Origin of the sequence: Pseudomonas sp. B21-017 (assembly GCF_024749245.1) — a bacterium.
GTDB lineage: Bacteria > Pseudomonadota > Gammaproteobacteria > Pseudomonadales > Pseudomonadaceae > Aquipseudomonas.
Genome location: NZ_CP087194.1, coordinates 4672175 through 4729624 on the forward strand (window position 1 = coordinate 4672175; position 57450 = coordinate 4729624).

A 57450-nucleotide genomic window follows, 5' to 3' on the forward strand; every position below is an offset into this window, starting at 1 on the left:
CAGGCTGTCATCAATCACCAGCACCAACTTGCCCGACACCTGATTGGTCGCCAGCTCCGCAAACGCCGCTTCGGCGTCCTCGATCGCAAACGTCCTGGCCAGTTGCGGGCTCAAACGCCCTTCGGCAAACAGCGGCCAGACGTGCTGGCTGAGATCGCTGAACAAATCGGCCTTGAACTGCTCGTCGCGATTGCGCAGGGTCGAACCCAGCAGTTGCACGCGCTTGGCCAGCACCTGCGCCAGATCCAGCTGCGCTTCACGACCGCCCATCAAACCGATCAACACCCAACGGCCATCGCGAGCCAGCAGCTTGAGGTTCAGCGCCGCATAGTTGCCACCCACCGGATCCAGGATCACATCGAACGGCCCCAGATCGTTCAGGCGGTCCAGATCCTTGTTGCGCACCACTCCACCCTGGGCACCCAGCGCTTCACAGTAGGCCAGACGATCCTCGGAGCCGACGCTGACCCAGCACGGGTTGCCGAATGCCTTGCACAGCTGAATGGCAGCTGAACCGATTCCACTTGCTCCGGCATGCAGAAGAACTTTCTCACCCGGTTTGAGCGAAGCCAATTGAAACAAATTCAGCCAAACGGTCGCATACACTTCCGGCAACGCCGCGGCCTCGGCCAGGGACAAACCTTCGGGAACCGGCAACACATGCCGTCCGTCGACAACTACCTCTTCGGCCATCCCACCCCCGGCCAGCAAGGCGCAAACCCGATCTCCGACCTGCCAGGACGAGCCCGGGCCGACCTCGCTGATCACCCCCGAACACTCAAGACCCAGTGCTTGACTGGCTCCCGGCGGTGGCGGATACAGGCCCGCTTTCTGCAACAAATCGGCTCGATTGAGTCCCGCTGCCGCCACTCTGATACGAACTTGTCCTACATCGCACGTAGGACTCGGCTCCTCAACCCACTCCACTCGCCCCTCAACGCCTTGCAATGCTTTCACAGTGCCTCCATAGTGAGTCTGGACTGAGCCCGAAGCTATAGCGCCGGGCTTTCTTGCATTATGCGACCGGCCCTTGTGGGAACCGGCGACTTCAAAGACGGCCTAATATGCGTGATCAATTGTCCCCGCGTCGAATCAGCATGAAGCATTTTTTCCCCAGCACCGCCCTCGCTCTTGTCATTGGTCTCGGTCTCTTGCCGATGTCGAGCAATTCGTTCGCAGCCAACAGCTGGGACAAGCTTCAGCCCGATCGCGACGAAGTCATCGCCAGTCTGAACGTCGTCGAATTGCTCAAGCGTCACCATTACAGCAAGCCGCCGCTCGACGATGCGCGCTCCGCGATCATCTACGACAGCTACCTCAAGCTGCTGGATCCATCGCGCAGCTACTTCATGGCCAGTGACATTGCCGAATTCGACAAATGGAAAACCCAGTTTGACGACTTCCTCAAGAGCGGCGACCTGAACGCCGGGTTCACCATCTACAAGCGCTACCTGGATCGCGTCAAGGCGCGTCTGGAATTTGCCCTTGCCGAGCTGAACAAGGGCGTCGACAAGATCGACTTCACCACCAAGGAAACCTTGCTGGTCGACCGCAAGGATGCCCCTTGGCTCAAGACCACCGCCGAGCTCGACGACCTGTGGCGCAAACGCGTCAAGGACGAAGTGCTGCGGATGAAGATCTCCGGCAAAGAGCCAAAGCAGATTCAGGAAACCCTGACCAAGCGTTACAAGAATCAGCTGGTGCGTCTGGACCAGACCCGCGCGGAAGATATCTTCCAGGCGTACATCAACACCTTCGCCATGTCGTACGACCCGCATACCAACTATCTGTCGCCGGATAACGCGGAGAACTTCGACATCAACATGAGCCTGTCCCTGGAGGGCATTGGCGCCGTGTTGCAGAGCGATAACGATCAAGTCAAAGTCGTGCGCCTGGTGCCTGCCGGCCCGGCCGACAAGACCAAGCAGGTCGCTCCGGCCGACAAGATCATCGGCGTGGCCCAGGGCAACAAAGAGATGGTCGACGTGGTCGGCTGGCGCCTGGACGAAGTGGTCAAACTGATTCGTGGACCGAAAGGCACCGTGGTGCGACTGGAAGTGATTCCGGCCAGCAACGCGCCGAATGACCAGACCAGCAAGATCGTGCCGATCACCCGCGAAGCGGTGAAGCTTGAAGATCAGGCGGTGAAGAAGTCGATCCTCAGCCTCAAGCAGGATGGCAAGGACTACAAGCTCGGCGTCATCGAGATCCCGGCCTTCTACCTGGACTTCAAGGCCTTCCGTGCCGGCGATCCGGACTACAAGAGCACCACCCGCGACGTCAAGAAGCTGCTGACCGAGCTGCAGAAAGACAAGGTCGACGGCGTGGTCATCGACCTGCGCAACAACGGCGGCGGCTCCTTGCAGGAAGCCACCGAGCTGACCAGCCTGTTCATCGACAAAGGTCCGACCGTACTGGTGCGTAACGCCGACGGCCGGGTCGATGTGCTGGAAGATGAAAATCCGGGGGCGTTCTACAAAGGCCCGATGGCGTTGCTGGTCAACCGTTTGTCCGCCTCGGCGTCGGAGATCTTCGCCGGTGCGATGCAGGACTACCACCGTGCACTGATCATCGGCGGCCAGACCTTCGGCAAAGGCACCGTGCAGACCATTCAGCCGCTGAACCATGGCGAACTGAAACTGACCCTGGCCAAGTTCTACCGGGTTTCCGGCCAGAGCACCCAGCATCAGGGCGTACTGCCGGACATCGATTACCCGTCGATCATCGACACCAAGGAAATCGGCGAAAGCGCCCTGCCGGAAGCGATGCCGTGGGACACCATCCGTGCGGCCATCAAGCCGGCGGTCGACCCGTTCAAACCGTACATCACGCAGCTCAAGTCCGAGCATGATATGCGCTCGGCCAAAGACGCGGAGTTCGTGTTCATCCGCGACAAACTGGCCCTGGCCCAGAAGCTGATGGCCGAAAAAACCGTCAGCCTCAATGAAGCCGACCGTCGTGCACAACACGCCGATATCGAAGCCAAGCAACTGGCCATGGAAAACATCCGTCGCAAGGCCAAGGGTGAAGAGCCGCTCAAAGAGCTGAAGAAAGAAGACGAAGATGCCATCGCGGCCGAGCCGGACAAGACCAAACCAGAAGACGACGCCTACCTGAGCGAGACCGGGCGGATTCTGCTGGATTACTTGAAACTCAACACCGCGGTCGCCAAGCACTAAGTGCTTACAATCAGGATGATGGCAATTTAGTGCTGATGCTCCCCGGAGTGTCATCAAATAGACATCATTCTGTCGTGAAATAAAGGACCGGGAGCTTTGCGCTCCCGGTCCTTTTTTTATCGCCAGAGATCGCCATGACCACAACCGAACAGCTGAGTGCCTTGAGCTCAATACTGACTCAAAGCGGTTTGCACAGCCTGTTCCAGCCGATCATCTCCCTCTCCGAACGACAAATCATCGGCTACGAAGCCCTCAGCCGTGGCCCCTCCAACAGCCCGCTGCACTCCCCCATCGCCCTGTTCGCGGTCGCTCGCCAGGCCGGTCGCCTCAGCGAACTGGAGATCGCTTGCCGCCAAAGCGCTTGCCGACGCTTCAATGAACAGCAACTGCCCGGCAAACTGTTCCTCAATGTGTCCCCGGAATCCCTCCTCGAAGCCGCCCACCAGCCCGGACGCACCCTGCAACTGCTGCAGGATTTCGGCATACCGCCGAGCCAGGTGGTGATCGAACTCACCGAACAGACCCCGACCGACGATTTCCAGTTGCTGCAAACCGCCCTGCATCACTATCGGGCGATGGGTTTTTCGATTGCGCTGGATGATCTGGGTGCGGGTTATTCGAGCTTGCGGCTGTGGTCTGAATTGCGCCCGGATTACGTCAAGATCGATCGGCACTTCATCGACGGCATCCATCAGGACGCGCTCAAACGTGAATTCGTCGGCTCGATCCTGCAGATCGCCAAGGCGTCGCGGGCAAAAGTGATCGCCGAAGGCATCGAATTGTCAGAAGAACTCGCCGTGCTGACCGAAATGGGCGTCGATCTTGTGCAAGGCTATCTGCTCTGCCGGCCCCAGGAGCATCCGCCCCGCGATGCCCGAACCTTGATGCCCAAACCAACCAGCGCCGCAGCGATGCTGAACGAGGACGCCAGTGACCTCAGCGCCCTGCTCAACGACCAACCGGCGATGGCCAGCGACACCCCGACCGCCACCGTACTGGAAGCCTTCCGCCGCCAGGCCAACCTGAACTCCCTGGCGGTACTCGACAAGCAAGGCCGGCCGTGCGGCATCGTTCACCGTCACTCACTCTCCGACGCCCTGCTCAAGCCGTTTGCCACCGACCTGTTCGCCCGCAAACCCATCAGCCGCTTGATGAGCGACGACTTCCTCGCAGTGGAACTGAGCCAGTCGCTGCAACAGGTCAGCCGCCTGATCACCAGCCGCGCCCGCCAACGCATCGAAGAAGACTTCATCATCACCCTCAACGGCGGCTATCTGGGCCTGGGCCGAGTGATCGACGTACTCAAACTGATTACCGAACTGAAAATCCAGCAAGCCCGCTACGCCAACCCGCTGACCCTGCTGCCAGGCAACGTGCCGATCCAGCAATGCCTGACACGGCTGCTGCAACAGGAATGGGAATCGGTGATCTGCTACGTGGACATCGACAGCTTCAAACCCTTCAACGACATCTACGGCTACGGTCGCGGGGACGAAGTCCTACTGTGCCTGGCGCAATGCCTGAACGACCGCGTCGACCCATCCCGCGACTTCGTCGGCCATATCGGCGGCGACGACTTCCTGCTGGTGCTCGGCCCGGAAGACTGGCGCAAACGCCTCAACCAACTGCTGGACGACTTCCACAGCCAATGCCGACGCTTCTACCGCAGCGAACACCTGGAAGCCGGCTGCTTCATCGCCCCCAACCGCCAGGGCGTACGCCAGGAGTTTCCGCTGCTGTCCCTGTCCATCGGCGTAGTGCATCTGCATCCACAGGCCTGCGGACAGCTCGATGCGAGCCAACTGGCGGAAATGGCCTCACAGGCCAAACACCACGCGAAGAATGTGCCGGGGTATAGCGTGCATGTGATTGATAGTTTGGTGGTGCCAATCGCCGAAGAGACACTGATCTCAGGCCGGCGGTGATCACCAAAAAAAATCGCAGCCTCGGCAGCGCCCACAGGCGCGGAGCTGCCAAAGGTTGCGATCTTTTGATCTTGCTCTTGTGTGGCGAGGGAGCTTGCTCCCGCTGGGCTGCGCAGCAGCCCCAACCACCACAACTCCCACCCTGTGGCGAGGGGGCTTGCCCCCGTTGGGCTGCGGAGCGGCCCCAAAACCTGCATTCCGGATTTGTCAGGTACACCGCGGGGCTTGGTTTGGCGACCGCTCCGCACTCAAGCGGGGGCAAGCCCCTCGCCAAAAAAACCACTCGGCTCTAGTCCGAAGACCGAGCCCTCAACCGCCGCCCAATCACATCCAGCACATCACAGCCATCCCTCAGTGGAATGGCGCAGAGCAAGGCAAAATCACTGAGAATCATCGAATCGCACTCGACTGAACCACGCATGGACAGGTTTTCAAGCACTTGGGTGACGGCGCGAATTCGGTAGCTGGCGGCTTCGGTCAAGATATCCAGCGGTGCATGGGTGTCGACAAACAGGGTGGGCATGTCGGTGCAGTTGCTGGTCAACGCCATGAAGCGGTTTTTGGGGTGGGGAATTGGTTTTTCGTAGGGTGGATCAGGATGAAGTGTTGGCATTTTAAAACTCCAGGAAAAATAGGAGCTGCCATTTGCCTTCCTACAGGCATGGGTGGCAGCTATACGCGGGGTAGGAATATCGAGCCCCAGAGACACTCGACCACGCCGAAGCGTGCCCGCGCACAGCCGCCGCAACTGATTTTACGGACGCAAGTCAGCAGCCGCAAATCAGAAGTCGACACTTATGTCGTCTTTGGGAGGTTGAAGGGTTCCTACGCCCTGCCACTGAATATGCAGTGACACCCAAAGCCTATCGATTGAACTCACTGCGCACCAGTTCACGAAAACCGCCACAACTTGAAGGAAACTTCCGAAGACCTTGCCCAGAAATTTCGCTCAAAAAAGGCGAACATGGCGGAGGGCTTCGCTGAAGGCTGGCTTGATTTCTCCGCCGTGGGCTAGCCGGTTTCAATCTATAGCTGCCGGTGGCGACAGGCAGAAATCGGCCAAAAGCGGCCAAAAGCAACCATCAAATGCGGCTACGAAGCTAGGAGCGATTCAACTTGTGGATTCGCTCTTTCTAATCAGTTAGGTTTGATCAGAGTCGTCCACACCCCAAGCAGGAGCTATGCAATGGCAAGGAATGTTTTCTTCAGCTTCCACTTCAAGAATGATTTTTGGCGCACCCAGCAAGTTCGAAACATCGGTGCATTGGATGGTCAGAAACTCTATACGCCGAACGAGTGGGAAGAGGTCAAGAAAAAGGGTAATGCAGCAATTGAAAAGTGGATTGATGACAGCCTCGTAGGGAAGTCCTGCGTAGTCGTACTGGTGGGTTCCGAGACCGCAAGCCGACCATGGGTGGTGAACGAAATCATCAAGGGCTGGAACGCGGGCAAGGGCGTCGTGGGCATTCGCATCAACAAGCTTCTAGATACCAATGGAAACTCTTCGGTGGTGGGCTCCAACCCTTTCGATCTGGTCACACTGAAGAACGGTACTGTGAGCCTTTCAAACTATGCCAATCTGATCACCCCTGTAGGGGCCGACAGCAAAGCGGTCTACGCATCGATCCAGGAGAACATTGAGCAATGGATCGAGGATGCCATTGCAGTCCGGAAGAACTACAAGCTGTGAGGTCTGGAGCAATTTCCGCGCATTTGATGAGTGCCAACCATGACTAAAGCGGCTTTAAACCGATTCCTCAATGAGTACCCTGATGCGCTGAACGATGGCGTGGGGGCGATTTTCGTTGGTGCCGGCGTCTCGATGGCGGCGGGCTACCCTTCCTGGTCAGCGCTGCTCAGTGACATCGCTGTAGAGCTTGAGGTTGACTCGAAGAACGTCCACGACCTGGCGGCGCTGGCTCAATGGAGCATCCTGGAAAACGGTGGTGCCACACGCGTCCGTAATGTCATCAAGAACGAGATAGGCCCTGACAAACCTATCCCAGAGACGGTTGAGATCATCTCGCGGCTACCGGTCAGACATATCTGGACGACCAACTACGACCGCTTGATAGAGCGTGCATTTGAATCCATTAGCCGGCCGCTCAACCCCATATCCGGCCCCAAAGATCTCGCCCTCAGGGTGACACCTGGCGCAGCGCTGCTCTACAAGATGCATGGTTCTGTGGATCGCCTCGACGACGTCGTCATCTCCACGGACGACTACGAGCTGTTTCGTTCAAAACGAGGCCAGTACCTGCCGCTGTTTCAAGCGCACCTGACCAGCATGTCCATGCTGTTCATCGGCATCAGCTTCACCGACCCCAATGTTCGGCATGTCCTATCGCTGATTCGGGAAAGCTTCACCGATGCGCCGCCCGAGCATTTTGCCATCGTGCGTGCGCCGCAGAAGGCCGACTTCACGACCGAAGGGGAGTTCGCAGCGCGCAGTGCTCAGCACAAGCTGTGGGCGAAAGATCTGAAACGCTATGGCTTGTTGGCAGTAGAGGTCAGTGACTATGCCGAAATTCCGGCGCTTCTACGTCAGATTGAAAAGCGAGTCGCTGCGCGCAGAATCTGGGTAAGTGGTAGCTGGCCTCTTGAGCGGGGAGGTTCCGAGTCAGCCGACATCCATGCGCTGGCCGAGGACATTGGCCGGCAGATTGGTGAGACAGGGCGCCACCTGGTGACTGGTGCAGGCCTGTTGGTTGGATCGGCGTCATTGTCGGGGTTCTTGGGAGCGCTGCGGCAAGGCGGCGGATGGGATCTGGAGCGACGGCTGATCGCCAGGCCCTTTCCTCAGCCCCTGGCGGGAGCCCAGCCCAACAACGAAGAATGGGCTGCGCTGCGGCTGGAGCTTGCGCGACAAGCTGGTATCGCCATTTTCATTGGCGGTGCGAAGCTGGCCGGCGACAAGTTGGAGGTCGCTCAAGGCGTGGAACAAGAGTTTGAAGTTGCCAAGGCGGCAGGGGTATTTCTGCTCCCGGTAGGGGCGTCTGGTGGCGCTGCGCAGAAAATCAGTGACCTGCTGTTGGGATCAGAGCTCTCCTCATCTGGTCAGGACGCTATTAGGCCCACGGATAAAGAACTGAAAGTACTTTCTGCTCCAGGGTTCCTGGATAGCAAAGAAGGGCGGCGCAAGCTCGTTTCCTTAGTATTTGAGATCATTGACCGAATAGCTCGTGCTACGTGAGTGCCCCCAAGTAGGAAGGATTCGATGGCAAGGAACGTTACCAAGGCCGAACTTCGAGCTTTTACAGCAAACAGATCGCAAAGTGGCCGCGAGCAGCTTCTAAGATCCAATGCATCAAGCGGTGGCACGAGCACATTCCTATCGCACTCCAGCAAAGATCACGAACTGCTGGAGGGGGCGATGGAGGTGCTTCACAACCACGGCGCACGGGTCTATATCGATGAAATTGACCCTGAAATGCCGCCCTACACCTCAGCAGAAACTGCTGCTTTACTTAAGCAGCGCATTAGTCAAACAAGACGCTTTGTTCTGCTGACGACTGAGAACAGCAAAGAAAGTCGGTGGGTTCCCTGGGAGTTGGGCGTTGCGGATGGCGAAAAGGGCTTGGTGAACATCGCCCTGTTTCCAGCATCTGACAGTACCTACGATGACAATTGGACGAGTTGGGAGTATCTCGGCTTGTACCACCGAATCGTCTGGGGAAAGCTTTCAGGACAAGAGAAAGAGCTGTGGATGGTGCTTGATGCCAAAGCAAATACAGCCGTAACGTTGAGAAATTGGCTTTCGGGATATTGAAGTCTCGGCGGCCGATAGCTGACGGTCGACAACAGTACCTATAGCTCCTGGTTATGCGCTCCTTCAAAGATGTTGTTACGTAGTGCGTTAGCGTCGAAGAACGCTAGGTTGCCGAACAATGCCAAAATCTTAGCAAGGCAGAATGAATCACTGGTGGGGAGCCGCAGGCTCGCTACGTAAACTGGAATTGAATGCATGAGTGCCGATCTATTTATCTCTTACGCGTGGACATCAACAGCCCATCGAGAATGGGTTCGATTGCTCGCTAGTCAACTCCACCTACTCGGCTACGTCGTAAAAATTGATGAGGCAGTAGATTATGGATCAAGTCTGCACGGTTTCATGCGAGAGGTTACAGAGGCCGCTCATGTTCTTTTAATTGTCGACGAAAATTATGTTGACCGAGCTAATAACAAGCCAGAGTCTGGGGTTGGCATTGAGACAAAATGGGTAAGTAAGGCCTTTATGGGCAAGCCAGCCAAATGGTTGTCAGTTATATTCGTCCGAAACCCCGACCGTATATTGCCTAACTGGCTCAATGATCATAATCCTAAGGGTTTTGACTTTAATTCCAGTCCTGAAAATAACGAGTTTCCCGGGTCGATTCAGATAGACGAACTCTGGCGATGGGTCGAAGGGCTGCCGGCTGATAAGACTCATGCCGTCCCATTGTCATTAGTTCGAAAACGCGCAGCACGCCTTGAGCGTGTTGATGCTCTTCGCGACCCTGCTCTTTACGCGAATCCCGCCCTTAATGGACGTGTAACCTTTCGCTATAGGAACCATTCTCACTACACGGTTGGCCACGGGGAGTTCGAATTCAAAATCAACTTCAGTGGGAATTCCAACAACAGTATCCAAGTGTACATAGATAGTGGCTTAAAAGCGATTGGCCTAATTGTTGGTCCGGATTTTGACCCGCTTACTGTAGAGTCTTTCATAACACCGGGCCGCATTGTCAAACCAGTTTTGGGGCAGAAAGCAGTCCTATTAAACTCGTACGGAGTTCTGTGCATCATCACTATTGATGAGGTGCAGCGTGAGGTCAACGCACAAGAGTATGTTCCAGAGCATGTGACGTTCACTTATGAAGTTCTGGTTAGGGATTAGGATCTGCAGGTAAAATAAAATTCTAAACATCGCCGCCACAAGGCCTATGCGGCCATCGCCGACCTTATAGGTGGAGATCACGGTTACGACTGTTTGATCGAATTGATTCAAGATCCTTCACGGCTGATCAACAAGGCGCAATACACACAACAAGAGCTTGGGCCGATCGACAATCTTTTGTACATGTATAGGTAAGCTGCCCCGCTTGACGACACAGTAATCACTCTCAAAATATTGCTTATGTAAAATCCCTGCCACTTTCTCACACCTACAGCGATCACGAATGCAGGATGATAGACCGTAGGTGCGGGCGGGCTACATTATATATGTTCAGCCAAAAACACGACCTGACTCTACCTGTGCCTATCGAAAAGCGGGGGCGATTTCTGGGAAGTCAACGCCAGTGCAGAGTCTTGATAATCCTGTCTTTGATTTTGAAGGCGTAGTGACTGAGAACTAATAATCCCGCGACAACAATTACCGACGCGCCTATGCCGTACAGCTTTGCGAGATCACCGTTTTCGGGCAACACATCAAAGTATTTTGCCATTGGTTGCATCATTTCAGGGGATAGCGTGGCAGAAGCAATAATTCCGAATATTATTGTGATTCGACGTGTATAAGATTCTGACTTTATCTTATCGTCTAGCTCTAGAGATTTACGAACAGTTTCAATTTTCTTGTGTAGCAGCTTGCAGATCGTAATTAGTTGGTCGCCTTTCTGTACCCCCTCAATATACTTGGCGATTTCTCCATATTTGTGCGCAGAAAGAAGAGTTTCCTCAAATGCCAGTATATCAAGCTCTAGCCGGGCAACGTCTATTGCTGTCTTGCACTTGTCTAGCCCTAGGGATGCGTAGGAGTAGTATGTTTGTATGAAGTGCGACGCTTCATTCAGTACTTGGATGTCGGAGGTTAAGTTGTTGAAGGTGTAAGAGTCGTGCTGCTCTACAATAGCTTCTACCTGCGAGGAGGCTAGCATCAATGATACCGACTCAGAGTAAAAGTTGTTATAGTCGTCGAAGTTTCTCATGTCCTTAAGATTTAAATCGGCGTGGGCAATCTTGCTCGATAGAAAAGTTCGGACCATTACGCTGTTGACTAGAGATCTGTGCGCAGACCAGTTTTCGAATGAGCTCCTTTTTTGATTGGTATGGGAGCGGATGTATAATATTGGCTTGCCACGCCAGTGTTGTCCTATGGAGTCGTCTTCGTACTGGCTACCATACCATCTGATGCGGGTTTGAACGGCACCTGCTGCAATGGTGCGAGCGACCACCGATAAAAAATTTCGCGCTATATCCGTAAGTGTTAGTTGATCGGTGTGTACAAGTTCGTAGATAGTTAGACGCTCGTCTACGAATTCTATTTCTCCTGGATTGTTTAGCGCTGCACCCATGATGGTTTCAAATGCTTCTCGTTGAGCAAGCCTCTCCCACCGAGACATCTGGGACATCTGACATTCGGTGCAAGCCATGTGCAATTCTCTTTCACACAATACTGATGCAAGGTTTTGTCGCGATTTATTTACTTCGCTGCGCACTACTCTTTGAATTGTAGATTCTTCAAATCCAGCGATTGTTGCCAGCGAAATACTGATTATGCCACCAGTGTAAACTCTGATGTAAGGAAGGACTAGCTCATGATCTTCGTCATCTTCGCATCTGATGGCAATTGGGCGCATGAATATTCTAGCGCTTTCCGTGGGAAAGCCATGCGCAGAATTAAACAAGCGCTTGTCAGATAAGAGCAAGTTGAAAGCTAAAGATAAAGCATAGGTATTGGAGTCTCCGGGGTTCGCTTTGAGAAAATCGTTATGCCCAGAAACAGTCATGCCTTGTTCGGTTATTGTTGGCTCAATGCTTAATTGTTGCGATCGAAGTCTGTTGTCTTCCGTGAAGTAGATTTTTCCGCGGCTAGTTAGTGCGAAACTAAATGCATCAGACCCTGCGAGGATTTCGCACATTCCTTCGAGGTTTACGTTCCCAGTAATCTTCGAGGAGTACAAGAAAGTGGCGGTGCCAGAGTATGTATTATCTTCGAAAGCACTTTCGAGGCTAGGTTTCGTATCGGGTAATTTCATCAACTAGTCATCCCTGGAGCTAATGCACTATGTGGGACCAATAAACGTGGATGATCGCGCGGGACTTACCACTCTGCTACCGTTTCCGGTTCGCCAATTTTTATGTGGCAAGTACAGCGATAATCTTATAATTAAAGTTTTAATTCTCTTGTAAAGTAGTGATGCATGTGTTGAAGTCCATCTGCTGATTTTTCCCCTCACATTGCAAGTGAAGCTTGAGGGCATCCGAATAGCCGCTACAGTTAGCGAAAAGTGTCTGCTTTTGGCCGGTTGCTGCCTGTTGCGTCCACCGGCTGAATCCCCTTAAAACGACCCCGAGTGGACATTGAAGCCCTCGCGAACGACATGAACCGTTTGTCAGGAGTACAAGCCATACCCTGCCGCGATGATCAGCGGTGAAACCAGCAGCGTTGCCCAGAAACCCGATTTTGGAACAGCAATGACGCAAATGATCGAGATCATAAGCACATAGATGCCAACAATTTTAAGTAGCGCGAGATCGCCAACTGCTACGGCGTGAATCGCTGTATGCCCTGCGAGCATAAAAAGCGGCCCCAGCAGGGTAAACCAGAGGGCGGTACGCCGATCTTCGTGCACTCTGAACTGGTCAACGAAGCCAGAGTCTACAGCGGCGGCGAATGCTGCTTTGAACTTAATAATACCGAATGGAATATGGAAGGCGCCCAAGGCGAACAGCGTCCATGCGACGATGTTTGACATATTTTATATGCTCCGTAACGGTAAGGTTGGACGAGTGCCTAACGTTTGGGGCCTTCTTTAGCCGGTCCCGAGCGAGCTTAGCCAGCGACTTGAGCCGCATGTTAGGCTGCGTCACCGATGGCGCGCCAACCGTATAAATACTTGATGACTCAAAGCTGCGGAGCAGACCTCCTGGAGCATGCGGTTTTGCGGCGACAGCCATCCCGTGTTCACCGTCCACTATTGGGAAGCGGCTCTTGATGATAGACAGCAATAAGCCAAAAGCCCCACTTCGATGTAGCTACAAAACCAGAAACGGTTTACTCACAACAGAAATGCGGGCCAACCCCAGCCTCAACAGTTCCTTACGTAGCAGCGAGCGCTCAAGCACAGCCATTCCGGCCTGCCATTCGATCGACAGCAAATGGCTCAACTTTTGTTGGCTGACCAAGGGCTCAGCCAGAAAGTAGCTTTTGCACTCGCGGATGCTGATGACGTTCAACAGCCAGTCTTCACCCTGCGCCGCCAGCCAGTGACCGATCGTTGAACGATGCGTTCGGATCAGCGCACTGGCATCCCACACCGCCATCTGCGCGAAAACCTGCGGCAGGTTGCTATCGGCTTTCAGCCGCTTCATATCAACCGCCAACGCGCCAATCAGGTCTGACTCGATAGTGGCTTGGCACTCGGAGAAATACCGCTCGGGCCAGTCCGCTTCCAGTTTCGCCCGCCGTGCGAGGACTTCATAAGCCCGGATATCCGATTGGGTGGTCAACTGCCCTGTGAAATTCAGGGTATTGTCCAGAATTGCCGTGGCCAGCAACGCAGCACTTTTTTCGCTGATCAGCGGCAACAGCCCTGCCGCTTCCCAACGCTGAAAAATCAGCGTTGCCGCTGCGCCGATCGGCAGGATGTCTGCCGCAGGTCCGAGCTTTTGCGCCCAATAGTTTTCAAAGCCTGGGTGATGGTCAATGACTTCCACCACCTGTTCAAGAACCACCATCGGGTCGAAATGGTGGTAGTCGGAGACATCCACCAACACGAACTCATCACCCGCTCTCGGCAGATAATCGTCCAGAGATGATTGCCATCCAAGCACGGTCCTGGAGATGCTGGCATTGAGCGGGGCGCTACTGACGGCCCGAGCATCAACGCCTTGGTGATTCAACAGCTCGGCGTACGCAATGCAACAGGCATACGCGTCGATGTCCAGATACGCCGAGCCTGAGGTCACCACCCTCATAACACGTGGGCCACAGCGTGAGCTGCCGAAACCAGTTCCGGGTCGAACGCCATGATCGAGCAATAAGCGGACTCCCGCCTGAAGCAAAGATATCGCTTACAGCATTGCTGGCTGCTCTGACAAAACATCGACATCGGCTGTCCTTAAAATCCATTTTCCATAATTAAAACAGCGCATTAGCGTGCCGAAACATTCTGTTTATGCCCTATTTTCTGCCGACAAGACTCGTATGCTTTCATTGCGAAAACATGACGGAATGGAGGTATTTTGAAGTCATGCGGATGTCAGCGCGCAATGGTGTATGAACCACTGGTATGGATGAGCAACGCTATGAAAGCCACGAAAGGAGCGAACAGCACCAAGCCGCCGACGGCGACTGCCCAGCCCCAGGCAAAACCGCTTTCTCCCTTGAAACGGCCGCCACTCAGCAAGCCAAGCACGTAAACGCCAATCCTATGAGCCAACAGGTTGATTAAGATATCAAAGATGAAATCCATTTCTGATCCCGTGGCTCCTTGTCGGTTTTCTTGAGCGTTCTAGCCGAAAGCAGCCCTTGTGCAATCGAAGAACATCGAATCACTGCTCAGCATCGCCGCCCTCCACCCCTTTCAACTTAATCTCAGCCAACGGATGCCCGGCCTTCAAGGCAATACGCCAAAACCGCGCCGCTTCCACCGGATCCGGCGCCTTGCTCGGCGTCCCCGCGAGGCAGATCACGCCCACCTGATACGCCGCCTTGCCATCCCCTGCCAACGCGGCCAGGCGCAGTAATCGTACGCCCTCCTCGCGCGCGCCAAGACCGACACCGCGAAAGGTCAGGATGTGGCCGTAGAAGCTCTGGGCGCCGACATCGCCCAGGTTCGCCATGCGCGCGAACTGGCCCTCGAGCCAGCGCCAGCCTCGCGGCTGGCGCACAAACCACGACCAGTGGAACAACCGGCGGGCCAGCCAGTAACCGACCCGCGCCTTGAGTCGTAGGAACACTCAGGCTTCCGCCGACTCGGGGTACTCGTATTCGAACACCCGCACCACTTCCGAGGCATGCCAGGATGCGGCAGCCACGCCATCGGACGGTCCGGAGAAGCGCCCGAGGCGCTCGACACATTCGAAGAAGCCGGTGCGCGGCAAACGACTGGCGCCCTGGCTGATCACCAGCGAGCTGCGCAGCGGCTGCTCGGCCCTGGCGTCCAGCGCGGCCAGGTGTTCAAGGGCGGCGGTCAGGGTTTGCATGGCGGGCGTGGGTAGCTGCAATCGCTCCAACAATGCCCGATAAGTCAGAAGATGGCGCTGACGGCGCGCCTGATCCAGTTCCCCCAGCAATCCGTCCCAATGTTGACGACTGATGCGTACGCTCACGATTCATCCCTCCATCCTGGCACCGTCAACTCCCAGGCGAGGCTGCGGCGAATAGCAGCGTCGGGTTGACGCTCACCGCTTTCGATCAAGGCGAGATATGACGGACTGATGCCTACCGTGCGGGCAAGCGCCTCAATGGCGATGCCCTTCCCTTCGCGCAAACTGCGTAGTTGATCCAGACCCGGAAGAGTCTGGTCTGATGTGGCCGCGGGACGCACTGTGGCTTCGCGCGGTGGTTGTTCGTTGATGCCTGCTGCTTTCAGTAGAGCCTGATACTGAGCCCATGGCAGAACCGCATATTCTGGTTCGCCTTCGCGTGTAATTATCTGAATATCCATGACTACCCCGTAGGACAACGACACGTAGCGAGTCGGCACTTTTCCTTAGAAGTGTAATCCTAACAGCGGCCAAGGTCGCGGGGGGTATGAATATGGATGATCCTGAATCGGTTCAGTTTTTTTTCGGGCCCTGAAGTTGCAGCTGTTCCGGGGTATCGGGCAGGCGTTCAACCACTGCGAGTTTTTCCGGCGCCTGACGCTTGCGCCAGGCGCGGAAGGCGTTGAGTTCGTCATCGAGGACTTTCATCAACCAGGCCAGCACGGCAATGTCGTCGAGCATGCCGAACACCGGGATGAAATCCGGGATCGCATCCACCGGGCTCAGGAAATACATCAGGCCGGCCACCACCGAAACCATCGCTTTCGGGCTGATGGCCCGGTACTCACCACGCCAGTAGGCCAGGCAGAGTGCCTGCAACAAGCGCAGATCGTCTTTTAGTTTGCCTAGACGATTACCTTGGCTCGCACCTTTGCTGGCAACCGCGAACAGCAGGGTCGGCAAACGACCACGGGCGAGCAGGCGCCCGGCCATTGGCAGGAAGCGGGCGAAATTCCAGGGCATTTTCATCTTTTCCTCCACTGAAATGTTATCCACACAAATTGTGGATAACCTTGTGAACAGAGCTGCATTTCACCGCTGGAGGCCCCGTTTCACAAGGGTCTTGCTCAGATCGGGCGTTTTTTACTCACATAAAAAAACCCAAGATTTCATTGACTTGGCGCACCGGTCCGTCTAGCTCGGGCACTCTCACTGGCTAAGACTGCAGCGTACCGCATCCGTTCGCTTTGTTTACCTTCACCAAACCCCAGATGCAACAACGCCCCGCATAAGCGAGGCGTTGTTTTTTCGAGCAGACGCGGATTACTTGGCGTCGTCTTGTTTGGCTGGATCCTTGATGCCCAGCAGCTCCAGGTCGAATACCAGCACCGAGTTGGCTGGAATCGCCGGGCTAGGGCTTTGGGCGCCGTAAGCCAGGTCGCTAGGGATGTACAGTTTGTACTTCTCGCCAACGTGCATCAGTTGCAGGCCTTCGACCCAACCCGGAATCACACCGCTGACCGGCAGATCGATCGGGCTGCCGCGCTCGACGGAGCTGTCGAAAACGGTGCCGTTGGTCAGTTTACCGGTGTAGTGAACAGTCACTACGTCGGTCGGCTTAGGCTGTGCGCCATCGGCCTTCTTGACCACTTCGTATTGCAGGCCGGAAGCCGTGGTGACGACACCGGCTTTCTTGCCATTCTCTTCGAGGAATTTCTTGCCGGCGGCTGCCGACTCTTCGCTCATCTTGGCCAAACGCTCTTCGGCACGCTTCTGCAGCGCTGCGAAGGCTTCAACCAGTTCCTCATCCTTCAGTTTCTGTTCTTTCTTGCCGACGGCATCTTCGATGCCTTGGGCTACGGCTTTGGAGTCCAGATCATCCATGCCTTCCTGAGCCAGACTTTTGCCCATGTTCAGGCCAATGCCGTAGGAAGCTTTTTGCGCCGGGGTTTTCAGCTCTACGCTGGTCTGCGAATCACAACCCGCAAGTACCAGGCCAACCAGGGCCACCGCCGCCGCCAACCGATGCTGTTTCATGCTATTTCCTTGTTCATGCGCCTAAAGGGCAATCGAGTAAAGCCGCGAGCTTATCAGGCGGCCACGACCAATGGCTACCGGCATGAGAGCAGGAAACTTCCGATAAGTTCAGGTGTTTAAACGCATTTCGGGATTAGAACGATGAAGCTTCTGTCATCTGGCTCTCACAGCCCCCGATGCCGGTTCCCACAGCCCTTGGCGTAATGGCCTCTTGCCGCACTTCATCAGCTGAGGCATAAGAGAGGTACAAATTGACAAGGATGTTTATCGTGCGCCTCATAATCCGCTTGCTGATTCTGATCGCAGTACTACTGGGGCTGGGCCTCGCCGTGGTGCTGTACTACGTCGCCAACCCGAAATTACCGGCCTGGTCACCGGCGCAACAGGTGCATTACCTGGAGCAATGGAGCGCCGCAGACCGCCAGGCCTACTACTTCACGCCCCAAGGCACCCAGGTCAAAGGCTTGCGCTATGACTGGTTCAACGCCCTCGAACTGCCCTTCTCGCAAAAACGATTCGCCGCTCCCGAATACCTCGCACGCTTTGGTTTTCTGATCGATCCGAGCCAGAAAACCACGCCAGACAACCCTGGCAACCTGCCCGTCGGTTTCGCCCGTCATCAGAATCCGGGCAGCCAGGAAGAGTTTCTGGACATCACCTGTTCCGCCTGCCACACCGGCGAATTGCGTTTCAACGGCCAGGCCGTGCGCATCGACGGCGGCTCGGCCCAGCATGTGTTGCCATCCAGCGTCCCGACCCTGCGCGGCGGCAGTTTCGGCCAGGCACTGGTGGCCAGCCTCGCCTCGACTTACTACAACCCGTGGAAATTCGAACGTTTCGCGCGCAATGTCCTGGGCCAGGACTATGACGCCCGGCATCAACAGCTACGCCAGGACTTCAAAAGCTCACTCGATACCTTCTTGAAAGTGGCCTGGAACGATACCCATCGCGGGCTCTACCCCACCGAAGAAGGCCCCGGCCGTACCGACGCCTTCGGGCGCATTGCCAACGCCAGCTTCGGCGACGCCATTTCGCCGGCCAACTACCGTGTGGCCAACGCGCCGGTGGACTACCCGCAACTGTGGGACATGTGGACCTTCGACTGGGTGCAGTGGAACGGTTCGGCGCAGCAACCGATGGCCCGTAACATCGGCGAGGCCCTGGGTGTCGGCGCCACGCTGAATTTCTTCGACGCCAGCGGGCAGCCACTCAAGGGCGACGACCGCTACCCGTCCAGCGTCCGGGTGCGCGATCTGCACCGGATCGAACAAACCCTGCAACGACTCAAGCCGCCCGTCTGGCCGGAAGCCTTGCTGGGCTCCATCGACAAACCGTTGGCCGCAAAAGGCCGCGCACTATTCGCTGAAAACTGCGCTGGGTGCCACGTCCCCCGCGTCACCCAAAGCGACGGCAGACCGGTGCACCACCTGAAATTACTGCCTGTGGAGATGATAGGCACAGACCCCGGCGCCGCCAACAATATTGCCGACCATCGCTTCGATCTGACAGCCCTGCAGTGGGATCCGGCAGAGCTTGCGCAACTGGACGTGCAATTGCATCCAAAACCCACGGACCCCTTGGATTTGAGCCAGTTGTCAGTGGCCAAGGGGCTGGCCTACGTCACTGCTTTCGTGGGGAACCAGGCCTATCGCGCTGCCAATGTGACGCCGGCGGAGCGGCCAAACCTGGACGGTTTCGGCTTGCCTATCGGCGTCCAGGAATTGCGCAGCTATAAGGCCCGGCCGCTGGCGGGCGTATGGGCCACGCCGCCGTTTTTGCACAACGGTTCGGTGCCGAGCATTTATCAACTGCTCTCGCCCCAGGATGAACGCGCAACAACGTTCTATAAGGGCACCTTCGAATACGATCCCAAACACCTGGGCTATCGCACCGAAGCCTTCACCAACGGTTTTGTGTTCGACACGCGTATTACCGGCAATCACAACAGCGGCCACGAATTCCGCGACGGCGAGCGCGGTAATGGCGTGATCGGTCGCCTGCTGCAACCGCAGGAGCGCTGGGCACTGCTGGAATACCTGAAAGTGTTGGGCGGCCCGCTGGAGTCGCAATTGCCAGACCATCTCATCAGTCAAAAGGATTGACCCATGCTGATCACGCTCTGGCTACGTCTGGGTGCCTTCCTTGGTAAAACCCTGCTGTGGTTGTTGGGTTTGGGGGTCCTCGGTTGGGCGCTGACCATGGCATGGCTCGCCTGGCAACATCGCGGCCCGGTATCGGCTGAAGAACTGATTCCGGACGGCGAAGCGGCGATGACCCGGGACATCATCCAGACAGCGGTGCGGATCGTCGATCAACACCGCGAAAGTACTCGCTATCTGCGCGACGCTCACGCCAAGGCCCATGGTTGCGTGAAGGCCGAGGTTCAGGTGCTGCCGGATCTGGCGACGGCGTTGCGCCAAGGCGTGTTCAGCGAACCCGGCAAAACCTGGCAAGCGACGATGCGTCTGTCCAACGGCAATGCCTATCCGCAGTTCGACAGCATCCGCGATGCTCGGGGCATGGCGATCAAGTTGTTCGATGTGCCGGGTAAACAGTTGCTGAGTGATCGACAAGGGCGCAACGAGCAGGATTTCGTGATGTTCAACCATCCGAACTTCTTTGTCAGCGATGTCGCCGAGTATCGTCAGAATGTGGCCGCTCAGGCTGACGGCAAAACGATAATGGCGTTCTTCCCGGCTTGGGATCCGCGCACCTGGCAGGTTCGTCATCTGTTTATTGCGCTGGCGACACTCTCCCCTGCCCCGGCAAGCCCGACCCAGCCCACCTACTTTTCGGTTTCGCCGTACAAGTTTGGTGAGGCCAACGTCAAATTCCGGGTAATCCCGGATCCGGAGAGCTGCCCGACCTACACGCTGCCCACGCAAAATCAAAACCTGCCGAACTTCCTGCGCAGTGCGCTGAACCAGCAGCTGTCGACTGATCGGGTGCCAGCCTGTTTCGTTTTGCAGATCCAGCGTCAGGATCCGGGCCAATATATGCCGATCGAAGACACCAGCATCGAGTGGCGTGAACGAGACGCGCCCTTCGAAACCGTGGCCAGGATCAAGCTGCCCGCCCAGGATTTCGACACCCCGGCGCTGAACCTGCAATGCGACAACCTGTCGTTCAATCCATGGTTCGGCCTTGAAGCCCATCGGCCGATTGGTGGGATCAACCGGTTGCGCAAAGCGGTGTACGAGGCCGTCAGCGACTATCGACACAGCCGCAACGGCGAACAATAAGTAAGGCAGAAACGAAAAAAGCGACCCGAACAGGTCGCTTTCTTCAGTGAGTCCGGCAAAAAGCCAAATCCCAGACAGCAAAAAGCCCGCATTAAGCGGGCTTTCTGTGGTGATCTGGCGTTCAGTGTTCCAGATACCGAATATGGCGCAGCGGACGGGACTCGAACCCGCGACCCCCGGCGTGACAGGCCGGTATTCTAACCGACTGAACTACCGCTGCGCGAAACGCTTGAAACGAATGGTGGGTGATGACGGGATCGAACCGCCGACATTCTGCTTGTAAGGCAGACGCTCTCCCAGCTGAGCTAATCACCCTTCGCTTCGTTACGGGACGCATTATGCCACAAGTTTTCGTAAAGTGTTGATTTAATTGAAGTTTTTTTCAAAAAAATCCGAAAACCGGTGAAACGACACAACCCGATGGAACAAGGTACAAACTTGAGACAGAAAAAAACCCGCCTCAGCGGGTTTTTCCGTGGTGACCTGGCGTTCAGTGGTCCAAGTTACCGAATATGGCGCAGCGGACGGGACTCGAACCCGCGACCCCCGGCGTGACAGGCCGGTATTCTAACCGACTGAACTACCGCTGCGCTAAACACTTGAAACGAATGGTGGGTGATGACGGGATCGAACCGCCGACATTCTGCTTGTAAGGCAGACGCTCTCCCAGCTGAGCTAATCACCCTTCGCTTCGGTGTGGCGCGCATTCTACGGAGCGACCCAACCTCTGGCAAGCACTTTTTTAATTAATTTTCTCAGGCCTTCCAAAGGCTTAGAGAAGGGTTGGCCTATGACCCGGCGAAGACAATAATGCCCCCCTTTGTATAAAGGAGAGACTCACCTCATGTGGTTCAAAAACCTGCTTATCTATCGCCTGACCCAAGATCTGCCTTTTGATGCCGAGGCGTTGGAAACTGCACTGGCCACCAAACTGGCGCGTCCATGTGCAAGCCAGGAGTTGACCACCTACGGTTTCGTCGCGCCATTCGGCAAGGGCGAAGACGCACCGCTGGTACACGTCAGCGGAGACTTCCTGCTGATCGCCGCCCGTAAAGAAGAACGCATTCTGCCGGGCAGCGTCGTGCGCGACGCGGTGAAGGAAAAGGTCGAAGAGATCGAAGCCGAACAAATGCGCAAGGTCTATAAAAAGGAACGTGATCAGATCAAGGATGAAATCATCCAGGCCTTCCTGCCCCGCGCCTTTATCCGTCGCTCGTCGACCTTCGCCGCCATCGCGCCGAAACAGGGCCTGATCCTGGTGAACTCGGCCAGCCCGAAACGCGCCGAAGACCTGCTGTCCACCCTGCGTGAAGTGATCGGCTCGCTGCCGGTACGTCCGCTGACGGTGAAGATGTCCCCGACCGCGACCATGACCGAGTGGGTTACCACTCAGAAAGCCGCAGACGATTTCTTTGTGCTGGACGAGTGCGAACTGCGCGACACCCACGAAGACGGTGGCATCGTGCGTTGCAAGCGTCAGGACCTGACCAGCGAAGAAATCCAGCTGCACCTGAGCACCGGCAAAGTGGTCACTCAATTGTCGCTGGCCTGGCAGGACAAACTGTCGTTCGTGCTCGACGACAAAATGGTGGTCAAGCGCCTGAAGTTCGAAGACCTGCTGCAAGATCAGGCGGAGCAGGACGGTGGCGACGAAGCACTGGGTCAACTGGACGCCAGCTTCACCCTGATGATGCTGACCTTCGGCGACTTCCTGCCAGCACTGGTTGAAGCGTTGGGTGGTGAAGAGATGCCGCAAGGGATCTAAATCGACGCGCGGTCTAAATGTGCGAGCGGGCTTGCTCGCGAAGGCGTCATGACAAACAACATCATTGTTGAATGTCCGACCACCTTCGCGAGCAAGCCCGTTCCCACATTGGATCTGCGCAATTTTCGAATATGAATAACAAGGATCAGGCCATGCGCGCACTCGCTGCATTGAGTCGTTTTGTCGGCAACACCTTCGCTTACTGGGTACTGATTTTCGCCATCGTGGCGTTTCTGCAGCCGGCCTGGTTCATCGGTTTGAAAGGCGCCATTGTGCCGCTGCTGGGGCTGGTGATGTTCGGCATGGGCCTGACCCTCAAGCTCGAAGACTTCGCCGAAGTCGCTCGCCATCCGTGGCGCGTGGCCCTGGGCGTGGTCGCCCATTTCGTGATCATGCCCGGCATGGCGTGGTTGCTCTGCCAGGTATTCCACCTGCCGCCAGAGATCGCCGTCGGGGTGATTCTGGTCGGCTGTTGCCCGAGCGGCACCTCGTCGAACGTGATGACCTGGCTGGCTCGCGGCGACCTGGCGTTGTCGGTGGCCATCGCCGCCGTCACCACCCTCCTCGCGCCATTGCTGACACCGGCGCTGATCTGGCTGCTGGCCTCGGCCTGGTTGCCGGTGTCGTTCATGGAGCTGTTCTGGTCGATCCTGCAAGTCGTGCTGTTGCCGATCGTACTTGGCGTGGTTGCCCAACGCGTGCTCGGTGATCGGGTTCGTCACGCGGTAGAAGTATTGCCCCTGGTGTCGGTGGTGAGCATCGTGATCATCGTCACGGCCGTGGTGGCCGCCAGCCAGGCGAAGATTGCCGAATCCGGTCTGCTGATCATGGCCGTGGTGATGCTGCACAACAGTTTCGGCTACTTGCTGGGTTACTTCACCGGGCGCCTGTTCAACCTGCCGCTGGCCCAACGCAAATCCCTGGCACTGGAAGTCGGCATGCAGAACTCCGGCCTGGGTGCGGCACTGGCCAGTGCGCACTTCTCGCCACTGGCGGCGGTGCCGAGCGCGTTGTTCAGCGTCTGGCACAACATTTCGGGGGCGCTGCTCTCGACATATTTCCGTCGCATGAGCGAAAAAGAGGATCGGAAAATCGCTGCTCAGCAAGTGGCTGACTGATCCGAAAACTTGATCCTCGGGTTAATGATGGGCACTCTATCGCGCAACGCGGGGACGACCTCGCGACTCGATCGAGTGCTTAATCCGGGGACGACCCCATCCATCGATGGAGGTCTTCCATGTCCTGGATCATTCTGTTTTTTGCCGGTCTGTTCGAAGTCGGCTGGGCCGTTGGCCTGAAATACACCGACGGCTTCAGCCGCCCTCTTCCCACCGCATTGACCGTTGCCGCCATGGCCATCAGCCTTGGCCTGCTGGGCCTTGCCATGAAGGAATTGCCTCTGGGCACGGCCTATGCGATCTGGACCGGCGTGGGTGCGGTGGGCACGGTGATCGCCGGGATCATTCTGTTTGGTGAATCCATGGCACTGTTTCGGTTGGCCAGTGTGGCACTGATCATTACCGGGTTGGTTGGGCTCAAGGTCAGCGCTTAGGCCACTGACGTCATCGCGGGCAAGCCCGCGATGAGGCCCGCAAAGTCACCAACTATCTGACGGCCCCACGTAAATCCCCCACCATCGCCTGCAACTTCGCTGGCTCAGCCACTTCAACGGCCACCGCCGGCCCCGCCACCAACGTCACCCGCGACCACAACCGACGGAACAAGCCCTTGTTCGGATCGCGGCTGAAGAAACTCCCCCACAACCCTTGCAACGCCAGCGGAATCACCGGCACCGGCGTTTCTTCGAGAATCCGCGTCAGCCCGCCCTTGAACTCGTTGATCTCGCCATCAGCGGTCAACTTGCCTTCAGGGAAAATACACACCAGCTCGCCATCCTTCAGATACTGGGCAATGCGGGTGAAGGCTTTTTCGTAGATTTGAATGTCTTCCTGGCGCCCGGCAATCGGAATTGCCCCGGCCGTGCGGAAGATGAAGTTCAGCACCGGCAGGTTGTAGATTTTGTAATACATCACAAAGCGAATCGGCCGACGCACGGCGCCACCAATCAGCAACGCATCGACGAACGACACATGGTTGCAAACCAGCAGCGCAGGGCCCTCATCGGGAATCAGCTCGAGGTTGCGATGCTCGACGCGGTACATGGAATGGCCGAGCAGCCAGATCATGAAACGCATGCTGAATTCCGGGACGATTTTGAAGATGTAGGCGTTGACGCCGATGTTCAGCAGCGACACCACCAGGAACAGCTGCGGGATCGACAGCTTGGCGATGCTCAGCAAGACGATCGACACAATCGCCGACACCACCATGAACAGGGCGTTGAGAATGTTGTTGGCGGCAATCACTCGGGCCCGTTCGTTCTCGACGGTGCGGGACTGGATCAGCGCATACAGCGGCACGATGTAGAAACCGCCGAAGACTCCCAGCCCGAGGATGTCGATCAACACCAGCCAGGTGTGACCGAAGCCAAGGATTTCGATCCAGCCATGGCCGGTAACGCTGTCCGGAATTCCACCGGAATGCCACCACAGCAACAGGCCAAATACGGTCAGGCCGAATGAGCCGAACGGCACCAGACCGATCTCGACTTTGCGCCCGGAGAGTTTCTCGCAAAGCATCGAACCCAGTGCAATACCGACCGAGAACACGGTAAGAATCAGCGTCACCACGGTCTCGTCGCCGTGCATCCATTCCTTGGCATACGCCGGGATTTGCGTCAGATAAATCGCCCCGACAAACCAGAACCATGAGTTGCCGACGATCGAACGCGAGACCGCAGGGGTTTGCCCCAGGCCCAGCTTCAACGTGGCCCAGGACTGGCTGAAGATATTCCAGTTCAGGCGCATTTGCGGCGATGCCGCCGCAGCTCGGGGAATGTTGCGGCTGGCCAGATAACCGAGCACCGCAATGCCGATGATTGCCGTGGACACCACCGGCGCGTAGTTGCTGGCGGACATCATGATGCCGGCGCCAATCGTCCCGGCGAGAATTGCCAGGAAGGTGCCCATTTCCACCAACCCGTTGCCACCCACCAGCTCTTCTTCGCGCAAGGCCTGCGGCAGGATCGAGTACTTCACCGGCCCGAACAGCGCCGAGTGGGTGCCCATGGCAAACAGCGCCAACAGCATCAGCGACAGGTGATCGAACATGAAACCGACCGCGCCCACCGTCATGATGACGATTTCCCCGAGCTTGATCAGACGGATCAGCGCGTCCTTGGCGAACTTCTCCCCGAACTGCCCGGCCAGGGCCGAGAACAGGAAGAACGGCAGGATAAACAGCAGCGCACACAGGTTGACCCAGATCGAACGGTCACCCTCGATGGTCAGCTTGTAAAGAATGGCGAGGATCAGCGACTGCTTGAAGATGTTGTCGTTAAAGGCCCCAAGGGACTGCGTGACAAAAAAAGGCAGGAAGCGCCGAGTGCGAAGCAAGGTGAACTGCGAGGGGTGACTCATCTTCCATGTGTCCCTGATTTTTTTGGTAGAGGGTGGCGTGGATACTGTTATTGGAATGTCGAACGTCGATCCAGGCCACACACATTACCTAATCTTTGCCGGTTATTTCTTTAATCCTGCGATGCACGGTGAGACAAACAGTTCGCCCTTCCACGCGCCCTGCACCGTGCGTTTGGCGACAATCAGCCACATCACCGCCAGCATGGCCACCAACACGCAACCAAAGACACTGAAAAACGTCAGGTTCAAGGTGCTGGCCAGTTTCAGCGTAGTCAGGGAATAGACACCCAGCGGGAACGTGAAACCCCACCAGCCGAGATTGAACGGGATACCGGCGCGCAAGTAACGCACGGTGATCAGCAGCGCTATCAGCATCCACCAAAGCCCGAAGCCCCACAGCGTGATCCCGGCCACCAGCCCAAGCCCCTCAGCTATTTCACCGATCCCCGGCAGACCGTTGGCGGCAAAGATCGCCGGCGCGTCGGCGCCCAGCAGCAACATGCCCAGCGCACCCGTGCCAATCGGCCCAAGCGCTAGCCAGCTCGAAGCGGCCATGTTTTCGTGGGGTAATTTATGCAACGCCATGCGCAGCAACAGGATAGTCAGAATGCTGAACGCCACTGGCAGGGAAAAAGCCCAAAGCACGTAGCTGGTCACCAGCACCACTAACTGCGAATGAGCATCGGCGAGGTGCGGCGCCAGCAAGCCACCACTGGCAGCCGCCACTTCCGCCGCCACCACCGGCAACAGCCAGACAGCGGTCATCTGGTCGATGCTGTGCTCCTGACGGGTGAACATCATGTAGGGAATCAGTACGCCGCAGGCCAGCGACATCGCCACGTCCAGCCACCACAGCACTTCGGCGACATGAATCACACCGTCGCCCCAACGCGGCAGGCCGAACAGCAGAAAGCCATTGATGATGGTCGCCAGGCCCATGGGAATGGTGCCGAAAAACATCGAAACCGTGGAGTGGCCGAAAATCCGCCGCGCTTCGTCGAAGAACATGACCCAACGCGCGGTATACATGGCCGTGAACAACACAAACAGGCCAATATTTAATAGCCACAAGCCTTCGGCCAACGCATGTAGACCGGGAGTCGACACCGGCAGTTGCGCAAGCGCAAGCGCCAATACACCAGTGCCCATGGTCGCCGCGAACCAGTTCGGGGTGAATTGGCGGATGGCTTCTCTTGGGTGCTGCAGATGACTGAGCGGCTTGATACCGGGTTTAACGCTACGGGTGCAGGTCATGGCGAACTCCTGTCCTCTAATGAGGGAGGCGCTCATGATAGATCCGAATAGAATATCGATATAACGGGTAATATCTCTAACTGTTATCTGTTTTACAGATATAGCATCAGACGCTGCCTTCAGTCTCGATCACCAATATCCTCGCCACGCCCTGCGGATGAGCCACATGTTCGGTGCCCACCGAGGCATAAAAAATATCGCCGACCTCCAGCAGGGATTCCTTTTCGAGGCCTGCTTCGCGATAACGCATCTGCACCTGACCGTCGAGCACCACGAACACTTCCTGGCCATCGTTGACGTGCCATTTATACGGCTGATCGGTCCAGTGCAAACGGGTGGTGATACCGTTCATGTTGGCGATGTCCAGCGCCGCCCAGGCGCGGTCACCGGTGAAGGATTTGCTGCGGATGATCTTCATGGGTCGGTCCGTCGAAATGAATGGCGGTGCCAAGGCTAACGGTCATCTGACATCGACGCCACAGACTTTGACAGACCGCTCACGAAGCAACCCGATCAGCGCACCGAGCGACAGGATGATCAGTACCGCGCCGTAACCGTCGGTGGTCGCCACCAGCCCAAAGCTGCGGGTCAGATTACCGGCCAGCAACGACGGCAAGCAGAACGCCAGATAACTGAGCACATAAAACGCCGACATCAACCCGGCCCGCTCATGAGGCAAGGCCAGCGGCACGATGCTGCGCAAGGCGCCAAGGAAACCCGTACCGAATCCGCTGCCCGCCACCAGCGTGCCGAAGAAAAACAATGGCAGGCTGGCGCTGTGGACCGCCAGCAGAATCAGCGCAACGCCTGCGGGCAGCAAGCTCGCGCCCAGCAACAAGACCTTGTCGGCCGGCCGATTGCGCAAGGTGTAGATCATCGAGGCACCGGTCACCGTCAACACGGCCACCGTCGCACCGCCAATCAGATTCGACGTCGACCCGGTGGCTGTCCGCACCAGAGACGGCGCCAGGGAGGCGAAAAAGCCGCCGAGCGCCCACACCGCGAGGTCTATCGGCAGCACCCGCCACAACATTCGCCGCGCCTGAATCGGCACATGCAGGGTCGGGCGCAGCGAGGCCCAGGCACCCGGTTGTCGACTGACGCTTTCCGGCAGGCGCCAGACGTACAGCGCTTGCATCAAAAACAGCGCGAACAACACCCAATAGGTCAATTGCAGCGGCAGGGGCGCAAACTCGGCCAATAATCCGCAGCCCATGGCCCCCAGCGCCATGCCCAGCAACGGCGCGACACTGTTGACCATCGGCCCTTGCTGGCGATCGGTGTCCAGCAACGCCGCACTCAAGACGGCGGTGGCCATTCCCGTCGCAAAACCCTGAAGTACTCGCGCACCGATCAACCAGGCGACGCTGTCGGCGTTGATGAACAGCAACATCGCCAGCATATTCAGCAACACGGCGGTAAAAATCACCGGTTTGCGCCCCAGATAATCCGACAGCGAACCGACCGTGAGCAGCGCCGCCAGCAAGCTGAGGGCGTAGACACCGAAAATCAGGGTCAGGGTCGCGGCTGAGAACTGCAGGTGCTCCTGATAGAGGTGATACAACGGGGTCGGCGCGGTGGAAGCGGCGAGAAAACTGAGTAAGGTGATCGCCAGAAACCACAGGCTGGAACGATTTGTCGCTGGAAGAGACATGAGCACACTCCGCAAAAGCTAATTTTTTGCTTTTGCGGAGTCTGCTACTGGTCAGCGCTTAAAGCAAATTCTTTGTGTTAAGGTCCGCCGCATGGCTATTAAAGAAGGTTTACGCCCTGGTGGCAGAAGTGCCAGGGTTCAAGAGTCGATTCATTCGGCTGTCCGCGCGCTCCTCGAAGAGCAGGACCGCGCCTGCGTGACTGTGCCGCAGATTGCTGCCCGGGCCGGGGTGACGCCGTCGACTATTTACCGGCGCTGGGGTGATTTGTCAGCACTGCTGGCTGATGTCGCCCTCGCCCGCATGCGCCCCGACAGTGAGCCGGCCAATACCGGCAGCTTGCGCGGGGACGTGCGGGCCTGGGCGGAGCAATATCTGGACGAAATGAGTTCCGAACCCGGGCGCAACATGATGCGCGACGTGCAATCCAGCGCCACGCCGGGCTATTGCGTGACGATCATTGGCGGGCAGTTGCAGACGATTCTGGATCGCTATCCCGATCAATCACGGCCAAGTGTCGACCGGTTGATCAATATGGTGGTGGCACCGACGGTGTTTCGCATCCTGTTTGCGGCGCAGGCGCTGGAGGTTGAAGAGTTGCATCGGCTGATCGATATTGCGTTGAGTCAGTAACGCCGCCTTCGCAGGCAAGCCTCGCTCCCGCAATGACGACCAGGATCTGACGGATACACAACCTGCGACACCCCGCCACGCCACGACCTTGGTCGACACTGACTAACTCAGGCGGTCATGCGAGACTGTCTGGATCGGGCGCAGTCCCGGATGTCTTTTGTCTGGAGTTCCCATGTCGCTGTCCACCGGGCTGATCGCCACTGTCGCCCTAGCCTATATGGCCATCCTGTTCGCCATCGCCTTTTACGGCGACCGTCGCAGCACGCCGCTGCCGCCACGGGTGCGTGCCTGGGTGTACAGCCTGTCGCTGGCAGTTTATTGCACCAGCTGGACGTTCTTTGGCGCCGTGGGCCAGGCAGCCGAACAACTCTGGTCCTTCCTGCCGATCTACCTCGGGCCGATCCTGCTGCTGGTGTGCGCGCCGTGGGTCCTGCAAAAAATGGTGATGATCAGCAAGCAGGAGAACATCACCTCCATCGCCGACTTCATCGCCGCCCGTTACGGTAAATCCCAGTCCCTGGCGGTAGTCGTCGCGCTGATCTGCCTGGTCGGCGTGCTGCCCTACATTGCCCTGCAACTCAAGGGCATCGTGCTGGGTGTAAACCTGTTGATCGGCGCCGGCGCCGACGCCATGGGCACGCGCGCGCAGGACACGGCGCTGATCGTCTCCCTGGTACTGGCGCTGTTCACCATCGTTTTCGGTACCCGCAACCTCGACGCCACGGAACACCACCGCGGCATGGTGCTGGCGATTGCCTTTGAATCGCTGGTCAAGCTGTTCGCTTTTCTCGCGGTCGGCGCGTTCGTGACCTACGGCCTGTACGACGGTTTCGACGACCTGTTCGACCAGGCCATGCTCGCCCCGCGCCTGGAAGAGTACTGGAAGGAAACCATCAACTGGCCGTCCATGGTGGTGCAGACCGGTGTGGCGATGATGGCGATCATCTGCCTGCCCCGGCAGTTCCACGTGACCGTGGTGGAAAACATCGACCCCCAGGATTTACGCCTGGCCAAGTGGGTGTTCCCGACGTATCTGGCGCTGGCCGCGCTTTTTGTGGTGCCGATTGCACTGGCCGGTCAGATGTTGCTACCCAGTTCGGTGCTGCCGGACTCATTCGTTATCAGCCTGCCTCTGGCCCAATCTCACCCTGCCCTGGCAATGCTGGCGTTTATCGGCGGCGCTTCGGCGGCGACCGGCATGGTGATTGTCGCCAGCGTGGCGCTGTCGACCATGCTCTCCAACGACATGCTGCTGCCATGGTTGCTGCGGCGCAACAACGCCGAACGGCCATTCGAAGTGTTCCGCCAGTGGATGCTTTCGGTGCGCCGGGTGAGCATTGTGGTCATTCTGCTGCTGGCCTACGTCAGCTATCGCCTGCTGGGCTCGACCGCGAGCCTGGCGACCATCGGCCAGATTGCCTTCGCCGCCGTGACCCAACTGGCCCCGGCCATGCTCGGCGCGCTGTACTGGAAACAGGCTAACCGCCGTGGCGTGTTCGCCGGTCTGGCCACCGGGACATTCCTCTGGTTCTACACCCTGGTGTTGCCGGTTGCCGCCAACAGCCTCGGCTTGCCCTTGAGCAGTTTTCCGGGCCTGGCCTGGCTGCAAAGCAATCCGCTGAACCTGCCGATCACGCCGCTGACTCAGGGCGTGGTGTTGTCCCTGGCGGGTAACTTCACCTTGTTCGCCTGGGTCTCGGTGCTGTCACGCACACGGGTTTCGGAGCACTGGCAGGCCGGTCGTTTCATCGGCCAGGAAATCAGCCCCCGCCCCAGCGCCCGCTCGATGCTGGCGGTACAGATCGACGATTTGCTGCAACTGGCTGCCCGGTTTGTCGGCGAAGAACGGGCCCGTCAGAGCTTCATCCGTTTCGCCTACCGCCAGGGCAAAGGCTTCAACCCGAACCAGAACGCCGACGGTGAATGGATCGCCCATACCGAACGCTTGCTGGCGGGTGTACTCGGCGCCTCTTCGACTCGGGCGGTGGTAAAAGCCGCCATCGAAGGTCGGGAAATGCAACTGGAGGACGTCGTACGGATCGCCGACGAAACCTCGGAAGTGCTGCAATTCAACCGCGCCCTGCTGCAAGGCGCCATCGAGAACATCACCCAGGGCATCAGCGTGATCGACCAGTCGCTGAAACTGGTGGCCTGGAACCGGCGCTACCTGGAGCTGTTCAACTACCCCGACGGTTTGATCAGCGTCGGCCGACCGATTGCCGACATCATTCGCTACAACGCCGAACGCGGCCTGTGTGGCCCCGGCGAAGCGGAAGTGCATGTCGCCCGTCGCTTGCACTGGATGCGTCAGGGCCGCGCCCATACCTCCGAGCGACTGTTCCCCAACGGTCGAGTGATCGAACTGATCGGCAACCCGATGCCCGGCGGCGGTTTCGTCATGAGTTTCACCGACATTACCGCGTTCCGCGAAGCCGAGCAGGCGCTGACCGAAGCCAATGAAGGCCTTGAGCGGCGGGTCGCCGAACGGACCCACGAACTGTCGCAACTCAACCTTGCCCTGACCGAAGCCAAGGGCACCGCCGAATCGGCCAACCAGTCGAAAACGCGTTTCCTGGCCGCCGTCAGCCATGACTTGATGCAACCGCTGAACGCCGCGCGGCTGTTCTCCGCCGCCCTCTCCCATCAGGAAGAGGGTTTGTCCAGCGAAGCGCAGAAGCTGGTTCATCACCTGGACAGCTCACTGCGTTCGGCTGAAGACCTGATCAGTGATCTGCTGGATATTTCCCGTCTGGAAAGCGGCAAGATCAACCCTGATCGCAGGCCCTTCGTGCTCAATGAGTTGTTTGACACGCTGGGAGCCGAGTTCAAGGCACTTGCTCAGGAACAGGGGCTGAAATTCCGCGTCCGGGGCAGCACGCTACGGGTCGACAGCGACATAAAACTGCTGCGACGGATCTTGCAGAACTTCCTGACCAATGCCTTCCGCTACGCCAGAGGCCCCGTGCTGCTCGGCGTTCGGCGGCGCAACGGCGAGCTGTGCCTGGAGGTCTGGGACCGTGGACCGGGTATTCCGAAAGACAAACAACAGGTGATTTTCGAAGAGTTCAAACGCCTCGACAGCCACCAGACCCGGGCCGAGAAAGGCCTGGGCCTGGGGCTGGCGATTGCCGATGGACTGTGCCGCGTGCTCGGTCACACTTTGCGCGTACGCTCCTGGCCGGGGCGCGGCAGTGTATTCAGTGTCAGCGTGCCGTTGGCTCGGGCACAAGCCGCGGTGCCGGCCAAGGTTGCCGAACTCAATGGCCATTTGCTCGGCGGCGCACAGGTGCTGTGCATTGATAACGAGGACAGCATCCTGATCGGCATGAACAGCCTGCTCACGCGCTGGGGTTGCCAAGTCTGGACCGCGCGCAACCGTGATGAATGCGCGACGCTGCTCAACGACGGGATGCGCCCGCAGTTGGCGCTGGTGGATTACCACCTGGACGATGGCGAGACCGGAACCGACTTGATGGCGTGGTTGCGCACGCAATTGGGCGAGCCGGTGCCGGGGGTGGTGATCAGCGCCGATGGACGGCCGGAGACCGTGGCCCAGGTGCATGCAGCGGGCCTGGATTACCTGGCCAAACCGGTGAAGCCGGCGGCGTTGCGGGCATTGTTGAGTCGGCATTTGCCGTTGTAATAAATGCGTCTGGCTAGCCCAGAACCTGTGGCGAGGGAGCTTGCTCCCGCTAGACTGCGCAGCAGTCGCAAAACACGCAACGCGGATTGCTTTACGGGAAACGGGGGCTGCTGCGCAGCCCAACGGGAGCAAGCTCCCTCGCCACAGCAAGCCCCCTCGCCACAGATGCCATCGTAAAAGATGGCTTATTCGGGCAACTCGGCCAAGCCATCGACATCCGTCATGGCCCGCTCCAGCAGGTCCGCCGGCAAGCTCTTGCTGGCCCGCGCGCCAAGCAATTTGAGCTGTTCGCTGCGACTGACCAGGTTGCCACGGCCTTCTGTCAGCTTATTGCGGGCAGAGCTGTAGGCCTTGTCCAGCTGCTGCAAGCGATTGCCGACCTCATCCAGATCCTGAATGAACAACACGAACTTGTCGTACAGCCACCCGGCGCGCTCGGCGATTTCCCGAGCGTTCTGGCTCTGGCGTTCCTGCTTCCACAGACTGTCGATGACCCGCAAAGTGGCCAGCAACGTGGTCGGGCTGACGATCACGATGTTGCGGTCGAAGGCCTCCTGAAACAACGTCGGCTCTGCCTGTAACGCCGCGGAAAACGCCGCTTCGATCGGGACGAAAAGCAGGACGAAATCCAGGCTGTGCAACCCGTCGAGCCGCTTGTAGTCCTTGCCGGCCAGGCCTTTGACATGATTGCGCAGGGACAGCACGTGCTGCTTGATGGCGATCTGGCCGATGCCGTCGTCTTCGGCGGCCACATATTGCTGATAAGCCGTGAGGCTGACCTTGGAATCGACCACGACCTGCTTGTCGCCAGGCAGGTAAATAATCACGTCCGGCTGGAATCGCTCACCGTCCGGCCCCTTCAGATTGACCTGGGTCTGGTACTCGCGCCCCTTCTCCAGCCCCGCGTGTTCAAGCACCCGTTCAAGAATCAGTTCACCCCAATTGCCTTGGGTTTTCTGCCCTTTCAAGGCGCGGGTGAGGTTGGTGGCTTCGTCGCTCAGGCGCAGGTTCAGTTGTTGCAGACGCTCCAGTTCCTTGGCCAGGGAAAAGCGCTCGCGGGCTTCGGCCTGATAACTTTCCTCGACGCGCTTTTCGAACGACTGGATGCGCTCCTTCAATGGATCGAGCAATTGCCCCAGACGCTGCTGACTGGTTTCGGCAAAACGCTGTTCGCGCTCGTCGAAGATCTTGCCCGCCAGCTCGGCGAATTGCGCTCGCAGCTCGTCTCGCGAGCCTTGCAGGTCGTTGAGGCGCTGCTGATGGCTTTCCTGCTGCTCACGCAACTCGGCGTTGAGGGAAGCAGCATGAGCGTCCAGGCGACGCAACTCAGCTTCTTTGCCGGCACGTTCGATGTTCCAGGCGTGGGCTGCGTCGCGGGCATCGTCGCGTTCGATCTGCAGCAATTCGACTTCACGGCGCAGGGCGGCCAGATCGGCTTGTTTGGCGGCGTTGGCCTGGCTCAGGTCAGCGACTTCATCACGGCAGGTGTCGAGCTGGGCGTTCAAGCCATCCTGCGTCAGCTGGGCCATGGCCAGGCGCTCTTCCAGCAATGCCAGTTCGGCCTGCCCCGTACTCGCCCGACGCTGAAGTTGCCAGGCCAGTACCAGCAACGGCAGTGCAGCGCCCGCCAGCCCCAGCAATGCGCTGGTCAAGTCCATCGCCATAGCCACTCCTGCCGATTAGATAAAGCGTGAAGGTTAACCAAGGCGTCAGGTCTTGGACAGCTCAGTCTTCGATCAGGCCGAGTTCCTGCTGGGCACGTCGGTCCCCTGCGCGCGCAGCCTGGCGCAACAGGTCCTGGCCAATACGGCGATCCCGGGCATTCCCGCATTCGCGGCACATCAATTGGCCGAGGCGGCTTTGCGCGGCCACTACGCCTTCACGGGCAGGTTGCTTGAGTAAACGTCCGGCGAAGTGTTTGACGTTGGGGTTTTCGCCCAGGCGCGGGCTGTCCAGTAGCCACTCGGCCACACGCATCGAAAAGCGCTTGGGTGGGTTAATGCTGGAGGGTGCTGAGGCAGGAGAGACTGGTACTGAGCGAAACTTCATAAAGCACTGTGGGGCAGATCGGAAGGCGCGCCACTCTACTCTTTTTTTCGCACAGGTAAAGTCGAGAAAAGCCTGCACGCCCGTCCTAGAGCAAGCGCTCGGGACAATCCACAGAAGCTGTGGATAACTCAGTGGACAACCGCCCTTGAAGTCGCGCAAAGCCGTGTGGAATGGGGCTCGCAGTCAAACTGACGATTTTTTCACCAGTAAAAAAAAGCGATGTTTTTCATTGACTTAAATTTTCGTTACAGGCACCCACCCTCGGTGAAGCGAGGATTACAGTGGGATGACAGTGCGTGCAACTAATGTGCACAAGTACCTGCGAGGCGGTTATATCGGTGCGCTTTTTCGGCGCGTTTTTACGGTGACGCCTGGGGATAAACCCGGCAACCCGCGCCGCAGATTGATCCTGGCTCGATCGCCCTCTCGGATCAACGGCCGTTTTTTGGGCAATTGCGGGGCACGTGTCGGCCGATGACATTTTCCGACAGCACTTGCGGATGTGGTCGGCCGGCACTTCAGTGTTTTTTTGCGAGCAGGCTTCCCTTCGGCCATTCAATCCGTTAGTATCCGCGGCGTTAGTACCAAGCTGAAAGTCAATTCTGGTCGAACAAATCCCCCCGGTCAGCCTTCCCTGAGAGAAGCCTTCACCGACAAAGCGGGATCGACCACCTCGATGGTTTCCAGGTAAATCTTGCGTCAACACAGCCTTTGAATCGAAAGCAAAGGGTGTTGCGAAGTTCACTTACTCTGACCGAACCAACCTGCAAATTGATCAGGATCTTCACCCCGGGCCCAGAACCTTTGCCCCTGATGTGTTGCCTGCCCTCCTAAGTACCTACCTGCCAGCCCAAGCGCGCCAACTTATCAGCGCTTCAAACTGGCTGCTTTGTTCCAGTCGGGTTCTTCGTTCGACCAATGGTGGTCGTCGTCACTGGAACGTTTTAATTTTGCACGGTTCTTATCCGTGTCGCTTGTAGGAACACCCGATTATGTCTACTCAAATCCACACTCAGGATGCCATTCGCACCCTAACCAACGCTTTTGCTCCAATGAACTGCCTGATCATGGCCGCTCGCAAAGGCTGCTTCAGCTTCACTCTGGTCAACGAACACGGCATCGCTCGTCACAGCGAACGCCTGTACCCCGATCAATACTCCAGCGCCGAACCGCTGCAGGCTGTGATCGAGCGTACTCGCCAGGCACTGGTTGCCTGAGACGCCAGAAAGGCTGAAAACCTCAAAAGCCCTGCTGAAAAGCGTAATGCTGCTCACTTAAGCGGAGCAGCCTTACGGTCCACTGGAAACCGGGGCTTTGATATTTTCACCGTCCCTGGCCTTGAAGGCCTTGGACGGTGATTCAGAAACACCCCTCCGATACCGGTTCTTAACCCTGCCAATCATCCGTCTGTACCTGAAATCGGGTTGTCCGCGGCCATCACGATCAGTTGCACGGCAATGTCCCCGCACAACCGCCGGATCTACGCACAAGATTACGCCCATGCTGGGCGCACCATAAAAATCCGATGCCAGAGGTCTGGCATCGGATTTTCGAGGAAGTCCGGCTGAGGCTCAAATACTCAAGTGAACAGCATTACGGTCAGGCGAAACACTCGCTCCCTATCAGGTGAGCGGTTTGCGCAGCAGGATATCGACCGCGAAGACGCCCAGGACAGTCCCGGACACCCAGCGTTGGGTGCGCATGGCAGAAGGTCGCTTGACCAGGAATCCACTGACCCGGGAGGCGGCGAGAACGATCATGCCGTTCACGGTGACGGCAATGGTGATCTGTACCAGCCCCATCTGGATGAATTGCTGGAAGGTAGATCCTGCGGAAGGGTCGATGAACTGCGGGATCAGCGCGGAATACATCAGCGCAATCTTCGGATTCAGCAGGTTCGTCACAAGCCCCATGGTGAACAGCCGTCTCCGCGAGTGAGGTGGCAGCTCCCGCGCCTCGAAGGGGGAACTCCCCCTGGGCTTCAGCATGTTCCAAGCCAGATAGCCCAGATAAAATGCGCCTGCGATCCTGACGACATCGTAGGCGACTGGCACTGCCTTGAACAAAGCGGCCAGTCCCAGTCCCGCCGCCAACAAGTAGCACACGAAGCCTAGCGCCACACCCGCCAGCGAAATCATCCCGGCCAGCCGCCCCTGGGAAATCGCCCGCGAGGTCAGGTAGACCATGTTGGGACCCGGTGTCAGCACCATGCCCAAGGAGATGATGGCCACACCGGCCAGGCTTTCCAGCGCCATCATTGGCGTGCTCCATCGTTCAAAGGGGATGTATCGGCCCGCTGCGGCTCGAACCAGCCGAGGCTGCCGCGGAACAGCGCATGCTGAGCACGCTGTGCCACTGGCCGAACCACGATTTCATCGACATTAACATGTGCAGGCTGATCGGCAACCCAAGCCACAACCTGGGCGACATCGTCCGCGCTCAAAGGCCGGTCGACATCCTTGTAGAGGGCACTGACCCGTTCGGCGTCGCCGCGAAAACGATTCAAGGAAAACTCTGGCGTATGCACCATGCCGGGGAGCACTTCGGTGATGCGCACCGGTATACCCTTCATCTCCAGTCGCAAGGAATGGGTCAGTGCGCGCTGGGCACTCTTGGCCGCGCAATAGCCGCCTCCCCCTTCATATCCGGCTAGCGCAGCCGTTGAGGTGATATTGATGATGCACCCTTGGGACGCGATGAGCCGAGGCAATAGCAGTTGGGTCATCCGCAAAGTCCCAAGGACGTTACTGTTGAACATGTTCGTCCAGTCCTCGGCACTGGCCGCGTCTACCCCATCCAGGCCAATCGCCCCGCCCGCACAGTTCACCAGAAGATCGCACTCGGAAATCTGCACCAAATCCTCCTCTCGCGCCTGTGTCACATCCAGCACAATGGCGCGTCCGCCGGTTTCGCCGGCAATCTGCTCGAGCCGATCCCCCCTGCGCGCCACAAGGAATACCCGCCAACCACGACTGGCCAAGGTACGAGCGCATGCCTCGCCAATGCCACTGCTTGCACCGGTAACAACTGCTGTTTTCAAGATTGAGCTCCCCATGCTTCGGATAACTGTTCGAAGATCTTCCCCACGTCACGTACCAGCGCGGGACGATCGAAGCTGCGCAGCCGAAGGCGCGTGCCAGCGCCCTCATAAACACCACTGGCGAAGCGATCCAGGTTCTGCGGTTGAGCCCAGTACAGGGTACCCAAGCCTTCACGCGGCGAGCTGTTGCGGCGGGCGATCACCCACCCCCCCCGCTCGCGGTGCAATGGCCTGCCCTCCTTGCTAAGGCTGCGCGCAAGGTCCCGGTAGCGGGTAGACGCCCCGGTCTGGATTTCCCAAGCGATCCCCAGCAGGTCGATATCCCTCACCTCTCGCCAGAGGAACGGGATTTCGGCGCCACCGACCCGGGCACCGATTTCCAGGAACAGCAATTTGTCATCCAGGTCGAACAGTTCGAGGTGGAAGACGATTTCTCGCTCAGGCGCGAAGACTGCCAGCAGTTGTTCGACGCGCCCCGCAATCCGCCGTTCGTCATCGCCCTCCTCGAGTTCGATACTGCCCAGCGGGCTATCCGGACCGAAATCGGCACAGCTGTTCACATAACGCGACGCCGTGACTACCACAATCCGTTGCCCATCCCACCAGCCGTCAACGTGCAGGATGGGGGCCGCGCAGCAAGCCTGGACCATCATCGGCTCCGTGGCCTGCCCGATCTGATCAAGATCACTTGGGCCGCGAAGAAACTTTACGCCGCGACTCGCCGTGCCGTAGCGCGGCTTGAGCACCAGCGGATAGCCGTGTTCAGCGGCCAGTCGCTCTACCGCTTCGCGGGAATCGGCAGGCGAAGCAGGCAACACGCCGATCGACGATTGCCGGCCTGCGACCTCCAGCATGGTGAGCTTGTCGCGGAACCGCTCGGTCCACGCGACAAGATCTCCCGGTACCTGCCATCGCTCACGGATAGAAGCCGCATTGAGCAGGTCGCCCTCATTGAGGGCAACCACCAGCGCTGGAACCCCATGTTGCTCGACCAGACGCTCGGCCTCAGCCATGACCGCCTCAGCATCGTCCAGTGAGACGAGCACCGAGCTTGACGCCAGGCGCTCGCTCGGCAGGGACGCGCAGGATTCGGGCGTACAGATCGCCCGAATCTGCATTCCTGCCGGCAGTTCGTATCGGTCGTATAGCGCTTGGCTACCGACCCAACGGTGCAAGCAGAGGACATATTTCATGCCGTGGGATCCACGATGAAGTTGACCGCCGCTACCAGTTCATCACCGATACGCACGGCATCCTCGCGCGAGGTGCCTGTTGCCAGGACATACCCTGAAACGCAGTCGGCAACGGTGTCGAGCGGTGGAATCGTATCGCCCTCATGCTTCTGGATGACTACGGCACGCTCGGCTGCGCCCAGTTCGAACAGGAACGGCAAGAACACCCGTGGAGTCTCGCCTGACTTGGTATGGCGCACATCGACGTCAGGCTTGAGATCGAGCTCGACTTTTCTGACCTTGCCAGGTGTCGGTACGAAGAACTGGATCGCGGCACCCGCTTTCGGCTCGGGCGACACTTGCGGCAGAGTGTCGATACCCAGCGGCACAGTCAGGAACATGCGGTTCAGGTCCAGGCCGAACGCACGCCGCACCAGTTCAGGGGCACCCGAGCCCGCCAGGCGAGCATGGGATTCGAGTACACGAGGCCCCTTGGGGGTCAGCACGAACTCGCTATGGGAGGGCCCCTCTTCCAGTTCTACCGCGTCGAGCAGGCGGCAGGTCATTTCCTTCAGCTCGCTCAGCCATTTCCTGGCCTCGGTGCTCGGCGTGCTGACTTCCCACTCAACGTATTTGTCGTTCATGCGGTACTGGGAGTAACCAATGGGAAGGTGGCGCCCCTGGAACGAGAAGGAGTCGACGCTGACGACCGGCCCCTCCAGGTACTCCTCGATGATAATGTGCTTGACGTCGGCATCCTGAAGCGCCTGCCAGGCCTTGGAAGCAGAGGCTGCGTCATCGCAGGGATGGATATGCAGGCTGGCCACGCCTTCGGCGGGTTTGAGAACCGACTTGCCATGCTCTTTGACGAACGCGACGGCATCCTGCGCACTGGTGACATGGCGATAGGCAACCGGGCTCAGGTTGTGCTCGACCAGCAACTCGCGCATGGCCACTTTGTCCTTGAGCAGGCGCGCAGTCTTATAGGAAACCCCGGTGAGACCGAAGTGATCGACCACTTTGCCCGTTGACTCGCCTGCCACTTCGGTAGTGGTCATGATGCGATCGAACGGACGGTCGCGGTGCAGGGGCTCGAGGACCTTGATGATGGCCTCGGCGTCGTCAATCCTGGCATGCACCACCTGTTCGCAATGGGCGAGGATTTCCTGCTCGTAGTCACCCTCCTGATGCACCAGCACTACGTCGATGCCCAGCTCCTTGGCACCGTGAATGGGCGAGGGACGACCACCGACTACTGCGATACGCTTATTCATGCATGAACTCCCTGTCTACTGTGATGTTTGTTGTGTGATGGTTCTTGAAGCAAAGGCTCAACTGCCGTACACCCGGCGCAGCCAGCGCGCCTTGCCGTTGAGCAGAGGCTGGAACGCCTTGCGCCGGTGCAGCACGCGGGCATTTTTGAAAATGAAGAAGTCGCCTGGTTGCAACACCACCTCTATACCCTGGGCATCGCGCAGGCACTGGCGCAGGAGCCCAAGTGCCTTTTCGCTGTCCAGGTCGAGGGCGGCCACGATGCCATCGTCAAAGCGCAGGCGATAACCGCCCTCGTCGTGCTCCAGCACCGGCAGCACCCTCGGCTGGCCATCGAAGCCCTCGTTGGAGGCAGGGGCACCAAAGGTGTAGGCAGACTTCTGCAACTGGGCGATCGCCCAGCCGGGCAGCTTTGAAAGGACATGATCCACACAAACAATGTCGGTGGAGGCGCCTTCAAAGTTGCGCACGGCGGTAAAGGCCAAGAAGTTCGGCACGGCGGTCGCGACATTTCGGCTTTGATCGGCGAAGGGCCAGTTGGGATTGTCGGTGTGCCAGAAAAACTCCACATCCGCACCCCAAGAGCTGGTGGTGCCCGCGGCCTCCGGAACCGGAACGACGTTTCTGACCAGCTTGCCGAAGTTCTCATACTCGACTGCATGCGGCCTGACACCCAGCAGCCGCAACATGCCAAAGTGCAGCAGATCGAAGTCAAGAACACACTCGGCGTTGGGCAGGAAACCATTGCGCGGCGTCGCGACGTCCGTAGAGAGCGAAATGCCTCTGATGAGCAGCGCTTTGTGCGGGCTGTCAGGAAATGCGCGAATTGCCTCGACGATGTCCCGGCCCAACACTGTGCCGAGCCAGTCCCCGCCGACTGCTCCCACACTCTCAGCGCAGTGCGGCGTTTCGGCCAGCCTCACGCGACAGCCCTCCAGCCCGGTCAGGTCGGGATCATTGACGACCACCACCTGTACCAATGAAGCCTCCTGAACATCCATGGCCATGACGCTCATGATTTGCGGTTCAGGTATGAGGTGACCTTGGGGTCCGGCTGATGGGCGAACGCCTTGGTTCGTCGGATAAACATCCCCAACGGCAGGATCAGGTAGAGCAGAACATAATCCATAGTGCACCTTCCCTAGTGTATGAAAGAGTTAATCCAGCGGTACTGTCTCGCGCCAGTCGACCGCCTCCTCGAACTGAGGCTGCTCCGATTTATCGAGGTAGAAGTCGCCAATCGCCAGCACATCCATGTTGGTACGCATAAAGCAGCGATAAGCTTCGAACGGCGTGTTCACAATCGGCTCACCACGCACGTTGAACGAGGTGTTGACCAATACAGGACACCCTGAACGCTGATAGAAGTGTTCAAGCAGCGCCCGGAACCGCGGGTTGCGCTCCCGGTCCACGGTCTGCACCCTTGCCGAGAAGTCCACGTGGGTGATTGCCGGCAGCTCGCTACGCACCAACTTGAGCAAGTCGATCCCGGTAAGCCGCGCACTCTCCTGTGGGATCGCCTTGCGAATGCCCGTTGCAATGGGCGAGACCACCAGCATGTAGGGGCTTTCCTCGACGATGTCGAAGTAGTCTGCCGCTTTTTCCTCAAGCACCACGGGAGCGAAGGGGCGGAAGGACTCGCGGAACTTGATGCGCAGGTTCATGTTTGACTGGGTGTCCGAGCGGCGCGGATCACCCAGGATCGAACGGCTGCCAAGCGATCGCGGACCGAACTCCATTCGCCCCTGGAACCAGCCGATGACCCCGCCGTCCTCGATGCTGGTGCTCACCCGCTGGTCGAGCTCTTCCGGCGAAAGCCTGTGAAAAACAGCGCCGCAGGCTTCCAGTTCGTCCCTGATCTGCTCTTCGCTGTACTCCGGCCCAAGCAATGCTCCGCTCATGCCATCACGCACGCCAGCAGGCAGTTCGCGGCTTGCTACGCCGCGATACTTGCGGTCAGTCAGCAGCGCGGCGCCCAGCGAGCCACCCGCATCGCCAGCCGCCGGTTGCACCCACAGACGGTCGAATATCCGCTCACGCGAGATCACGCCGTTGGCTACGCAGTTGAGGGCAACGCCCCCGGCCATGCACAGTGCGGTCTCGCCAGTGAGCTCACGGGCGGTCTTGGCCAGGCGCGAAACGACGATCTCCGTGACTTTCTGCACCGATGCGGCCAAATCGAACTCGCGATCGGTAAGGGGGGCCTCGGGCAAGCGCCGGGGGCCACCAAACAGCTGCTCAAAGGCATCGCCCGTCATGACCTGGCCTTTGATGAACTCAAACTTGGTCCAGTCGAGCCTGAAGCTGCCATCGGGCTTCACATCGATCAGATGCGAGAGGATCGTGTCGACGTAATGAGGCTTGCCATATGGCGCAAGTCCCATGAGTTTGTATTCGCCGGAGTCCACCTTGAAGCCGCAGAAATAGGTGAAGGCCGAATAAAGCAGGCCCAGCGAATGGGGAAAGGACAACTCGGCAACCAGCTTGATACCTTCTGGCCTGCCGTGCCAGATGGTGGTCGTCGCCCACTCGCCGACACTGTCGATACACAGGATCGCGGCGCTCTCGAAAGGACTGGGGAAAAATGCCGATGCGGCGTGGGACTCGTGGTGACCATGCACTTCGATTCGGCGACCGTCCCGGTCTCCCATCGCTCTGAGATGACGCACGACCTCACGGTCCATCCGGCGCTTGGTTGATAGCCATTCGCCAAGCACCGGTGCGTAGGTGCGCGCTGCCGAAAGCCCGGCCACGGCGGCCGTCGAGAGTACCCGACGGAACTTCAGTGCCGGGTCTTCGTAATAGGCGACATGGTCGACATCGGCCAGGTTTATACCTGCGTTCCTCAGGACGTACTCGATGGCCTTGCGTGGGAAACCCGGGTCATGCCGTATCCGGCTGAAACGCTCTTCCTGGGCCGCGGCAACGATCTTGCCGTCCACTACCAGAGTGGCCGCGCTGTCGTGATAAAAGGCAGAGATGCCAAGCGTAATCGTCATAGCAGCGACCTCACTTTTTCGCGAAACTTATCCAGCATTGTTTGCTCCCTGGGTGGATTGAGCGCGACGAATCCATTACGGACACGCGCCCAAAGTTCATCACGGTCACTACGAGAAAAAGCACAAAGGTAGGTATCCAGACTCGCGGCAGCCCATGCCGTATGCCCGGTGGAGATGTTGTCGATGGAGTTGTGCAGATCGACGAACATCGTCGGATAGCCATAGGCAACCAACGCCTTGTGGGTACGCCGATAACCGCCCCCTACTCCGGACAGCTCCATCGCCAGATTCAGCCCGAGAATCTCCGGGCAGTAGGTTTGGGGATATCGCCCGATAGACAACCAGAACACGGGCAGCTCGAAGTTCTCGTCGTTGAAACAAGCGGCGTTGGCGTATCCAGGGTCGGCGGTGGCCGGCAACTCGCCATGTACTGCCTTGAGCAGATGGCGGTAGATGACGGGATGGTTCTGCGCCTCGATTCCGTTGCCCAACTCATCGAAAAGCGTTTCGAACAGTCTGCTGCCGTACGCCGTGGAGGCTACCGCCGGGTGGGCGAACCCGGCCAGCCAGGCCCCGTCGATCATTGTCAGCGGCGCCAGGGACAGGATATCGGCGACCACCTCATCGCGAGACGGCAGCTCTTCGTCCTGCTCCAGTGCCTGGTTGGAAGCTTCATGCTGGCCCTGCAACCACTGCTGCAGGACACCGGGAGCCCAACGCTCCGGCAACGAGCAATACCCCTTGGTGACGCCACGGGCGGCCCTGGCCAGCCAGCTCTTCACGTAGTGACCGGCATAGGATTCCTCCGACGGCGTGAGCTCTATTCGCAACAGGCGCGGGTAGGCCTGTCGCGGGCTGAATCTGGCGACCAACGCTTGGGTTTCAGCGACCTCGCGAAGAGCCCCGGCGAGTTTGCCGTCGTCTTTCCATACCTGGAAAGCCGGGGTCTGCCTGGGCGCATCGGAGTAAGGCAAGCCGCAGATCCAGCGGTGAAGAATGGCAATATCGTCGCGACTGAAGATTCGGAACATCTTGCCCCGCGGCGAAATCAGGCTGGTGAGCAGTGGACTCGATTCCGGCCTGCCCGCCCGCACGTAAGCGCTGGCGGCAAGATGGTCGAGAAACTTCAAGGAGTCGTCGACTGCGAGCAAGGGCTTCATCGGCACCTTATTCAACTGAGTCTTGTCATGGTATTGACAAGCATCCAGCCGACGTCGGCTGATCAGGTGGCGCGCCGCCTCTCTCGGATCGAGCCAGCGCTCAAGCACATCGAGCAGCGCTTCGTTCATCTCCTCGGCCTGCCGGCGCGCCCACAGGTAGCCTTGGCGTACCCCATCGTTTCCGGCAGCGCCCATTTGCACGAGAAATTCCCGGACTGCCGTTTCGGCGAGCACGGCAAGATCGTCGGCACTACCAGCGGGGTCGCGACGCAGATCGAGAAACTGGCGGGCGGACGGCTCGTTATGGGCGATGAACTCAAACGAGGGCAACAGCCCGCAATGACGCAGGTAAAGGTTGATCCCCAGGATCTGGGCCGTCAGCGACTCCGGAAAATGCCCCAATACGAGCAGGGTCGAGGCAAAGTTGAAGGCTCCGTCCGAGATCCTTGGGTCGGCCACTGCTCGCAAGAGATCTTCGCCAGCATCTGCCAGCGCGTGCTGACGCAGCAATTCCAGGTAGCGCTGGATACGACTGGCCCCTGGCTGACCGGCACCCACATCCGCCGCATGGATACTCAGCGCTGCCATGGCATGGCGCGCTTCATTATTCCAGCTGCCGCACACCCCATGAATCAGGTGCTGACTGCCGATCAGAAAGGGAGCCGATTCCAACGCCGCCTTGGCACGCAACGCCTGGGCATCCGCTTCGTTCCCCTCGATTGTCTGCGCCAACCTTCGGAATCCGTCGCGCAACGGCCCAAGCCGCTCGCATGCAACACTCGCCAGCCCCGCCAAAGCCGCCGGGCTGGTGAAGTCGACGTCTACCAAGTCCGTCCCATGCACCTCACCCAGGCAAGTGCGCAGGCTGACCGGCGTGAACATGCGCCTGGCCTCTCCCCCGGTCTCTGCCCCGAGGAAGCTGGAAAAGATTTGCCTATTAGTCTTCATCAGTGCATTGGATATATGGAGGAATTGTTTTTCTTCTTGGCTTTTTTCTTTTTCTTGAACAAAGAACCAAGTGCTTTGCGAATTCGCTTTAACATAGAGCCTCCTAAACTTTCATTGCAGGTATCGATGAATGGCGCGTGCTACGACATCACTGCCAAGGTCGGTAAAGTGCGCGCGATCAACGTATAACCATTCATCATCCGGACGCTCTCTAAAATCATCGATCAAACTGGCAAATCGAATACCCAAGTCATGACAACTGTTGGCCAGACTATCGGCGTAATATTCCGCGACCGCGGGGGCGGATATATCGCCATATAAATGCTGCCAGGTACCAAACCGGGAAATCTGATCAAGCTCATTAAACAGCTTCTGTTCTTCGGCACACGGCGTTCTTACCCAAGTCGCCAAGGGCTGGAGAACAAACGTAAGTTCTGCACCCAAAGAATCCGCGAGGCGTTTCCAGGTAGTCAGACAATTCATGGTGTCTTGCAGAGCGCGTACCAGAGTTTGCGAAACAGGCGGAACCTCAGTCGTTTCGGCCGGCCATTTTGGAAGTTTTCCAGGAGGCAGTTCTGCACCATTTTCCTCAGCAATTTCATCAAACTTTTCGTAATAGTCACCGCAGAAGTAGAACGGTGGCAGATCACCTCGAATGAACTCAGGAAGACGCGCCATGACCAGAGTATTGAAGCCGCCCATGATCACGATGCGTCGCACTTTGGGCAGTCGATGAGCATGCAGCACGAACAGCATCAATTCCTGGGTCGCATTAAAGGTATGCCCCGCGAAATTCAGCCATGGCGTAGCATCGGGATCATGCGTGGACAGGCGGCTCGCTACCGAGGCGGCATCACTGGAAGCCCCGTAACCCAAGGCTGACGAGGCCCCGACCAGTAAATTCACCTCTGATAGCGTGCTGGCCTCGAGGGTGCCGACACTGACCGGCCGACCTTGCGCATCATAGGCCAGGCGAAATCCGAGCCGATCGGTATTGATCGCTTCCGAACGGTAATCGGCGGCATTGAAACCCATCACATAAGGCAAGTACTGGGAACGACTGCGACTGGCGAATTGATCGTAGGTGAGCATCTGGGGTGTTAACTTCACACGTTCCAGACTGGGATCATCCAGCGCAATGCGCTTGCGTCTTTTAAACATGGCCAAGCCACTCCTTTAGCGAGAATCGGAATTCCATTTGATCAGCCAACTTTTTTTGGGACGAACGTCTATTTCGATTATTCAATATCGAAAGTGCGAACCTGCCAATAACGGCCCACAGCAAGCCAGGCACCATAAGTTTGAGATATCAACAATCCAAACTGTTAGATGCATGAAGGTCGAAATTAATTAAAACCGTGCGCGAGCAAAATAATTCACAGCACAATGCGACGAGGCGGGAAATTCAGTGATGATTTTTGCGAGGTGCAATTTGAAGGTATTGCAGACTGCAATACGCTGATACGGATAGCTTCCATGCATTGTATCTTCCTTCTTACTTTTATTCTTTTTGGCCCATCCGAGGGGCTCATGCGATCGATTCTAGACATTGGATCCCAAATGTCAAATGAAGCACCTGCATTTTATCCAAGAAAAAAAATATTCATGAAAAGGCGCGTAAATCAACAAACCCTATGAATGCCCGATCAAGTTGCCTGACGACACCCTGCTGCTGACCGTGTCGCTGATTCTGGTGTCGTCGCTGTTTGCTTTTGCAATGTCAACATGAAGAGCAAGGACAACTCCTTCCAGGACTTCGCCGCCACGTAGAACGTGGTTGCACTGTGCCTTTACATCATCGACCCGTCGCCGTCGCGTACGCCGGCTCCTGAGCACCTTCCTCCAAAACACCCCCATAGAGTGAGTCGCGTCTTCACCGTCCAAGGCCTTCCAGGCCAAGGACGGTAAGGCGGCTCCGCTTAGGTGAACAGCATTACCCTGAAAAGCGGGGTTTTTATCGCCCGATATTTCTCTTTTAGCCGCCATTGCCTAAGCACCAACCGATATAACGGTTATAACTCGAAGCCGGAAATATTTTAAAAACAGTCCTTTACAGCAAAATAATGACACTACACTTCAACTCAAGCGGCTTGATCCGCTTACGGCGAGCCTGATTCGATCCACAGCTGCCAAGGCCTCTTCAGGTATCGCCGACCACTTGATGTTTCGAGGGCTTTATGGGTATCGCTGCCAGCGAACTGTGCCGTTATGTGATCCGTCCGACATTGATCTACCTCGGGCGCCATAGCGCGACTGCCGAATCCCTGCTGCTGGGCATCGCCGCCAGTCAGTCAGCCCTTGGTTCAGCCCTGCATGACCGCCGTGGACACGGCTTGTACCGGATCGCCGAGCCCCGCCACCAGGCCCTCTGGGATCACTACCTGGCCCTGGACCCGGAGCGGGCGAGCCTGGTTCGCGGCCTGGCCAGCCAGCATGCTTTTCTCAGCGGGCCGCACCTGGAATTGACCGTCAACCTGCGTTATGCCACAGCCATCGCCTGGCTGCTGGTAGAAGAACAGAACACTCCCCTCCCCGCCTCCGATGACTTGCTGGGAATGGCCCGAATCTGGCGCCAGACCTTCCAGCCCCAAGGTCGTTTGCGAGACTTCACCTACGCCTGGCAAACCTGTGTTTCATCGTTGAATCAGGTCGCCTGCTGATTCACCCATTTCAGAAGATCGCCCAACAGGTCGCGATTTTGGTCGGATTGTCCTACAAAACCGCTCTAAATCAAGCAATACAGGCTATGGCGCCCGGACGAAAATGTTGGTAATTTTCGCTCCGGTGATCACCAGGAGTTCTAATAATGAAAAAAGTAATGCTCAAAACCACCCTTAGCCTCGCCGTTGCCTTGGCATCCACCCAGATCTTCGCCAGTGGCTTTGCCCTCAACGAACAAAGCATCAGCGGGATGGGGACAGGTTTTGCCGGGCGATCTTCTTCTGCCGACGACGCATCCACTGTTTTTGGTAACCCTGCCGGCATGTCTCGCCTCAAGCGCGAACAAGTGACCGGTGGTGTTGCATTTATCGACGCGCACGCTGACATCAGTGATGCCAGCTCCCGCCCGAATGGTGGTACCAACAAAGGTGACATGGTCCCTTTCATGGGCGTGCCCATGGGCTACTACGTAAAGCCACTCGATGACCAGTGGGCAGTCGGTTTCGGCGTCTATGCTCCATTCGGTCTGGTGACCGACTACGAGAACGGCTTCGCCGGCCGTTACTTCGGCAGTAAAAGCGAAGTCAAAATCGTGACTCTCCAGCCAACCATCAGCTATGCCTTCAACGACAAGGTGTCGATCGGTTTCGGTCCGACCATCAACCGCATTGACGGCACCCTGGAATCGAACCTGTCACTAAACCCGCGCGCAGCGGACGGTAACGTCAAGATCAAAGGTGACGACACCGCGCTGGGGTACAACATCGGCATCTTGGTACAAGCGACCGACAGCACTCGCGTTGGCCTGACCTACCACTCGAAAGTGAAGTACAAGCTCGAAGGTGACACCAAGGTCAACTACAGCCTCCTCGGGGCTCTGGGTCAGAACCCTAACCAGAAGTACGATGCATCCCTGGACATAACGACTCCTGAATCGGTTGATATCTCGCTCACTCATCAACTGGATGACAAGTGGACCCTCTACGCGGGCAGCACCTGGACTCGCTGGAGCCGCCTGAAAGAAATCAGCGTCGAAAACAGCGGCGTCCCTGCAGCCCTGAACAGCCGGTTTGGTACCATCACCGAAGAACAGAACTGGCATGACACCTGGGCTCACGCCATCGGTGCTTCGTACCAGTTGAACAAACAATGGGTTCTGCGTACCGGTCTGTCCGTCGACCAGGCACCAACCAACAACGAAAACCGCTCCCCGCGCATTCCGACTGGCGATCGCAAGATTTTCAGCCTGGGCGCGGGCTGGAGTCCGACCGACGACCTGACCATCGACGTAGCGTACTCGTACCTGCGCGAAGAGTCGGTCAAGGTCAACAACAGCAACGGCCGCCAGAGCTACAACGCCAAGTATGAAAACTGGGCAAACGGTTTCGGTGTAGGCGCGACCTACCGTTTCTGATCATTCACGGCGAACCTGAACCCCTCGCCGCCTGAATTGAAAAAGCCCCGCACTCTTGTACAGAGGCGGGGCTTTTTAGTGCGCGTCGATCAGGGCTTCGAGGCCAGGGCTTTCTCCACCGCCTCGATGAACTCGGGATTGTCGGGCTTGGTCAGGCTGGAGAAATTGGCGATCACGTTGCCTTGGCGATCGACCACGTATTTGTAGAAATTCCACTTCGGCGAACTGCTTTGCTCGGCAAGGACCTTGAACAAATGCGTGGCGTCATCGCCGCGGACTTTCTGCGGTTCGGTCATGGTGAAGGTCACGCCGTAATTCACGTAACAGACCTTGGCAGTCTCTGCGCCATCCTTGGACTCTTGCCTGAAGTCATTGGATGGAACACCGACCACCTCAAGCCCTTGATCCTTGTAGCGCTGATACAGCGCCTCAAGACCTTTGAACTGCGGGGCGAAGCCACAGAAGCTTGCGGTATTGACCACCACCAACGGTTTGCCGGCGAAGCGCTGGCACAAATCGATGGATTCCTTGGCGCGCAGCTTCGGCAATGAGCCTTGCAACAGCTCCGGGCATTCTGCTGCCTGAGCCAGCCCGGAAAAAAACATCAGCAACGCAGGAACTGCAAGCCAGCGCATCGGCATGTCGGGGCATCCTTGAGCAATCGTCAGAACGCGAAACTACTCGCCTTCGCCGCTCGCTAGCAAGCAGCTCGCTAGCAAGCACCCATGCCCAGCTGCATCAATGCCAGCCCACCCTGATGCCAGCCCCACCAAACCAGGGCCAGCAGCAATACGCCGACGGCGATGGCTGCCATCCGCGGCCAAAGACTGTTCATGCGGCACTCACCTGGGTTTGCAGGCGCGCCACCGGCTGCTCCCGTACTGGCCAGTTCAGGGCTGCGGCCATCAGACTCAAGAGAATCGCCACCTGCCAGATCAAGTCGTAGCTCCCGGTTCGGTCATACACCACCCCGCCCAACCAGCCGCCGAGGAACGAGCCCAGCTGGTGGAACAGGAAAACAATCCCGCCGAGCATGGACAGATTTCGGACACCAAACAAGGTTGCCACCGTGCCGTTGGTCAAGGGCACCGTCGACAGCCAGAGGAAACCCATGGCCATGCCGAACAAATAGGCCGTGATCTGAGTGACGGGTGCCCAGAGGAACAGTGCAATCACCACCGCCCGCAACAGATACAGAGCGGTGAGCAAGCGCGGTTTGGACATCCGTCCGCCAAGCCAGCCTGCGGTATAGGTACCGAAGATATTGAACAGCCCGATCAGCGCCAGCACCGTGGTGCCGACGGAGGCTGGCAGGTGTTGATCCACCAGATACGCCGGCAAGTGCACACCGATGAACACCACTTGAAAACCGCAGACAAAAAAGCCGAACGCCAACAACCAAAACCCTGAATGGGAGCAGGCTTCGTGTAGCGCTTCAGAGAGGGTTTGCTCATGCCCGAGCACCGGCAACGGTTTGTCTTTAAGCATGCTCACCAGCGGCACGATCAACGCCACCAGCAGGCCCAGCACCAGCAATGCCGCAGACCAGCCCAGCCAGCCGATCAGCCCCAGCGTGCCGGGCAACATGGCGAATTGACCGAAGGAACCGGCAGCACTGGCGATCCCCATGCCCATACTGCGTTTTTCCGGTGGTACGGCACGGCCGACCACGCCAAGGATCACCGAGAACGAGGTGCCGGACAGACCGATACCGATCAACAACCCGGCGCTCAAGGACAAGGTCACCGCCGAATCGGACAACCCCATGAACATCAGGCCCAGGGCGTACAGAACACCACCGATCAACACCACCTTTGCGGCGCCAAAGCGGTCGGCCAATGCGCCGGTGAATGGCTGCGCCAGGCCCCAGATCAGGTTCTGCAGGGCAATGGCGAAGGCAAACACTTCGCGGCCCCAGCCGAATTCGGCACTCATCGGCGCCAGAAACAGCCCGAAGCCGTGTCGCACCCCCAGGGACAACGCCAGAATCAGCGCACTGCCCAACAGCACCCAACCGCACGTACGCCACATCGATGTCATTGTTGTTCTCCGGTAGCGGGTATATACCCGCTTAAGATCGAAAAAACTGGCCTCAAGCCAGTTCGTCCAGCAGTTTCAGCAAGGTTTCACGCTTCTCGGCACCCAGACGGTCGATCAACCGCTGTTGCGCCGCTTCCCAGGCCGGCAAGGCCGCTGCCAGACGTTCGCGCCCTGTCTCGGTGAGCAGGACGATGCGATTGCGCATGTCTTCGCCCTCGACCAGCGTCACCAGACCTTCACCTTCCAGCACCCGTAGATTGCGCCCCAGGGTGCTGCGATCCAGGCCCATGGCCTCGGCCAGTGTCGAGATGCTCGGCTGATCCAGACGCTGCAGATTGCACAGCAGAGAATACTGGGCAACGTTGATCCCGAAGCCGTCGAGCGCGCCGTCGTAATGCCTGCTGACGCCACGAGCGGCGCGACGCAGGTTAGTGCACAAACATTGAGAAGGAAGCATGGTGCGTGTATATACCCGCGGTTAAATGAAAGCAAATATTTCGACACATTTTACCTGTAACAGCTGGCGAAGCCTGCGTTCGGCTGCGCAGCAGTCGTAAAATCAGAACTTGCGGCGCATCAGGCAGACCGCCTCAGCCGAACTCGCGACCGCTTCGCAGCCGAACGCAGCCTCGCGAGCTCGGCAGCTGCTACCAAGAGTGTGCTGCACCTGAATCCGCTTAGCGGGCTGACAAGCCTCGCTTCTACGGGGATTCAGAGCAGCGCCAACCCCACCAGCAGCGCCACTTCCAGCAATTCCAGCAACGCCCCGGCAGTGTCGCCAGTCGTCCCGCCCAATCGTCGCATCATGACTTGCCGCAACCAGACAAACACCACAGCTGCCAGCGCAAGCGCCCACACACCGCTGAGGCCCCCGATCAACACACAGGCCACCGCACTGATCACCAACACCTGTTTCCCGGCCAAACGCGGCAGATGATCGGCCAGCGCCTGCCCCAATCCACCGCGACGCACGTAAGGTGTGGTCAGGAATAACCCCAACAGCGCGCTGCGAGCAATCAGTGGAACAATGATCAACACCACGCTGTGCTGCTGCTCAATCAACGCCAGCAACGCGGCGAATTTGAGCAGCAGCACCAGCACCAGCGTTACCACCGCGATCGGCCCGCTACGCGGGTCTTTCATGATCGTGAGAGTGCGCTCACGGTCGCCATAACCGCCGAGCCACGCATCGGCGCTATCGGCCAGGCCATCCAGGTGCAACGCGCCACTGAGCAACACCCACACGGTCAGCAGCAACGCCGCGTGAAGCAACAATGGCGCGCCCTGCAACAGCCCGTTCAACGCCCACAGAATGGCACCGAACAGCACGCCGACCAGCGGATAAAACAGCAGCGACCGGCCCAATTCCTCGGGCGTTGGCATGCCCGGCAGGCGAATCGGCAGGCTGCTGAGAAATTGCAGGGCGATCCAGAACGGCAACATGATCAGATCACTTCCCTTAACAAGGCGCCAGATTCAACCGTCAACGAGAACAACGCGCCATGGCCAACCTCAACGTTGAGCAGCTGCTCACGCGGCAATCCGCGCGCTTGCGCCAGTAACAATCGCATGACGCCGCCATGGCTGATCAGCAGAACCCGCTCACCCGCATAGGCCGCGTGCAACCGCTCAATGGCCGCCAACACCCGCGTCGAAAAGTCGGCAACCGGCTCACCATCAGGCGGCGTAAACGAATAGGGATCGGCCCAGAACAAGCCCAATGCCTCGGCACTGGTTTCCATCAGCGCCGCGGCGCTCTGTCCTTCCCAGACGCCGAAGTGCAGCTCTTGCAGATCCTTTTCCAGCTGCACCGGCAGCCCCAATTGCGCCCCAAGCTCTTCAGCAAAGCGTGCGCAACGCTGCAACGGCGAGCTGACCAAGCGATCCCAAGGGCCCTGCTCAACCACCGCAGCGCGCATCTGCTCCCAGCCCTTGCCGGTCAGCGCGTCATCGAGGCTGCCGCGCAGGCCGCCACCGAGTTCGGTTTCGCCATGACGCAACAGGTCCAGGCGCAAGGTCATGCCGGGCGATCCGCCACTGCGGCTTCGGCGAATGTTGCCATCTGTCCGTGCAGGTCGCAGGCCAGGCGCAGCAATGGCACGGCCAACGCCGCACCACTGCCCTCGCCCAACCGCAGACCGAGGTCCAGCAACGGTTCGGCGTTCAGGGTTTCCAGCACATGGCGATGACCTGGCTCGGCACCACGATGACCGAACAGCAACCACTCACGACAAGCCGGATTCAGACGCACCGCCACCAGCGCGGCGACGCTGCAAATAAACCCGTCGACCAACACCGCGACACCTTCCTGAGCACAAGCCAGGTACGCGCCAACCAGCGCAGCGATTTCGAAACCACCGAGGTTGAACAAGGTTTGCAGCGCATCGCCACGCTGAGCACCATGCAACGCCAAGGCGCGCTCGATGACCTGGGCTTTATGGCTGACACCCGCCGCGTTCAGGCCAGTGCCCGGTCCGGCCAGGTGCACCACCGGGCAATCGAGCAAAGCACAGGCCAAGGCGCTGGCCGCCGTGGTATTGCCGATGCCCATTTCGCCGCCGATGAACAACTGCGCGCCTGCCGCGATGGCGCGCTGCACACTGTCGCGACCAGCCTGCAAGGCGAGTTCGCCCTGGGCCTGAGTCATCGCCGGGCCCTGGACGAAATTCGCCGTGCCCGGGCCGACGTTCAGGTGACGCACACCCGGCAGATTCAATGACGGCGTAACGGTGCCGAGGTCGACTACTTCAAGGGACGCGCCCAACTGCCGCGCCAACACGCTGATCGCCGCGCCGCCGCTGACGAAGTTGTGCAGCATCTGTCCGGTGACTTCCTGCGGAAACGCCGACACCCCTTCGGCGACCACGCCATGGTCACCGGCAAAAATCGCGATCCACAGCTGATCGAGGGTCGGCTTGACCTGCCCCTGCAACCCGGCCAGTTGCACCGCCACCGCTTCGAGCTGGCCGAGGGAACCGGCAGGCTTGGTCAGTTGCTGTTGACGCGCCTGCGCCTGTTCGACCACTTGTGCATCGATTGGCTTGCACGGGTTCAGCCACCAGGTGTGAGTCATAATGCAGTTCCTTTCAAAGTCAGGGGCAGGCCGGCGACGGTCAGGACGACACGTTGGCAGCGCTCGGCCAAGGCTTGATGCAGCCAACCGGCTTCATCGACATAGCGGCGAGTCAATTCGCCCAGCGGCACGACACCCATTCCGGTCTCGTTGCTGACAAAAATGATTTCACCCGGCAACGATGCCAGGCAGTCCAGCAGGGCCTCGCGCTCGGCCGACAGGCGCTCGGCGTCGTCGAGCATCAGCAGATTGGTCAGCCACAGCGTCAGGCAATCCACCAGCAGGCAACGGTCGACGCCGGCGCTTTCGCGCAGTACGCGGGCCAGCTCCAGCGGTTCCTCGATCAACGCCCATTCGGCCGGACGACGGGCACGGTGACGGGCCACCCGCTCGTTCATTTCACCGTCCAGGGGTTGGCTGGTGGCGATGTAAGTGACGTGGAGCTGACTGTCAGTCGCCAGCTTTTCAGCCAGACGACTTTTGCCGGAGCGGGCGCCGCCGAGGATCAGTTGCAGCATGGTTCATTCCTTAAAATCTTCGATGAGGCCAGTGCAGCCACCTCAAAACCCGCAGAGTTCACGCAACAGCGAGGTATCCAGATGCTTCTCCACCAGATCCGCCAACCGCTCGATATCGCGCTCGCGCAACCCGTGGTAATCCACCTCCTGCACCTCCTGCAAACCAGCCCAACGCAACAGTGCACTGCACGCCGCCGGTGATTCGAACAGGCCATGCAGGTACGTACCGAAAATCTGCCCATCGGCACTTTGCGCACCATCGCTGCGACCATCGTCCAGCTGCACGGCGGCGTTTTCCAGCGCCGGCCCGGTGGTCACGCCGGCATGAATTTCATAGCCGCTGACCTGCGCATCTTCCAGCGCCAGACGCCCACGTACGTTGCGCAACTGCTTCTCTTCTTCGAGCTGCGTTTCGAACGCCAGCAAACCCAAACCGGCACTGGAACCCGGCGCGCCTTCGAGGCCCAGCGGGTCATGCACCTGCTCACCGAGCATTTGCAGGCCGCCGCAGATTCCCAGCACTTTGCCGCCGTAGCGCAAGTGCCGCGCGATCGCCGAGTCCCAGCCGTTGCTCCGCAGGTACGCGAGGTCGCTGCGTACGCTTTTCGAACCCGGGAGAATCATCAGGTCGGCCGGTGGAATCGCCTGGCCAGGGCCGATGAATTGCAGGTCCACTTGCGGATGCAGGCGCAGTGGATCGAAATCGGTGTGGTTGCTGATGCGCGGCAGTACCGGCACCACCACGTTGAGCACTTGATCGGCCTTGTCGGCCTGACGCTGATCGAGGCCGTCCTCGGCCTCAAGATGCAGGTCCATCACATAAGGCAACACGCCGATCACCGGTTTGCCGGTGCGCGCTTCCAGCCAGTCCAGCCCCGGTTGCAGCAAGGCGATATCGCCGCGAAAACGGTTGATGATGAAGCCTTTGACCCGCGCCTGTTCGCTCGGCGACAGCAGCTCCAGCGTACCGACCAAATGCGCGAAAACTCCGCCGCGATTGATGTCGGCAATCAGCACCACCGGGCAGTCCACCGCCTCGGCAAACCCCATGTTGGCGATGTCGCCGGCGCGCAGGTTGATCTCGGCCGGCGAGCCCGCCCCTTCAACCATCACCAGCGGATACGCCGCGCTCAGCCGTTCATGGGAGGCCAGCACCGCCTGCATGGCGATGGCTTTGTAGTCGTGATAGGCGACCGCATTCATGGTGGTGACGGCGCGGCCATGGATGATCACTTGGGCGCCGGTATCACTGTTGGGTTTAAGCAGCACCGGGTTCATGTCGGTGTGCGGTTCAAGGTTTGAAGCCTGGGCCTGCACCGCCTGAGCGCGACCGATCTCGCCACCGTCGGCGGTCACCGCACTGTTGAGGGCCATGTTCTGCGGCTTGAACGGCACCACGCTCATGCCTTGGCGCGTGACCCAGCGACACAGTGCCGTCACCAGTGTGCTTTTACCGGCGTCGGATGTGGTGCCTTGCACCATCAACGTTGTCATGGGTTTTCCTTGGCATGGATTTGCAGGGCTTGTTCGAGGCGCGACCAGTCCGCTTCATCCGCAGGTAAACCAAAACGCAGGCTGCTGTTGTGGGTGAACAACCGCAGCAGAATGCCACGCCGGGCCATGAATTCATGCAGCGCTTGGGCGCGCTCGGTGATCAGCCACTGGAACAACGCGCAACCGCCCTGAGGTTTGAAACCATACTGCTCAAGCAGCAACGCCAGACGCTCGCCAGCTTCGTCAGTGCGAATGCGCTGTCGGGTGTGCCCGTCCGTATCCGTCAGGCACGCCTGGCCCAGGACGCGGGTCGGCCCACTGACCGCCCAAGGCCCGACCTGCTCGGCCAACAGTTTGAGCAACTTGCGCTCGGCCAGCACAAACCCTAGCCGCACACCGGCCAGGCCGAAAAACTTGCCGAAGGAACGCAGCACGATCAAGCCGATCTGGTTGGTGAACGGCGCCAGACTCAAATGCGGTGTGTTGTCCATGAACGCCTCGTCCACCACCAACCAGCCACCGCGCTGGGCCAGCCGCGCATGCCAATCCAGCAGGCGGGCCGGGGTCAGGCTCAGACCCGTGGGATTGTTCGGATTGACCACCACCAGCACGTCCAGGTTGTCGAGAAAGAAATCGACTTCCGACTCCAGGACTTCACGCACGA

The 57450-nt window shown here is 58.4% G+C and carries 51 protein-coding genes, 4 tRNA genes and 1 pseudogene (2 of these 56 only partly in view); 17 read left to right on the forward strand and 39 right to left on the reverse strand.

Annotated elements, in window-relative coordinates:
* Nucleotides 1-957, reverse strand: the 5' portion of a protein-coding gene (locus tag LOY28_RS20985; protein WP_026286337.1) for a zinc-binding dehydrogenase. Its footprint begins 6 nt before the window's first position; 957 of the gene's 963 nt are visible here — the first part of the coding sequence; it begins with the start codon at nt 955-957; its stop codon lies off the left edge, out of view.
* Between the two features lie 140 nt (nt 958-1097).
* Here LOY28_RS20985 and LOY28_RS20990 point away from each other — a divergent pair, with 140 nt between their 5' ends.
* On the forward strand, nt 1098-3179 hold the full coding sequence (locus LOY28_RS20990) for a carboxy terminal-processing peptidase (RefSeq protein WP_258612482.1): 2082 nt from the start codon (nt 1098-1100) through the stop codon (nt 3177-3179).
* Between the two features lie 134 nt (nt 3180-3313).
* Nucleotides 3314-5104, forward strand: a complete 1791-nt coding sequence (locus LOY28_RS20995; RefSeq protein WP_258612483.1) for a bifunctional diguanylate cyclase/phosphodiesterase — start codon at nt 3314-3316, stop codon at nt 5102-5104.
* Between the two features lie 289 nt (nt 5105-5393).
* Here the strand turns inward: LOY28_RS20995 and LOY28_RS21000 are convergent, their stop codons facing one another.
* Nucleotides 5394-5717, reverse strand: a complete 324-nt coding sequence (locus LOY28_RS21000) for a hypothetical protein (RefSeq protein WP_026286336.1) — start codon at nt 5715-5717, stop codon at nt 5394-5396.
* Nucleotides 5718-6290: 573 nt separating this feature from the next.
* On the opposite strand from LOY28_RS21000, the gene LOY28_RS21005 reads away from it, so the two are divergent.
* The 4 genes from LOY28_RS21005 (at nt 6291) to LOY28_RS21020 (ending at nt 9983) form a co-directional block, all read left to right on the forward strand.
* Complete coding sequence (locus LOY28_RS21005) at nt 6291-6794, forward strand: TIR domain-containing protein (protein ID WP_258612484.1); 504 nt, start codon at nt 6291-6293, stop codon at nt 6792-6794.
* A 39-nt stretch (nt 6795-6833) separates the two neighbouring features.
* On the forward strand, nt 6834-8297 hold the full coding sequence (locus LOY28_RS21010; protein WP_258612485.1) for an SIR2 family protein: 1464 nt from the start codon (nt 6834-6836) through the stop codon (nt 8295-8297).
* 24 nt (nt 8298-8321) lie between these two features.
* On the forward strand, nt 8322-8873 hold the full coding sequence (locus LOY28_RS21015; protein ID WP_258612486.1) for a toll/interleukin-1 receptor domain-containing protein: 552 nt from the start codon (nt 8322-8324) through the stop codon (nt 8871-8873).
* Between the two features lie 195 nt (nt 8874-9068).
* Nucleotides 9069-9983, forward strand: a complete 915-nt coding sequence (locus LOY28_RS21020; protein WP_258612487.1) for a toll/interleukin-1 receptor domain-containing protein — start codon at nt 9069-9071, stop codon at nt 9981-9983.
* A gap of 394 nt (nt 9984-10377) precedes the next feature.
* On the opposite strand, the gene LOY28_RS21025 is transcribed toward LOY28_RS21020, so the two are convergent.
* The 9 genes from LOY28_RS21025 to LOY28_RS21065 all read right to left on the reverse strand — a co-directional run bounded on the left by LOY28_RS21025 (nt 10378) and on the right by LOY28_RS21065 (nt 17278).
* On the reverse strand, nt 10378-12066 hold the full coding sequence (locus LOY28_RS21025) for a hypothetical protein (protein ID WP_258612488.1): 1689 nt from the start codon (nt 12064-12066) through the stop codon (nt 10378-10380).
* 357 nt (nt 12067-12423) lie between these two features.
* The gene (locus LOY28_RS21030; protein ID WP_028940044.1) at nt 12424-12786 is read right to left on the reverse strand and encodes a DUF6463 family protein; all 363 of its coding nucleotides are present in this window, start codon (nt 12784-12786) and stop codon (nt 12424-12426) included.
* A gap of 280 nt (nt 12787-13066) precedes the next feature.
* On the reverse strand, nt 13067-14008 hold the full coding sequence (locus LOY28_RS21035; protein WP_258614497.1) for a bifunctional oligoribonuclease/PAP phosphatase NrnA: 942 nt from the start codon (nt 14006-14008) through the stop codon (nt 13067-13069).
* A gap of 284 nt (nt 14009-14292) precedes the next feature.
* Nucleotides 14293-14505, reverse strand: coding sequence for a hypothetical protein (locus LOY28_RS21040; protein ID WP_064619300.1), 213 nt, complete (start codon nt 14503-14505; stop codon nt 14293-14295).
* Between the two features lie 79 nt (nt 14506-14584).
* Nucleotides 14585-14992, reverse strand: a complete 408-nt coding sequence (locus LOY28_RS21045) for a sel1 repeat family protein (RefSeq protein ID WP_258612489.1) — start codon at nt 14990-14992, stop codon at nt 14585-14587.
* Nucleotides 14993-15364 carry a hypothetical protein gene (locus LOY28_RS21050; protein ID WP_007898892.1) on the reverse strand — a complete coding sequence of 124 codons (372 nt, stop codon included), beginning with the start codon at nt 15362-15364 and terminating at the stop codon, nt 14993-14995.
* Entirely contained in the window at nt 15361-15702 is a 342-nt protein-coding gene (locus LOY28_RS21055) for a helix-turn-helix domain-containing protein (RefSeq protein WP_026286335.1), read from the reverse strand. The genes LOY28_RS21050 and LOY28_RS21055 overlap by 4 nt, the downstream gene beginning before the upstream one ends.
* Before the next feature lie 112 nt (nt 15703-15814).
* Nucleotides 15815-16270, reverse strand: a complete 456-nt coding sequence (locus tag LOY28_RS21060; protein ID WP_028940036.1) for a YkvA family protein — start codon at nt 16268-16270, stop codon at nt 15815-15817.
* A gap of 294 nt (nt 16271-16564) precedes the next feature.
* Nucleotides 16565-17278 carry an FKBP-type peptidyl-prolyl cis-trans isomerase gene (locus tag LOY28_RS21065; RefSeq protein WP_018925162.1) on the reverse strand — a complete coding sequence of 238 codons (714 nt, stop codon included), beginning with the start codon at nt 17276-17278 and terminating at the stop codon, nt 16565-16567.
* A 269-nt stretch (nt 17279-17547) separates the two neighbouring features.
* Here LOY28_RS21065 and LOY28_RS21070 point away from each other — a divergent pair, with 269 nt between their 5' ends.
* Nucleotides 17548-19380 (forward strand): cytochrome c, encoded by a 1833-nt coding sequence (locus tag LOY28_RS21070; RefSeq protein ID WP_258612490.1) that lies wholly within the window; start codon nt 17548-17550, stop codon nt 19378-19380.
* A 3-nt stretch (nt 19381-19383) separates the two neighbouring features.
* Nucleotides 19384-20520, forward strand: coding sequence for a catalase family protein (locus LOY28_RS21075; RefSeq protein WP_258612491.1), 1137 nt, complete (start codon nt 19384-19386; stop codon nt 20518-20520).
* Nucleotides 20521-20663: 143 nt separating this feature from the next.
* On the opposite strand, the gene LOY28_RS21080 is transcribed toward LOY28_RS21075, so the two are convergent.
* The 4 genes from LOY28_RS21080 to LOY28_RS21095 form a co-directional block, all read right to left on the reverse strand.
* Nucleotides 20664-20740: transfer RNA gene (locus tag LOY28_RS21080), tRNA-Asp, on the reverse strand.
* Nucleotides 20741-20759: 19 nt separating this feature from the next.
* A tRNA-Val gene (locus LOY28_RS21085) sits at nt 20760-20835 on the reverse strand.
* Nucleotides 20836-21033: 198 nt separating this feature from the next.
* A tRNA-Asp gene (locus LOY28_RS21090) sits at nt 21034-21110 on the reverse strand.
* Nucleotides 21111-21129: 19 nt separating this feature from the next.
* Nucleotides 21130-21205, reverse strand: a tRNA-Val gene (locus tag LOY28_RS21095).
* Nucleotides 21206-21364: 159 nt separating this feature from the next.
* Between LOY28_RS21095 and rdgC the strand changes: the two genes are divergently transcribed.
* The 3 genes from rdgC to sugE all read left to right on the forward strand — a co-directional run bounded on the left by rdgC (nt 21365) and on the right by sugE (nt 23837).
* Complete coding sequence (gene rdgC, locus LOY28_RS21100; RefSeq protein ID WP_019579659.1) at nt 21365-22285, forward strand: recombination-associated protein RdgC; 921 nt, start codon at nt 21365-21367, stop codon at nt 22283-22285.
* Between the two features lie 152 nt (nt 22286-22437).
* Nucleotides 22438-23403 carry a bile acid:sodium symporter family protein gene (locus LOY28_RS21105; protein ID WP_018925159.1) on the forward strand — a complete coding sequence of 322 codons (966 nt, stop codon included), beginning with the start codon at nt 22438-22440 and terminating at the stop codon, nt 23401-23403.
* Nucleotides 23404-23522: 119 nt separating this feature from the next.
* Complete coding sequence (gene sugE / locus LOY28_RS21110; RefSeq protein ID WP_018925158.1) at nt 23523-23837, forward strand: quaternary ammonium compound efflux SMR transporter SugE; 315 nt, start codon at nt 23523-23525, stop codon at nt 23835-23837.
* 52 nt (nt 23838-23889) lie between these two features.
* Here the strand turns inward: sugE and LOY28_RS21115 are convergent, their stop codons facing one another.
* The 4 genes from LOY28_RS21115 to LOY28_RS21130 all read right to left on the reverse strand — a co-directional run bounded on the left by LOY28_RS21115 (nt 23890) and on the right by LOY28_RS21130 (nt 28672).
* On the reverse strand, nt 23890-25764 hold the full coding sequence (locus LOY28_RS21115) for an MFS transporter (RefSeq protein WP_018925157.1): 1875 nt from the start codon (nt 25762-25764) through the stop codon (nt 23890-23892).
* Between the two features lie 102 nt (nt 25765-25866).
* Nucleotides 25867-27018, reverse strand: a complete 1152-nt coding sequence (locus LOY28_RS21120; protein ID WP_258612492.1) for a TDT family transporter — start codon at nt 27016-27018, stop codon at nt 25867-25869.
* Nucleotides 27019-27124: 106 nt separating this feature from the next.
* Nucleotides 27125-27436 (reverse strand): cupin, encoded by a 312-nt coding sequence (locus LOY28_RS21125; protein ID WP_258612493.1) that lies wholly within the window; start codon nt 27434-27436, stop codon nt 27125-27127.
* A gap of 42 nt (nt 27437-27478) precedes the next feature.
* Nucleotides 27479-28672: an MFS transporter gene (locus LOY28_RS21130; protein WP_018925155.1), complete on the reverse strand. Its 1194-nt coding sequence runs from the start codon at nt 28670-28672 to the stop codon at nt 27479-27481.
* Between the two features lie 91 nt (nt 28673-28763).
* On the opposite strand from LOY28_RS21130, the gene LOY28_RS21135 reads away from it, so the two are divergent.
* Together LOY28_RS21135 and LOY28_RS21140 are read left to right on the forward strand one after the other, a co-directional pair.
* Entirely contained in the window at nt 28764-29303 is a 540-nt protein-coding gene (locus LOY28_RS21135; protein WP_086945823.1) for a TetR/AcrR family transcriptional regulator, read from the forward strand.
* A gap of 172 nt (nt 29304-29475) precedes the next feature.
* Entirely contained in the window at nt 29476-32946 is a 3471-nt protein-coding gene (locus tag LOY28_RS21140; protein WP_258612494.1) for a PAS domain-containing hybrid sensor histidine kinase/response regulator, read from the forward strand.
* Between the two features lie 185 nt (nt 32947-33131).
* Here the strand turns inward: LOY28_RS21140 and rmuC are convergent, their stop codons facing one another.
* Together rmuC and LOY28_RS21150 are read right to left on the reverse strand one after the other, a co-directional pair.
* On the reverse strand, nt 33132-34496 hold the full coding sequence (rmuC, locus tag LOY28_RS21145; RefSeq protein ID WP_167331171.1) for a DNA recombination protein RmuC: 1365 nt from the start codon (nt 34494-34496) through the stop codon (nt 33132-33134).
* A 175-nt stretch (nt 34497-34671) separates the two neighbouring features.
* Nucleotides 34672-34995: a sel1 repeat family protein gene (locus LOY28_RS21150; protein WP_082920890.1), complete on the reverse strand. Its 324-nt coding sequence runs from the start codon at nt 34993-34995 to the stop codon at nt 34672-34674.
* Between the two features lie 992 nt (nt 34996-35987).
* Here LOY28_RS21150 and LOY28_RS21155 point away from each other — a divergent pair.
* Nucleotides 35988-36212, forward strand: a complete 225-nt coding sequence (locus LOY28_RS21155; protein ID WP_007898912.1) for a hypothetical protein — start codon at nt 35988-35990, stop codon at nt 36210-36212.
* Between the two features lie 405 nt (nt 36213-36617).
* Here LOY28_RS21155 and LOY28_RS21160 read toward each other — a convergent pair whose 3' ends face one another.
* The 8 genes from LOY28_RS21160 to LOY28_RS21195 form a co-directional block, all read right to left on the reverse strand.
* Nucleotides 36618-37253 carry a LysE family translocator gene (locus LOY28_RS21160; RefSeq protein WP_258612495.1) on the reverse strand — a complete coding sequence of 212 codons (636 nt, stop codon included), beginning with the start codon at nt 37251-37253 and terminating at the stop codon, nt 36618-36620.
* The gene (locus tag LOY28_RS21165) at nt 37250-38035 is read right to left on the reverse strand and encodes an SDR family oxidoreductase (protein ID WP_258612496.1); all 786 of its coding nucleotides are present in this window, start codon (nt 38033-38035) and stop codon (nt 37250-37252) included. The genes LOY28_RS21160 and LOY28_RS21165 overlap by 4 nt, the downstream gene beginning before the upstream one ends.
* On the reverse strand, nt 38032-39228 hold the full coding sequence (locus LOY28_RS21170; protein ID WP_258612497.1) for an acetyl-CoA carboxylase biotin carboxylase subunit family protein: 1197 nt from the start codon (nt 39226-39228) through the stop codon (nt 38032-38034). Before LOY28_RS21170 ends, LOY28_RS21165 begins: the two co-directional genes overlap by 4 nt.
* A complete protein-coding gene (locus LOY28_RS21175; RefSeq protein WP_111454359.1) occupies nt 39225-40481 on the reverse strand; it encodes an ATP-grasp domain-containing protein in 1257 nt (418 codons plus the stop codon). Before LOY28_RS21175 ends, LOY28_RS21170 begins: the two co-directional genes overlap by 4 nt.
* 57 nt (nt 40482-40538) lie before the next feature.
* A complete protein-coding gene (locus LOY28_RS21180) occupies nt 40539-41495 on the reverse strand; it encodes a TauD/TfdA family dioxygenase (protein WP_064619327.1) in 957 nt (318 codons plus the stop codon).
* 141 nt (nt 41496-41636) lie between these two features.
* Complete coding sequence (locus LOY28_RS21185) at nt 41637-43478, reverse strand: carbamoyltransferase (RefSeq protein ID WP_258612498.1); 1842 nt, start codon at nt 43476-43478, stop codon at nt 41637-41639.
* Nucleotides 43475-45520: an iron-containing redox enzyme family protein gene (locus LOY28_RS21190; RefSeq protein ID WP_064619333.1), complete on the reverse strand. Its 2046-nt coding sequence runs from the start codon at nt 45518-45520 to the stop codon at nt 43475-43477. The genes LOY28_RS21185 and LOY28_RS21190 overlap by 4 nt, the downstream gene beginning before the upstream one ends.
* Before the next feature lie 177 nt (nt 45521-45697).
* Complete coding sequence (locus tag LOY28_RS21195) at nt 45698-46747, reverse strand: hypothetical protein (RefSeq protein WP_258612499.1); 1050 nt, start codon at nt 46745-46747, stop codon at nt 45698-45700.
* Nucleotides 46748-47231: 484 nt separating this feature from the next.
* Between LOY28_RS21195 and LOY28_RS21200 the strand changes: the two are divergent.
* From LOY28_RS21200 to LOY28_RS21210, 3 genes and pseudogenes are all read left to right on the forward strand, one after another.
* Nucleotides 47232-47353 (forward strand): annotated as a pseudogene (locus LOY28_RS21200) (phosphatidylcholine/phosphatidylserine synthase); the annotation flags it as partial.
* 410 nt (nt 47354-47763) lie between these two features.
* The gene (locus LOY28_RS21205) at nt 47764-48246 is read left to right on the forward strand and encodes a hypothetical protein (protein ID WP_007936111.1); all 483 of its coding nucleotides are present in this window, start codon (nt 47764-47766) and stop codon (nt 48244-48246) included.
* Between the two features lie 146 nt (nt 48247-48392).
* Nucleotides 48393-49661, forward strand: coding sequence for an OmpP1/FadL family transporter (locus tag LOY28_RS21210; protein WP_018925140.1), 1269 nt, complete (start codon nt 48393-48395; stop codon nt 49659-49661).
* A gap of 89 nt (nt 49662-49750) precedes the next feature.
* Here the strand turns inward: LOY28_RS21210 and LOY28_RS21215 are convergent, their stop codons facing one another.
* From LOY28_RS21215 to cobD, 10 genes are all read right to left on the reverse strand, one after another.
* A complete protein-coding gene (locus tag LOY28_RS21215; protein ID WP_018925139.1) occupies nt 49751-50302 on the reverse strand; it encodes a glutathione peroxidase in 552 nt (183 codons plus the stop codon).
* A 71-nt stretch (nt 50303-50373) separates the two neighbouring features.
* Nucleotides 50374-50496 carry a hypothetical protein gene (locus tag LOY28_RS21220; protein WP_007936107.1) on the reverse strand — a complete coding sequence of 41 codons (123 nt, stop codon included), beginning with the start codon at nt 50494-50496 and terminating at the stop codon, nt 50374-50376.
* Entirely contained in the window at nt 50493-51701 is a 1209-nt protein-coding gene (locus LOY28_RS21225; protein WP_258612500.1) for an MFS transporter, read from the reverse strand. Before LOY28_RS21225 ends, LOY28_RS21220 begins: the two co-directional genes overlap by 4 nt.
* A gap of 52 nt (nt 51702-51753) precedes the next feature.
* Nucleotides 51754-52158: a MarR family winged helix-turn-helix transcriptional regulator gene (locus tag LOY28_RS21230; protein ID WP_007898923.1), complete on the reverse strand. Its 405-nt coding sequence runs from the start codon at nt 52156-52158 to the stop codon at nt 51754-51756.
* Nucleotides 52159-52412: 254 nt separating this feature from the next.
* Nucleotides 52413-53144 carry an adenosylcobinamide-GDP ribazoletransferase gene (locus LOY28_RS21235; protein WP_258612501.1) on the reverse strand — a complete coding sequence of 244 codons (732 nt, stop codon included), beginning with the start codon at nt 53142-53144 and terminating at the stop codon, nt 52413-52415.
* 2 nt (nt 53145-53146) lie between these two features.
* On the reverse strand, nt 53147-53722 hold the full coding sequence (gene cobC / locus LOY28_RS21240) for an alpha-ribazole phosphatase family protein (protein ID WP_258612502.1): 576 nt from the start codon (nt 53720-53722) through the stop codon (nt 53147-53149).
* Nucleotides 53719-54774, reverse strand: coding sequence for a nicotinate-nucleotide--dimethylbenzimidazole phosphoribosyltransferase (gene cobT, locus LOY28_RS21245; protein WP_018925134.1), 1056 nt, complete (start codon nt 54772-54774; stop codon nt 53719-53721). The genes cobC and cobT overlap by 4 nt, the downstream gene beginning before the upstream one ends.
* Nucleotides 54771-55292 (reverse strand): bifunctional adenosylcobinamide kinase/adenosylcobinamide-phosphate guanylyltransferase, encoded by a 522-nt coding sequence (cobU, locus tag LOY28_RS21250; protein WP_258612503.1) that lies wholly within the window; start codon nt 55290-55292, stop codon nt 54771-54773. Before cobU ends, cobT begins: the two co-directional genes overlap by 4 nt.
* A gap of 42 nt (nt 55293-55334) precedes the next feature.
* The gene (locus LOY28_RS21255; protein WP_258612504.1) at nt 55335-56786 is read right to left on the reverse strand and encodes a cobyric acid synthase; all 1452 of its coding nucleotides are present in this window, start codon (nt 56784-56786) and stop codon (nt 55335-55337) included.
* A protein-coding gene (gene cobD, locus LOY28_RS21260) for a threonine-phosphate decarboxylase CobD (protein WP_019648164.1) crosses the window boundary here: on the reverse strand, nt 56783-57450 show its 3' portion. It continues 325 nt past the right edge of the window; only the last 668 of its 993 coding nucleotides appear in the window; the start codon falls outside the window, past its right edge; the stop codon is at nt 56783-56785. Before cobD ends, LOY28_RS21255 begins: the two co-directional genes overlap by 4 nt.

What these genes read in the sequence shown, in the direction of transcription:
- LOY28_RS21015 (WP_258612486.1), top strand. Translation starts at nt 8,322, where the DNA reads ATGGCAAGGAACGTTACCAAGGCCGAACTTCGAGCTTTTACAGCAAAC.
- LOY28_RS21215 (WP_018925139.1), bottom strand. Translation starts at nt 50,302, where the DNA reads ATGCCGATGCGCTGGCTTGCAGTTCCTGCGTTGCTGATGTTTTTTTCC.
- LOY28_RS21160 (WP_258612495.1), bottom strand. Translation starts at nt 37,253, where the DNA reads ATGATGGCGCTGGAAAGCCTGGCCGGTGTGGCCATCATCTCCTTGGGC.
- LOY28_RS21235 (WP_258612501.1), bottom strand. Translation starts at nt 53,144, where the DNA reads ATGTTGCCGTTCTGGATCGCCCTGCAATTTCTCAGCAGCCTGCCGATT.
- LOY28_RS21225 (WP_258612500.1), bottom strand. Translation starts at nt 51,701, where the DNA reads ATGACATCGATGTGGCGTACGTGCGGTTGGGTGCTGTTGGGCAGTGCG.
- LOY28_RS21210 (WP_018925140.1), top strand. Translation starts at nt 48,393, where the DNA reads ATGAAAAAAGTAATGCTCAAAACCACCCTTAGCCTCGCCGTTGCCTTG.
- LOY28_RS21115 (WP_018925157.1), bottom strand. Translation starts at nt 25,764, where the DNA reads ATGAGTCACCCCTCGCAGTTCACCTTGCTTCGCACTCGGCGCTTCCTG.
- LOY28_RS21135 (WP_086945823.1), top strand. Translation starts at nt 28,764, where the DNA reads ATGGCTATTAAAGAAGGTTTACGCCCTGGTGGCAGAAGTGCCAGGGTT.
- LOY28_RS21000 (WP_026286336.1), bottom strand. Translation starts at nt 5,717, where the DNA reads ATGCCAACACTTCATCCTGATCCACCCTACGAAAAACCAATTCCCCAC.
- LOY28_RS21005 (WP_258612484.1), top strand. Translation starts at nt 6,291, where the DNA reads ATGGCAAGGAATGTTTTCTTCAGCTTCCACTTCAAGAATGATTTTTGG.
- LOY28_RS21150 (WP_082920890.1), bottom strand. Translation starts at nt 34,995, where the DNA reads ATGAAGTTTCGCTCAGTACCAGTCTCTCCTGCCTCAGCACCCTCCAGC.
- rdgC (WP_019579659.1), top strand. Translation starts at nt 21,365, where the DNA reads ATGTGGTTCAAAAACCTGCTTATCTATCGCCTGACCCAAGATCTGCCT.
- LOY28_RS21030 (WP_028940044.1), bottom strand. Translation starts at nt 12,786, where the DNA reads ATGTCAAACATCGTCGCATGGACGCTGTTCGCCTTGGGCGCCTTCCAT.
- LOY28_RS21120 (WP_258612492.1), bottom strand. Translation starts at nt 27,018, where the DNA reads ATGACCTGCACCCGTAGCGTTAAACCCGGTATCAAGCCGCTCAGTCAT.
- LOY28_RS21140 (WP_258612494.1), top strand. Translation starts at nt 29,476, where the DNA reads ATGTCGCTGTCCACCGGGCTGATCGCCACTGTCGCCCTAGCCTATATG.
- sugE (WP_018925158.1), top strand. Translation starts at nt 23,523, where the DNA reads ATGTCCTGGATCATTCTGTTTTTTGCCGGTCTGTTCGAAGTCGGCTGG.
- LOY28_RS21185 (WP_258612498.1), bottom strand. Translation starts at nt 43,478, where the DNA reads ATGACGATTACGCTTGGCATCTCTGCCTTTTATCACGACAGCGCGGCC.
- LOY28_RS21190 (WP_064619333.1), bottom strand. Translation starts at nt 45,520, where the DNA reads ATGTTCACGCCGGTCAGCCTGCGCACTTGCCTGGGTGAGGTGCATGGG.
- LOY28_RS21035 (WP_258614497.1), bottom strand. Translation starts at nt 14,008, where the DNA reads ATGAGGGTGGTGACCTCAGGCTCGGCGTATCTGGACATCGACGCGTAT.
- cobT (WP_018925134.1), bottom strand. Translation starts at nt 54,774, where the DNA reads ATGACTCACACCTGGTGGCTGAACCCGTGCAAGCCAATCGATGCACAA.
- LOY28_RS21020 (WP_258612487.1), top strand. Translation starts at nt 9,069, where the DNA reads ATGAGTGCCGATCTATTTATCTCTTACGCGTGGACATCAACAGCCCAT.
- LOY28_RS21180 (WP_064619327.1), bottom strand. Translation starts at nt 41,495, where the DNA reads ATGAGCGTCATGGCCATGGATGTTCAGGAGGCTTCATTGGTACAGGTG.
- LOY28_RS21065 (WP_018925162.1), bottom strand. Translation starts at nt 17,278, where the DNA reads ATGAAACAGCATCGGTTGGCGGCGGCGGTGGCCCTGGTTGGCCTGGTA.
- LOY28_RS21040 (WP_064619300.1), bottom strand. Translation starts at nt 14,505, where the DNA reads ATGGATTTCATCTTTGATATCTTAATCAACCTGTTGGCTCATAGGATT.
- LOY28_RS21155 (WP_007898912.1), top strand. Translation starts at nt 35,988, where the DNA reads ATGTCTACTCAAATCCACACTCAGGATGCCATTCGCACCCTAACCAAC.
- cobU (WP_258612503.1), bottom strand. Translation starts at nt 55,292, where the DNA reads ATGCTGCAACTGATCCTCGGCGGCGCCCGCTCCGGCAAAAGTCGTCTG.
- LOY28_RS21230 (WP_007898923.1), bottom strand. Translation starts at nt 52,158, where the DNA reads ATGCTTCCTTCTCAATGTTTGTGCACTAACCTGCGTCGCGCCGCTCGT.
- LOY28_RS21010 (WP_258612485.1), top strand. Translation starts at nt 6,834, where the DNA reads ATGACTAAAGCGGCTTTAAACCGATTCCTCAATGAGTACCCTGATGCG.
- LOY28_RS21195 (WP_258612499.1), bottom strand. Translation starts at nt 46,747, where the DNA reads ATGTTTAAAAGACGCAAGCGCATTGCGCTGGATGATCCCAGTCTGGAA.
- LOY28_RS21205 (WP_007936111.1), top strand. Translation starts at nt 47,764, where the DNA reads ATGGGTATCGCTGCCAGCGAACTGTGCCGTTATGTGATCCGTCCGACA.
- LOY28_RS20995 (WP_258612483.1), top strand. Translation starts at nt 3,314, where the DNA reads ATGACCACAACCGAACAGCTGAGTGCCTTGAGCTCAATACTGACTCAA.
- LOY28_RS21220 (WP_007936107.1), bottom strand. Translation starts at nt 50,496, where the DNA reads ATGAACAGTCTTTGGCCGCGGATGGCAGCCATCGCCGTCGGCGTATTG.
- LOY28_RS21125 (WP_258612493.1), bottom strand. Translation starts at nt 27,436, where the DNA reads ATGAAGATCATCCGCAGCAAATCCTTCACCGGTGACCGCGCCTGGGCG.
- cobC (WP_258612502.1), bottom strand. Translation starts at nt 53,722, where the DNA reads ATGACCTTGCGCCTGGACCTGTTGCGTCATGGCGAAACCGAACTCGGT.
- LOY28_RS21055 (WP_026286335.1), bottom strand. Translation starts at nt 15,702, where the DNA reads ATGGATATTCAGATAATTACACGCGAAGGCGAACCAGAATATGCGGTT.
- LOY28_RS20990 (WP_258612482.1), top strand. Translation starts at nt 1,098, where the DNA reads ATGAAGCATTTTTTCCCCAGCACCGCCCTCGCTCTTGTCATTGGTCTC.
- LOY28_RS21025 (WP_258612488.1), bottom strand. Translation starts at nt 12,066, where the DNA reads ATGAAATTACCCGATACGAAACCTAGCCTCGAAAGTGCTTTCGAAGAT.
- LOY28_RS21170 (WP_258612497.1), bottom strand. Translation starts at nt 39,228, where the DNA reads ATGAAATATGTCCTCTGCTTGCACCGTTGGGTCGGTAGCCAAGCGCTA.
- LOY28_RS21060 (WP_028940036.1), bottom strand. Translation starts at nt 16,270, where the DNA reads ATGAAAATGCCCTGGAATTTCGCCCGCTTCCTGCCAATGGCCGGGCGC.
- LOY28_RS21105 (WP_018925159.1), top strand. Translation starts at nt 22,438, where the DNA reads ATGCGCGCACTCGCTGCATTGAGTCGTTTTGTCGGCAACACCTTCGCT.
- LOY28_RS21175 (WP_111454359.1), bottom strand. Translation starts at nt 40,481, where the DNA reads ATGAATAAGCGTATCGCAGTAGTCGGTGGTCGTCCCTCGCCCATTCAC.
- LOY28_RS21075 (WP_258612491.1), top strand. Translation starts at nt 19,384, where the DNA reads ATGCTGATCACGCTCTGGCTACGTCTGGGTGCCTTCCTTGGTAAAACC.
- LOY28_RS21255 (WP_258612504.1), bottom strand. Translation starts at nt 56,786, where the DNA reads ATGACAACGTTGATGGTGCAAGGCACCACATCCGACGCCGGTAAAAGC.
- LOY28_RS21130 (WP_018925155.1), bottom strand. Translation starts at nt 28,672, where the DNA reads ATGTCTCTTCCAGCGACAAATCGTTCCAGCCTGTGGTTTCTGGCGATC.